This is a genomic window from Rhizobium sp. YTUHZ044 (genome assembly GCF_051123975.1).
Lineage (GTDB): Bacteria > Pseudomonadota > Alphaproteobacteria > Rhizobiales > Rhizobiaceae > Rhizobium.
Window position 1 is genome coordinate 3164676 of the sequence record NZ_CP101426.1, and the last position, 56427, is coordinate 3221102.

56 protein-coding genes (1 of these 56 cut by a window edge) are annotated in these 56427 nt (G+C 61.3%); 22 read left to right on the forward strand and 34 right to left on the reverse strand.

Annotation, left to right across the window (positions count from 1 at the left end; all coding sequences use genetic code 11):
- The first annotated feature begins 46 nt into the window (after nt 1-46).
- From NL154_RS15785 to NL154_RS15795, 3 genes are all read left to right on the forward strand, one after another.
- Nucleotides 47-946 (forward strand): LysR family transcriptional regulator, encoded by a 900-nt coding sequence (locus NL154_RS15785; protein WP_434732943.1) that lies wholly within the window; start codon nt 47-49, stop codon nt 944-946.
- A 141-nt stretch (nt 947-1087) separates the two neighbouring features.
- The gene (locus NL154_RS15790) at nt 1088-1624 is read left to right on the forward strand and encodes a biliverdin-producing heme oxygenase (protein WP_210630148.1); all 537 of its coding nucleotides are present in this window, start codon (nt 1088-1090) and stop codon (nt 1622-1624) included.
- Nucleotides 1621-4194, forward strand: a complete 2574-nt coding sequence (locus NL154_RS15795) for an HWE histidine kinase domain-containing protein (protein WP_434732944.1) — start codon at nt 1621-1623, stop codon at nt 4192-4194. The genes NL154_RS15790 and NL154_RS15795 overlap by 4 nt, the downstream gene beginning before the upstream one ends.
- A 5-nt stretch (nt 4195-4199) precedes the next feature.
- Here NL154_RS15795 and NL154_RS15800 read toward each other — a convergent pair whose 3' ends face one another.
- Nucleotides 4200-4850: a TetR family transcriptional regulator C-terminal domain-containing protein gene (locus NL154_RS15800; RefSeq protein ID WP_210630145.1), complete on the reverse strand. Its 651-nt coding sequence runs from the start codon at nt 4848-4850 to the stop codon at nt 4200-4202.
- A 299-nt stretch (nt 4851-5149) separates the two neighbouring features.
- Here NL154_RS15800 and NL154_RS15805 point away from each other — a divergent pair, with 299 nt between their 5' ends.
- From NL154_RS15805 to hydA, 3 genes are read left to right on the forward strand one after another with little or no spacing between them, the layout of a single operon-like run.
- Nucleotides 5150-6403 carry a Zn-dependent hydrolase gene (locus tag NL154_RS15805; protein WP_210630143.1) on the forward strand — a complete coding sequence of 418 codons (1254 nt, stop codon included), beginning with the start codon at nt 5150-5152 and terminating at the stop codon, nt 6401-6403.
- Entirely contained in the window at nt 6403-7008 is a 606-nt protein-coding gene (locus NL154_RS15810; RefSeq protein ID WP_210630142.1) for a hypothetical protein, read from the forward strand. Before NL154_RS15805 ends, NL154_RS15810 begins: the two co-directional genes overlap by 1 nt.
- Nucleotides 7009-7042: 34 nt before the next feature.
- A complete protein-coding gene (gene hydA, locus NL154_RS15815; protein ID WP_434732945.1) occupies nt 7043-8497 on the forward strand; it encodes a dihydropyrimidinase in 1455 nt (484 codons plus the stop codon).
- A gap of 58 nt (nt 8498-8555) precedes the next feature.
- Here hydA and NL154_RS15820 read toward each other — a convergent pair whose 3' ends face one another.
- Complete coding sequence (locus tag NL154_RS15820) at nt 8556-8969, reverse strand: cupin domain-containing protein (RefSeq protein ID WP_210630139.1); 414 nt, start codon at nt 8967-8969, stop codon at nt 8556-8558.
- A 94-nt stretch (nt 8970-9063) separates the two neighbouring features.
- Between NL154_RS15820 and NL154_RS15825 the strand changes: the two genes are divergently transcribed.
- The 6 genes from NL154_RS15825 to NL154_RS15850 all read left to right on the forward strand — a co-directional run bounded on the left by NL154_RS15825 (nt 9064) and on the right by NL154_RS15850 (nt 17919).
- The gene (locus NL154_RS15825) at nt 9064-9849 is read left to right on the forward strand and encodes an ABC transporter ATP-binding protein (RefSeq protein ID WP_221164700.1); all 786 of its coding nucleotides are present in this window, start codon (nt 9064-9066) and stop codon (nt 9847-9849) included.
- A 66-nt stretch (nt 9850-9915) separates the two neighbouring features.
- Nucleotides 9916-10845, forward strand: coding sequence for an ABC transporter permease (locus NL154_RS15830; protein WP_210630136.1), 930 nt, complete (start codon nt 9916-9918; stop codon nt 10843-10845).
- A complete protein-coding gene (locus NL154_RS15835; protein WP_434732946.1) occupies nt 10842-11969 on the forward strand; it encodes an ABC transporter permease in 1128 nt (375 codons plus the stop codon). The genes NL154_RS15830 and NL154_RS15835 overlap by 4 nt, the downstream gene beginning before the upstream one ends.
- A 58-nt stretch (nt 11970-12027) precedes the next feature.
- The gene (locus NL154_RS15840) at nt 12028-12999 is read left to right on the forward strand and encodes an ABC transporter substrate-binding protein (protein WP_434732947.1); all 972 of its coding nucleotides are present in this window, start codon (nt 12028-12030) and stop codon (nt 12997-12999) included.
- Between the two features lie 396 nt (nt 13000-13395).
- The gene (locus NL154_RS15845; RefSeq protein WP_221156050.1) at nt 13396-14586 is read left to right on the forward strand and encodes an efflux RND transporter periplasmic adaptor subunit; all 1191 of its coding nucleotides are present in this window, start codon (nt 13396-13398) and stop codon (nt 14584-14586) included.
- 12 nt (nt 14587-14598) lie between these two features.
- Complete coding sequence (locus tag NL154_RS15850; protein WP_210630130.1) at nt 14599-17919, forward strand: efflux RND transporter permease subunit; 3321 nt, start codon at nt 14599-14601, stop codon at nt 17917-17919.
- An 86-nt stretch (nt 17920-18005) separates the two neighbouring features.
- On the opposite strand, the gene ureG is transcribed toward NL154_RS15850, so the two are convergent.
- From ureG to NL154_RS15945, 19 genes are all read right to left on the reverse strand, one after another.
- Complete coding sequence (gene ureG, locus NL154_RS15855; protein WP_210630128.1) at nt 18006-18617, reverse strand: urease accessory protein UreG; 612 nt, start codon at nt 18615-18617, stop codon at nt 18006-18008.
- An 89-nt stretch (nt 18618-18706) separates the two neighbouring features.
- A complete protein-coding gene (locus NL154_RS15860; RefSeq protein ID WP_434732948.1) occupies nt 18707-19378 on the reverse strand; it encodes an urease accessory protein UreF in 672 nt (223 codons plus the stop codon).
- Nucleotides 19379-19384: 6 nt separating this feature from the next.
- Nucleotides 19385-19975, reverse strand: coding sequence for an urease accessory protein UreE (ureE, locus tag NL154_RS15865; protein WP_221144685.1), 591 nt, complete (start codon nt 19973-19975; stop codon nt 19385-19387).
- Nucleotides 19976-20062: 87 nt separating this feature from the next.
- Nucleotides 20063-20926, reverse strand: coding sequence for a GGDEF domain-containing protein (locus NL154_RS15870; RefSeq protein WP_210630123.1), 864 nt, complete (start codon nt 20924-20926; stop codon nt 20063-20065).
- 330 nt (nt 20927-21256) lie between these two features.
- Complete coding sequence (locus NL154_RS15875; protein WP_434732949.1) at nt 21257-21928, reverse strand: TIGR02117 family protein; 672 nt, start codon at nt 21926-21928, stop codon at nt 21257-21259.
- A gap of 28 nt (nt 21929-21956) precedes the next feature.
- Nucleotides 21957-23669, reverse strand: a complete 1713-nt coding sequence (gene ureC, locus NL154_RS15880; protein WP_210630119.1) for an urease subunit alpha — start codon at nt 23667-23669, stop codon at nt 21957-21959.
- A gap of 3 nt (nt 23670-23672) precedes the next feature.
- Nucleotides 23673-24311: a Urease operon accessory protein gene (locus NL154_RS15885; protein ID WP_210630117.1), complete on the reverse strand. Its 639-nt coding sequence runs from the start codon at nt 24309-24311 to the stop codon at nt 23673-23675.
- 1 nt (nt 24312) lies between these two features.
- Complete coding sequence (locus tag NL154_RS15890) at nt 24313-24720, reverse strand: lysozyme inhibitor LprI family protein (RefSeq protein ID WP_210630115.1); 408 nt, start codon at nt 24718-24720, stop codon at nt 24313-24315.
- 17 nt (nt 24721-24737) lie between these two features.
- The gene (locus NL154_RS15895; RefSeq protein ID WP_434732950.1) at nt 24738-25043 is read right to left on the reverse strand and encodes an urease subunit beta; all 306 of its coding nucleotides are present in this window, start codon (nt 25041-25043) and stop codon (nt 24738-24740) included.
- Nucleotides 25044-25053: 10 nt separating this feature from the next.
- The gene (locus NL154_RS15900; protein ID WP_210630113.1) at nt 25054-25305 is read right to left on the reverse strand and encodes a DUF1272 domain-containing protein; all 252 of its coding nucleotides are present in this window, start codon (nt 25303-25305) and stop codon (nt 25054-25056) included.
- A 10-nt stretch (nt 25306-25315) separates the two neighbouring features.
- Nucleotides 25316-25618 carry an urease subunit gamma gene (locus NL154_RS15905; protein WP_064695492.1) on the reverse strand — a complete coding sequence of 101 codons (303 nt, stop codon included), beginning with the start codon at nt 25616-25618 and terminating at the stop codon, nt 25316-25318.
- A 28-nt stretch (nt 25619-25646) separates the two neighbouring features.
- Entirely contained in the window at nt 25647-26468 is an 822-nt protein-coding gene (locus NL154_RS15910; protein WP_210630111.1) for an urease accessory protein UreD, read from the reverse strand.
- Between the two features lie 150 nt (nt 26469-26618).
- Nucleotides 26619-27314, reverse strand: a complete 696-nt coding sequence (gene urtE / locus NL154_RS15915) for an urea ABC transporter ATP-binding subunit UrtE (protein ID WP_210630109.1) — start codon at nt 27312-27314, stop codon at nt 26619-26621.
- A gap of 17 nt (nt 27315-27331) precedes the next feature.
- A complete protein-coding gene (locus NL154_RS15920) occupies nt 27332-27850 on the reverse strand; it encodes a hypothetical protein (protein WP_210630107.1) in 519 nt (172 codons plus the stop codon).
- Between the two features lie 76 nt (nt 27851-27926).
- A complete protein-coding gene (gene urtD, locus NL154_RS15925; RefSeq protein ID WP_210631573.1) occupies nt 27927-28682 on the reverse strand; it encodes an urea ABC transporter ATP-binding protein UrtD in 756 nt (251 codons plus the stop codon).
- 5 nt (nt 28683-28687) lie between these two features.
- Entirely contained in the window at nt 28688-29851 is a 1164-nt protein-coding gene (gene urtC / locus NL154_RS15930) for an urea ABC transporter permease subunit UrtC (protein WP_210630105.1), read from the reverse strand.
- Nucleotides 29848-31473 carry an urea ABC transporter permease subunit UrtB gene (urtB, locus tag NL154_RS15935; protein ID WP_434732951.1) on the reverse strand — a complete coding sequence of 542 codons (1626 nt, stop codon included), beginning with the start codon at nt 31471-31473 and terminating at the stop codon, nt 29848-29850. Before urtB ends, urtC begins: the two co-directional genes overlap by 4 nt.
- Before the next feature lie 111 nt (nt 31474-31584).
- Nucleotides 31585-32877, reverse strand: a complete 1293-nt coding sequence (gene urtA / locus NL154_RS15940; protein WP_434732952.1) for an urea ABC transporter substrate-binding protein — start codon at nt 32875-32877, stop codon at nt 31585-31587.
- A 181-nt stretch (nt 32878-33058) separates the two neighbouring features.
- On the reverse strand, nt 33059-34963 hold the full coding sequence (locus tag NL154_RS15945; RefSeq protein WP_434732953.1) for a phosphatase PAP2 family protein: 1905 nt from the start codon (nt 34961-34963) through the stop codon (nt 33059-33061).
- Nucleotides 34964-35142: 179 nt separating this feature from the next.
- Between NL154_RS15945 and NL154_RS15950 the strand changes: the two genes are divergently transcribed.
- Both NL154_RS15950 and NL154_RS15955 read left to right on the forward strand, forming a co-directional pair.
- The gene (locus tag NL154_RS15950) at nt 35143-38526 is read left to right on the forward strand and encodes a hybrid sensor histidine kinase/response regulator (protein WP_221144675.1); all 3384 of its coding nucleotides are present in this window, start codon (nt 35143-35145) and stop codon (nt 38524-38526) included.
- Entirely contained in the window at nt 38519-39436 is a 918-nt protein-coding gene (locus tag NL154_RS15955; protein WP_210630097.1) for a response regulator transcription factor, read from the forward strand. Before NL154_RS15950 ends, NL154_RS15955 begins: the two co-directional genes overlap by 8 nt.
- Nucleotides 39437-39612: 176 nt before the next feature.
- On the opposite strand, the gene NL154_RS15960 is transcribed toward NL154_RS15955, so the two are convergent.
- The 6 genes from NL154_RS15960 to NL154_RS15985 all read right to left on the reverse strand — a co-directional run bounded on the left by NL154_RS15960 (nt 39613) and on the right by NL154_RS15985 (nt 45143).
- Complete coding sequence (locus NL154_RS15960) at nt 39613-40734, reverse strand: branched-chain amino acid ABC transporter substrate-binding protein (RefSeq protein ID WP_020922104.1); 1122 nt, start codon at nt 40732-40734, stop codon at nt 39613-39615.
- Between the two features lie 120 nt (nt 40735-40854).
- Nucleotides 40855-41208 carry a DUF6867 family protein gene (locus NL154_RS15965; RefSeq protein WP_184453684.1) on the reverse strand — a complete coding sequence of 118 codons (354 nt, stop codon included), beginning with the start codon at nt 41206-41208 and terminating at the stop codon, nt 40855-40857.
- 18 nt (nt 41209-41226) lie between these two features.
- On the reverse strand, nt 41227-41970 hold the full coding sequence (locus tag NL154_RS15970; protein ID WP_176536353.1) for an ABC transporter ATP-binding protein: 744 nt from the start codon (nt 41968-41970) through the stop codon (nt 41227-41229).
- Entirely contained in the window at nt 41970-42845 is an 876-nt protein-coding gene (locus tag NL154_RS15975) for an ABC transporter ATP-binding protein (protein ID WP_210630096.1), read from the reverse strand. The genes NL154_RS15970 and NL154_RS15975 overlap by 1 nt, the downstream gene beginning before the upstream one ends.
- A complete protein-coding gene (livM, locus tag NL154_RS15980; RefSeq protein ID WP_210630095.1) occupies nt 42845-44236 on the reverse strand; it encodes a high-affinity branched-chain amino acid ABC transporter permease LivM in 1392 nt (463 codons plus the stop codon). Before livM ends, NL154_RS15975 begins: the two co-directional genes overlap by 1 nt.
- 4 nt (nt 44237-44240) lie before the next feature.
- Nucleotides 44241-45143: a branched-chain amino acid ABC transporter permease gene (locus NL154_RS15985; protein WP_064811172.1), complete on the reverse strand. Its 903-nt coding sequence runs from the start codon at nt 45141-45143 to the stop codon at nt 44241-44243.
- A 535-nt stretch (nt 45144-45678) separates the two neighbouring features.
- Between NL154_RS15985 and cysQ the strand changes: the two genes are divergently transcribed.
- Both cysQ and NL154_RS15995 read left to right on the forward strand, forming a co-directional pair.
- Nucleotides 45679-46476, forward strand: coding sequence for a 3'(2'),5'-bisphosphate nucleotidase CysQ (gene cysQ, locus NL154_RS15990; RefSeq protein WP_221144674.1), 798 nt, complete (start codon nt 45679-45681; stop codon nt 46474-46476).
- A gap of 647 nt (nt 46477-47123) precedes the next feature.
- Entirely contained in the window at nt 47124-47849 is a 726-nt protein-coding gene (locus tag NL154_RS15995) for a sugar transferase (RefSeq protein ID WP_210630091.1), read from the forward strand.
- A gap of 415 nt (nt 47850-48264) precedes the next feature.
- Here the strand turns inward: NL154_RS15995 and NL154_RS16000 are convergent, their stop codons facing one another.
- Nucleotides 48265-48495 carry a hypothetical protein gene (locus tag NL154_RS16000; RefSeq protein WP_210630090.1) on the reverse strand — a complete coding sequence of 77 codons (231 nt, stop codon included), beginning with the start codon at nt 48493-48495 and terminating at the stop codon, nt 48265-48267.
- A 106-nt stretch (nt 48496-48601) separates the two neighbouring features.
- Here NL154_RS16000 and NL154_RS16005 point away from each other — a divergent pair, with 106 nt between their 5' ends.
- The gene (locus NL154_RS16005) at nt 48602-48877 is read left to right on the forward strand and encodes a DUF1153 domain-containing protein (RefSeq protein ID WP_007533628.1); all 276 of its coding nucleotides are present in this window, start codon (nt 48602-48604) and stop codon (nt 48875-48877) included.
- Between the two features lie 20 nt (nt 48878-48897).
- Here NL154_RS16005 and NL154_RS16010 read toward each other — a convergent pair whose 3' ends face one another.
- On the reverse strand, nt 48898-49365 hold the full coding sequence (locus NL154_RS16010) for a paraquat-inducible protein A (RefSeq protein WP_210630088.1): 468 nt from the start codon (nt 49363-49365) through the stop codon (nt 48898-48900).
- A 136-nt stretch (nt 49366-49501) separates the two neighbouring features.
- Here NL154_RS16010 and NL154_RS16015 point away from each other — a divergent pair, with 136 nt between their 5' ends.
- The gene (locus NL154_RS16015; protein WP_434732954.1) at nt 49502-49780 is read left to right on the forward strand and encodes a GNAT family N-acetyltransferase; all 279 of its coding nucleotides are present in this window, start codon (nt 49502-49504) and stop codon (nt 49778-49780) included.
- Nucleotides 49781-49935: 155 nt separating this feature from the next.
- Here NL154_RS16015 and NL154_RS16020 read toward each other — a convergent pair whose 3' ends face one another.
- Nucleotides 49936-50289: a flagellar export protein FliJ gene (locus NL154_RS16020; protein WP_210630084.1), complete on the reverse strand. Its 354-nt coding sequence runs from the start codon at nt 50287-50289 to the stop codon at nt 49936-49938.
- A 437-nt stretch (nt 50290-50726) separates the two neighbouring features.
- Between NL154_RS16020 and ctrA the strand changes: the two genes are divergently transcribed.
- A complete protein-coding gene (ctrA, locus tag NL154_RS16025; RefSeq protein ID WP_007533606.1) occupies nt 50727-51428 on the forward strand; it encodes a response regulator transcription factor CtrA in 702 nt (233 codons plus the stop codon).
- 217 nt (nt 51429-51645) lie between these two features.
- On the opposite strand, the gene NL154_RS16030 is transcribed toward ctrA, so the two are convergent.
- The gene (locus tag NL154_RS16030; protein ID WP_210630083.1) at nt 51646-52008 is read right to left on the reverse strand and encodes a response regulator; all 363 of its coding nucleotides are present in this window, start codon (nt 52006-52008) and stop codon (nt 51646-51648) included.
- A gap of 120 nt (nt 52009-52128) precedes the next feature.
- Nucleotides 52129-52776, reverse strand: coding sequence for a histidine phosphotransferase ChpT (gene chpT, locus NL154_RS16035; RefSeq protein WP_210630081.1), 648 nt, complete (start codon nt 52774-52776; stop codon nt 52129-52131).
- Nucleotides 52777-52970: 194 nt separating this feature from the next.
- On the opposite strand from chpT, the gene NL154_RS16040 reads away from it, so the two are divergent.
- Entirely contained in the window at nt 52971-53558 is a 588-nt protein-coding gene (locus NL154_RS16040) for a DUF1134 domain-containing protein (protein WP_210630079.1), read from the forward strand.
- Nucleotides 53559-53674: 116 nt separating this feature from the next.
- Complete coding sequence (locus tag NL154_RS16045; protein ID WP_434732955.1) at nt 53675-54835, forward strand: hypothetical protein; 1161 nt, start codon at nt 53675-53677, stop codon at nt 54833-54835.
- 31 nt (nt 54836-54866) lie between these two features.
- On the opposite strand, the gene NL154_RS16050 is transcribed toward NL154_RS16045, so the two are convergent.
- Both NL154_RS16050 and NL154_RS16055 read right to left on the reverse strand, forming a co-directional pair.
- Complete coding sequence (locus NL154_RS16050) at nt 54867-55685, reverse strand: TrmH family RNA methyltransferase (protein WP_434732956.1); 819 nt, start codon at nt 55683-55685, stop codon at nt 54867-54869.
- A 6-nt stretch (nt 55686-55691) separates the two neighbouring features.
- Nucleotides 55692-56075, reverse strand: coding sequence for a hypothetical protein (locus tag NL154_RS16055; RefSeq protein WP_064804557.1), 384 nt, complete (start codon nt 56073-56075; stop codon nt 55692-55694).
- Nucleotides 56076-56116: 41 nt separating this feature from the next.
- On the opposite strand from NL154_RS16055, the gene NL154_RS16060 reads away from it, so the two are divergent.
- Nucleotides 56117-56427, forward strand: the beginning of a protein-coding gene (locus tag NL154_RS16060; RefSeq protein WP_434732957.1) for an RluA family pseudouridine synthase. It continues 715 nt past the right edge of the window; the window shows 311 of its 1026 coding nt (coding positions 1-311); its start codon is at nt 56117-56119; its stop codon lies beyond the right edge, outside the window.

The following is a 56427-nucleotide window of genomic DNA, read 5'->3' on the forward strand; positions in this document are numbered from 1 at the left end:
TGTTGCGATATAAAATCGTCAAACTGGTGCCGCAAAGGAAACAACGATGGAGCAGTTGAAGGGGATTTCGATCTTCGTCCAGACGGTCGAAGCCGGCGGATTCTCCGCCGCCGCCGAACGGCTTCACCTCACCCGCTCGGCAGTCAGCAAGACAATCGCAAGGCTCGAACAGCGACTCGGCGTCCGGCTCTTCAACCGCACGACCCGGACCCAGAGCCTCACCGACGAGGGCCGGTTCTTCTATGAGCGGTGCCTGAGAGCCATCGAGGAAATCCGGATCGGTGAGGCCCAGCTTGAGTCGGGCAGGCGCGAGGTCCGCGGCAGGCTGCGGGTATCGATGCCGGCACTGTTCGGGCGCCATTGCGCCGCGCCGATCCTGACCCGCCTGCTCGATGACCACCCCGATCTCGAACTGGACTTATCCTTCAGCGATCGGGTCGTCGATCTCTCGGAGGACGGCTTCGACCTTGCCGTCCGCAACGGTCCTCTGAAGGACAATCTCGACCTGATGGCGCGCACGATCGCCCGGCAAACAATGACGGTCTGCGCCTCGCCCGCTTATCTCGAAACCTATGGCGTGCCGCAAACGCTCGACGATCTCGCCCGCCATCATGGTATCGTCTATCGCAGGGGTGATAATGACAAGGCCTGGACCTTCCCGGCTCCGGCCGGGCCCCCACGCGAAGTTCTGCCGACATCGCGGTTACGGCTCGACGATCTCGCCTCGATCGCAGACGCCGCGGTTGAAGGCCGCGGGCTTGCCTGGCTGACCTGCTGGCTGGTGCGGGACAGGGTCCTCTCAGGTGAACTCGTGCGGGTTCTGACCGATACGCCATCCACCATATTTGAAGCCTATGCCGTCTGGCCGCGATCGCCGGTGATGCTGCCGAAAGTGCGTCTTGCCATCGATACGCTGGCCGCGGAACTGCCGGCGATCATGAGCTGAATCTCACCAAATCGAGCCGGAGGCGAAGCCCATGTTTTTCTATAGGTTTCTCTGGAAATGCCGAGACGCTGCAATATATCGCTAGTTCGTCGCTCTCGCATTCGCAGCATCCTCTGCCACTTCACTCAGAACACGGTCCGTATGTCACTTCGAAGCGTGCTCCGCGCAGAAACAGCAGATTGCCACGCCAAAGTCGATAAGCTCTTCGGCATTTTCGACCTCTCCAGCAGAGAGCAGTACAGGACATTCCTGCGCGCGCACGCCCGCATCATACCGGCAGCCGAACATGCGCTCGAGGAAGCCGGAGTCGTTCGCCTGCTGCCCGATTGGCCGGAAAGAAGGCGCGCGCAGCTGCTGTTTGCCGACATCGGCGAACTCGGCGACCGGTTGCCCAAGCGCCTTCCGCCACCGCCATTGCAGGGCGACGCGGCGCTCTGGGGCGCCCTCTACGTCCTTGAAGGCTCCAAGCTCGGCGGCGCCATGCTCGCCAGGTCCGTGCCCGATCACCTGCCCAGCAGCTATCTCACGCCGCAGGGGTCCAAGGGCGCTACTAGGGTCTTCATGGATCGTCTCGATGCAAGCAGCGTCGACGTTCCCGCCGCCACCATTTCGGCGGCCCGCATGCTCTTCGAACTTTTCCTCAGAGCCGGCCAGCTCGAACTGGAAGCCGTCGCATGAGCAGCGTGCGCCAACCCGTCGATCTCACCAATTGCGATCGTGAGCCCATCCATCAGCTCGGCGCCATCCAGCCGTTCGGTTTCCTCCTGGCGATATCGCTCGATTGGATGGTCACGCGGGCCTCGGCGAATCTTGCGGAATTTCTCGGGGTGGAACACACCGACGCGCTCGGTCGTCCCGTCTCGTCGCTGATCTTGCCCGAGGCGGTCCACACGATCCGCAACAAGCTGACCACCATACGCAGCTCCGATGTCGTCGAGCGCATTTTCGACATTACCCTGCTGCCTGAGGAGTCCCGCTTCGACCTCGCCGTCCACCTGCAAGAAAATCTGGTCATCCTTGAAGGCGAGCGCAGCCAGCAAGACAAGCGCAACGCCCCGTCGCTCTCCATGCGCAGCATGATCTCCCGCCTCGATCAAACTGAAACGCTGGAAGCCTTCTTCCGCGAGGGCGCGAGGCAGGCACGCGCGCTTACCGGCTTCGACCGGGTCATGGTCTATCGCTTCGATGAAGGCGGCTCGGGCGAGGTCGTGGCGGAAGCCGCCCGCAGCGGCATTGGCTCGTTTCTTGGGTTGCACTATCCGGCCTCCGACATTCCGGTGCAGGCGCGCGCCCTTTATCTGCGCAATCTGTTTCGCATCATCGCCGATGTGGACGCGGTGCCCGTGCCGGTTCTCCCGCAATTGGACGAAGAGGGCCAGCCGCTCGATCTCTCTATGTCGGTGCTGCGCTCGGTCTCGCCGATCCACATCGAATATCTGAAGAACATGGGGGTCGGTGCGTCGCTCTCCATATCGATCGTCGTGGACGGCAAGCTCTGGGGCCTGTTTGCCTGCCATCACTACGGTCCGCGTCTGCCGTCGGCGCAAAGCCGCTCCACCGCCGAACTCTTCGGCCAAATGTTCGCTTCGCGCCTGGAAAGCCGCGAGCGGCGGCTGGCGCTCGACTACGAGACCAAGGCGCGCCGCATCGCCGACCGGCTTCTCACTTCCGTCGCCGACAATGCCAGCCTGCTCGACGATCCGGCCTGGCTGATCGAGGCGCTCGCCGACGCCGTTCCCGCCGACGGGATCGGCGTCTGGATCAACGGCCGGATGGCGCTTGCCGGGATCGGGCCGGATGAGAGAGGCTTTTCGGCCCTCGTCCGCCACCTCAACCGCAACGCCAGCGGGCGCATCTATGCGGTGGACAGGCTTGGCGAAACCTATCCGGATCTTGAGATCGACGATGCGGTGGCAGGCATGCTCGCCATACCGATCTCGCGTTCGCCGCGCGATTACGTCGTGCTGTTCCGTCAGGAATTGGTGCGCACCGTTCGCTGGGGCGGCGACCCGCACAAGCCAGTGGAATACGGCCCCAACGGTCCGCGGCTGACGCCGCGCAAGAGTTTCGAAGCCTGGTCCGAACTGGTGCGCGGCCGCTCCCTGCCCTTTACCGAGGCCGAGCGCCGGGTCGCTGAAACCATCCGCGTCACGTTAATCGAGGTGGTGCTGCGTCTGACCGACGAGGCCAGCATGGCCCGCCAGGTGGCGAACGAGCGGCAGGAACTGCTGATCGCCGAACTCAACCACCGCGTCCGCAACATATTGAGCCTGATCACCGGCATCATCCGGCAGTCGCAGACGACGTCGGTCGGCCTCGGCGATTATGTCCGTCAGCTCGAGGGCCGCATTCAGTCGCTCGCCCGCGCCCATGACCAGATCACGAGGGATCACTGGGCACCCGCTTCGCTGCGGCAATTGTTGTCGGCTGAAACCGCGGCCTACCTCGGAAAGAACGCGCAACGCTTCCGGATAAGCGGCGAAGACGTCCTCCTAGAGCCCCAGGCTTTTACCATCGTCGCCTTGGTCTTCCATGAGCTGATGACCAACAGCGCCAAATACGGCAGCCTCTCCGGCGCCGGCAGCGGCACCGTCGAGCTCGGCTGGCATCGCGATGATGAAGGCAGTCTACGCATCGGCTGGCGCGAAAAGGACGGCCCGCCCGTCGCCGAGCCGGAGCGTCACGGATTCGGCTCGACGATCATCCGGTGCTCCATTCCCTATGACCTCGGCGGCAAGGCCGAAATCCGCTACATCAAGGAAGGGCTGGAGGCGGATTTTTCGATACCGGCCCGCTACGTGAGCGATGTCGACCAGAGTCTATTGCCGCAGGCGACGGCTGCCGGCGTTGCGGAACGCAAGACTGTTCCCGCTGACCGGGAGCCGCTCTCCGGCTTGAAGATCCTGCTGGTGGAAAACAACCTGATCATCGCCATGGATGGCGAGGATATCCTGCGCCGCCTCGGTGCTGAAGTGACGACGGCGCCCAGCGTCGCCGAGGCGATGGAGATCCTGGCCGGCCGGTCCTTCGATTTCGCGCTTCTCGATGTCAATCTGGGAGACGAGACGAGTTTCGGGATTGCCGACCGATTGGCAGCCGCAGGCGTGCCCTTCGTTTTTGCCACGGGTTATGGCGAAGGCATCGCCCAAGCCAACACCCACTCGGGCGCGCCGGTATTGCAGAAGCCCTATACGACCGAAGGCATCACGGATCTTCTTGCCCGGGTGCAGCTTCCGAAGGGAGGGTGAAACGGTCAAGTTCTCGCAGTATCCGGCCGCAGCCCGCCGATGAAAAGCTGTTCCAAAAACCGCGCCGCATCCTCGAAGCGCCCCTCGCCGGCGTGCTCCTGCCCCAGCACGGCGCGCACCTGGACGTCGAAGTCCGCATAATGCTGCGTCGTCGACCAGATCGAAAAGATCAGGTGGTAGGGATCACACTCGACGATCTTGCCTGATTTCGTCCAGGCGCGGATGACCTCCGCCTTCTCGTCGACCAATTCCTTCAGTGGCCCCTTCAGCTCGTCCTCGATATGGGGGGCACCCTGCAGCACTTCGTTGGCGAAAAGCCTGCTCTCGCGCGGAAAATCGCGCGCCATCTCAAGCTTGCGCCGGATGTAGCTGCGGATTTCTTCCTCCGGATTGCCCTCGGCGTCGAAGGCGCGCAGCGGCTCCAGCCAGGTGTAGAGCACCCGATCGATCAGCGCCCGGTGCATGGCTTCCTTGGTGCGGAAATAATAGAGCAGATTGGGCTTCGACATGCCGGCCACTTCGGCGATCTGATCGATCGTCGAGCCGCGAAAGCCGCGGGCCGAGAAGACATCGAGCGCCGCCTCCAGAATCTGCTCTTCCTTCTCCTCCTGGATTCGCGTCCGCCGCAAGGTCTTCGCTGCTCTCGGAATAGCCATAGGCTATCGTTTCCCCTTGCAATTCAACTTCTTCGCTCAAGTCTTGGCTAGGGTCGGTCCTGCCATTTTCTTGAGCAACTGCCCGCATTTTTATCGGCAATTTTCGTGATTTTCGTCTTGAGCCCGGCGGTGGAAGTTGTAATGTTTACCAATCGGTCAAATATCCGCCAGATGAAAAACAAAGGCAACTGGCGATTTTCCGGCGCTCGATAAAACCAATAAGAGGCGCGGGATCAGACCATGGGAACAGGCGGGCATGCCCCTTGCATGACTGCCGCAAACAGGTGAGGGCTTGAAGAATGGTGGCAGCACCAGGCGAGAACATGCGCGTCAATGGCGACCGTCTCTGGGACAGTCTCATGGACATGGCGAAAATCGGCCCAGGAATCGCCGGCGGCAACAACCGCCAGACGCTAACGGATTCGGATGCCGAGGGCCGAAACCTTTTCAAGACATGGTGCGACGAAGCGGGCCTGACCATGGGTGTTGACCGCATGGGCACGATGTTCGCCACCCGCCCCGGCACCGATCCCGATGCCCTGCCGGTCTATGTCGGCTCGCACCTCGATACCCAGCCGACCGGCGGCAAATATGACGGCGTTCTCGGTGTGCTTTCGGCCCTCGAAATCGTGCGGACGATGAACGACCTGGGCATCAAGACCAAGCATCCAATCGTCGTCACCAATTGGACGAACGAGGAAGGCGCGCGCTTCGCCCCTGCCATGCTGGCGTCCGGCGTCTTCGCCGGTGTGCACAGCCTGGACTTCGCCTATAACCGCAGGGATCCCGAAGGCAATCTCTTCGGCGATGAACTGAAGCGCATCGGCTGGGTCGGCGACGAAGAGGTCGGCGCCCGCAAGATGCACGCCTATTTCGAATATCACATCGAGCAGGGCCCTATCCTCGAAGCCGAAGACAAGCAGATCGGCGTCGTCACCCATTGTCAGGGCCTGTGGTGGCTGGAATTCACGCTCACCGGCAAGGAAGCCCATACCGGCTCGACACCGATGAACATGCGCGTCAATGCCGGCCTCGCCATGTCGCGCATTCTGGAAATGGTCCAGGCTGTCGCGATGGGCGAACAGCCGGGCGCCGTCGGCGGCGTCGGTCAGGTCTTCTTCTCGCCGAACTCCCGCAACGTGCTGCCGGGCAAAGTGGTCTTCACCGTCGACATCCGTTCGCCCGACAAGGCCAAGCTCGATCGCATGCGGGCAAAGATCGAAGCGGAAGCGCCTGGCATCTGCGATGCACTGGGTGTCGGCTGTTCCATCGAGGCGATCGGCCATTTCGCGCCGGTCACCTTCGACGAAAAGCTCGTCGCCTCGGTTCGCTCTGCCGCCGAACACCTGGGTTACAGCCACATGAACATCATCTCCGGCGCCGGCCACGACGCCTGCTGGGCCGCCAAGGTGGCGCCTGCCACCATGGTCATGTGCCCCTGCGTCGGCGGGCTCAGCCACAACGAGGCGGAAGAGATTTCCAAGGAATGGGCGACCGCGGGTGCCGATGTGCTGTTCCATGCTGTTGTGGAGACGGCGGAGATTGTGGTGTGATGGCGTCGAACTTGCCAACGACGTATCTCGACTATGCCGATGCCTTTAAGTTCGGAATTCAGCGAACTGCCGACGACATCGCATGGGCCACCTCCAATGTGGTGCCAGTGACTGAAGGGCCGTGGGGCGACATCCCTAGCGTGCAGATCTATTATGTTGGCGTCAACACCGCAGGCGAGCGGATTAGGCTTCCGCAAATACCCAGCTTTTGGCGGTATAAACCTTCCGGGGTCCAACTGGCCAATTCGGATGACCCCGACCCAAATGGGCCCCATCGAACCTATTATATCTATGGACCTAGGCCTTGTGTCGTTCGAATCGAACTCGGCCCTTCCATGCCCGGCATTTTGGTCGAACGTCCCAACGGCGGCCATCCCGTACAGTCAACTGGGCTGATCGATGGCAAGGATTTCTACTTTCGCGAAAGCGATGGTTTTTGGTCATTGTCCGTCGGCGGCACTGACGTCGTTGACCAGCCCGACTGGTATTACGAGGAAGAGCATGACACGCCAGATGAGCTGAGTGAGGAAGCCGTCTACAGCCTCATCGCCAAGGGTGCAGCGCTCCTGCGAAGTGGTACGCCCACGATGGCAGTTGAGCAGTAACAACAAGAGACCGCAGGGAGAAGGAACAGCAGCCATGACCACAGTCATCAAGAACGGCACCATCGTCACGGCCGACCTCACCTACAAGGCTGACGTCAAGATCGACGGCGGCAAGATCATCGAGATCGGCCCGAACCTCTCAGGTGAAGAGAGCCTGGATGCCACGGGCTGTTACGTCATGCCCGGCGGCATCGATCCGCATACCCATCTCGAAATGCCCTTCATGGGCACCTATTCCTCCGACGATTTCGAGAGCGGCACGCGTGCGGCGCTTTCCGGCGGCACGACCATGGTCGTCGATTTCGCCCTTCCCGCCCCTGGCCAGTCGCTGCTCGAAGCGCTGACCATGTGGGACAACAAATCGACGCGGGCCAATTGCGACTATTCCTTCCACATGGCCGTCACCTGGTGGAGCGAGCAGGTCTTCAAGGAGATGGAGACCATCGTCCGCGACAAGGGCATCAATACCTTCAAGCACTTCATGGCCTACAAGGGCGCGCTGATGGTCGACGATGACGAGATGTTCGCCTCCTTCCAGCGCTGCGCCGAACTTGGCGCGCTGCCGCTGGTGCATGCCGAAAACGGCGACGTCGTCGCCTCGATGTCGGCAAAGCTGCTCGCCGAAGGCAATAACGGCCCCGAGGCGCATGCCTATTCCCGTCCCGCCGAAGTCGAGGGCGAGGCCACCAACCGCGCCATCATGATCGCCGACATGGCCGGCTGCCCGGTTTATATCGTCCACACCTCCTGCGAACAGGCGCACGAGGCGATCCGCCGGGCGCGCGCCAAGGGCATGCGCGTCTATGGCGAACCGCTGATCCAGCACCTGACGCTCGACGAGAGCGAATATGCCAACCCCGATTGGGACCATGCCGCCCGCCGCGTCATGTCGCCGCCCTTCCGCAGCAAGCAGCATCAGGACTCGCTCTGGGCCGGACTTGCCTCCGGTTCGTTGCAGGTGGTCGCAACCGACCACTGCGCTTTCACGACGGCGCAAAAACGTTTCGGCGTCGGCGACTTCACCAAGATCCCGAACGGCACCGGCGGCCTTGAAGACCGAATGCCTATGCTCTGGACGCACGGCGTCAACACCGGCCGCCTGACGATGAACGAATTCGTCGCCGTCACCTCGACCAACGTCGCCAAGATTCTCAATATCTATCCGAAGAAGGGCGCGATACTCGTCGGCGCCGATGCCGATATCGTCGTCTGGGACCCGAACCGTTCGAAGGTTATCTCGTCCAAGAGCCAGCAGTCGGCGATCGACTACAACGTCTTCGAAGGCAAGGAAGTAACCGGCCTGCCGCGCTATACGCTGACGCGCGGCGTCGTCGCGATCGAGGAAAACACGATCAAGACCCGCGAGGGCCACGGCGAGTTCGTCAGACGCGAACCGGTGACAGCCGTCAGCAAAGCGCTGTCCACCTGGAAGGAGATCACCTCCCCGCGCAAGGTGGAACGCAGCGGCATCCCGGCAACCGGCGTGTGACGATGGAGCATAACGATACGGCCATCATCTGGGGAACGACGCCTCCATGCGGATGACCTCACGCCGGCACCAACGCGTCCAGCTCCGGCAGAAGCACGACGCTTTCCTGCTCGTGCGGATCGGTGCGGGCGATGACCGCCGTGCAGGGCGTGCTGCTGAGGTTCGCAGGCATATGCGGCACGCCGGCCGGGATGTAGAAGAGCTCGCCGGCATGGGTGACGACGTGATGCTCCAGTTGGTCACCGTACCAGGTATGAGCCTCGCCGGAGAGCACGTAGATCGCCGTCTCATGCGCCTCGTGCAGGTGCGCCTTGGCACGCACGCCGGGCGGGATCGTCAGGAGGTGCATGCAGATGCCCGTGGCGCCGACGGTCTCGGCCGCTATCCCTTCGAAATAGCTGAGCCCCTGCTTGCCGTCATAGGCGTGCTTGGGACGAACGATGTGGCAGGTGGGTTTTGATGTCGCATCCATCTTCTTACTCCGTAAATTGTGCCGCCGGCAGAGCCTGCGGTGATGGTAACACGCAAACCGCGGTCCCGCGGGGAAAACAAGATCGGTCGCATTGATGCAAGCACCCTCGGTCGTATCCGCCAAGGATCTCTGTCTCACCTATCAAGCGAATGACGGCCCCGTTCGGGCGCTGAGCGATGTCAATCTCGATGTCCGCAAGGGCGATTTCGTCTCTTTCATCGGCCCGTCCGGCTGCGGAAAGACGACCTTCCTGCGGGTCATCGCCGATCTCGAAAAGAGCACATCAGGCGAGATCTCGATCAACGGCATGACGCCCGAGGAGGCGCGCAGGGCCCGTGCCTACGGCTATGTCTTCCAGGCGCCGGCGCTCTATCCCTGGCGCACGATCGAAAACAACATCGCCCTGCCGCTGGAGATCATGGGTTATGGTGGCGCTGATCGCACGCGGCGCATCGCCGAGGCGCTCGACCTCGTCAGCCTTTCCGGCTTCGAAAAGAAATTCCCCTGGCAGCTTTCCGGCGGCATGCAGCAGCGCGCCTCGATCGCCCGCGCGCTCGCCTTCGACGCCGACCTGCTGTTGATGGACGAACCCTTCGGTGCGCTCGACGAGATCGTCCGCGACCATCTGAACGAAGAGCTATTGAAGCTTTGGGCCCGCACCAACAAGACGATCTGCTTCGTCACCCACTCGATCCCCGAGGCGGTCTACCTCTCGACCAAGATCGTGGTGATGTCGCCGCGCCCCGGCCGCGTGACCGACGTGATCGACTCCACCCTGCCGGCCGAACGCCCGCTCGACATCCGCGACACCCCCGAATTCCTGGAAATCGCCCATCGTGTCCGCGAGGGGCTGAGGACGGGGCATAGCCATGAGGTTTAGAGCGTTGATCTCAAGGGCAGAGGGGGGTGGCTCCGCACTCGACGCCAACAGATGGAGGCAGTCGCTGTGAAACCAGACACCTTCAAAAACAAGATCGTTCCTGTCACCACGATCCTGCTCGGCCTGATCGCCATCTGGTATGTCGCCGCCATTCTCATGAATGCGCCGTTCCAGCGTGACATGGACAGCCGCGCCGGCGTCACGCCGACCACGATGGAATTCATCGGCAAGACGCTGGCGCAGCCAAAGCCGATCCTGCCGGCGCCGCATCAGGTGGCGCAGAATGTCTATGAGAACACTTTCCTGCGCAGCCTTTCGAGCAGCCGCAGCCTCGTCTATCACAGCTGGATAACGCTCTCCTCCACCCTGCTCGGCTTCGGTTTCGGCATGCTGCTCGGCATTCTTCTCGCCGTGCTGATCGTGCACAACCGCGCCATGGACCGCTCGCTGATGCCCTGGCTCGTGGCCAGCCAGACGATACCGATCCTCGCCATCGCGCCGATGATCGTCATCATCTCCTACAACGTGCTCACAGGCGATAATGCGCTGGCGCATCTGCTGAACCTCGATTCCGACGCCTCCCGTCTCGTCTCCAAGGCGCTGATCTCCACCTACCTCTCCTTCTTTCCCGTCGCCGTCGGCATGGTGAAGGGGCTGCGGTCACCCGAAATCCTCTATCTTGACCTGATGCGCACCTATAATGCCAGTCCGATGCAGACCTTTTGGAAACTGCGCGTCCCTGCCTCGATCCCGTTTCTTTTCACCTCGATGAAGGTCGCGATCGCAGCAAGCCTCGTCGGCGCCATCGTCGGTGAGCTGCCGACGGGCGCGGTTGCCGGTATTGGTTCGAAGCTGCTCGCCGGCTCCTATTACAGCCAGACAATTGACATCTGGGCGGCGCTGGTCGCCGGCTCGCTGCTTGCCGGCGTTCTGGTCGCGATTGTCGGCCTGGCGGCGAAGATCGTCGACCGCGCCATGGGCGGGAGGCCGGCATGAGGCGCCTGACCTTCTCCTGGCAAGGCACGGCCGCTCTTCTTCTCTGCGTCACGGCGCTGGCGACCTTGCCGCTTCTGTCCGACGGTGCAGCCCGTCCCCTGACCGACGGCACCGCGAGCCTCATCTTCATCGTCATCGCTTCGGCCGCTCTCCTGTCCTTTGCACCGCAGCCACCGGCCTATCGCGCCACCGTGCTTTTCATCGGCGCGCATGGCGCCGCCTGGCTGCTGCTTGCGGCACTTTCCGGCAACGAGGGCACGGCAACGCGGGCTTACTTCCTGCTGCTCTTCTCTGCCTGGCTGCTCGCCTGGCGATGCGTCACGGAGCTTTCGAAAGTGCCGTCTGCCGCCGCCTTCGGTGCATCGGTGCTCGAACTGCTGATTCCGGCGATTTTCGGCGCCTGGATTCTCATCCTCTGGGAAGCGAGCACGCGCGGCGCCGGCATACCGTTCATCCTGTTGCCGCCGCCGAGCGCCATCGGCGCCCGCATCATGGCCTCTCTGCCCATCCTCGGCGACGACGTCAGACAGACGATCTTCAAGGCGGTCTTGATCGGTTATATCGTTGGCTGCCTGAGCGGCTTCGTCGTCGCGGTGCTGGCCGACCGCATCGCCTTCCTGCGCCGCGGCCTGCTGCCGATCGGCAACATGGTGTCGGCCCTGCCGATCATCGGCATCGCTCCGGTCATGGTCATGTGGTTCGGCTTCGACTGGCCGTCGAAAGCCGCCGTCGTCATCGTCATGACCTTCTTCCCAATGCTGGTGAACACCGTAGCGGGCCTTTCCGCCTCCGGCAGCATGGAGCGCGACCTGATGCGCACCTACGCATCGAGCGACTGGCAGACGTTGCTCAAGCTCAAGCTTCCGGCGGCGATGCCCTTCATTTTCAACGCACTGAAGATCAACTCGACGCTGGCGCTGATTGGTGCCATCGTTGCGGAATTCTTCGGGACGCCGATCGTCGGCATGGGCTTCCGCATCTCGACCGAGATCGGCCGCATGAATGTCGACATGGTCTGGGCGGAAATCGCCGTCGCGGCGCTGGCCGGCTCGATCTTCTATGGCATCATCGCCCTGACCGAACGGGCGGTGACGTTCTGGCATCCGTCTATCCGTGGTGGCTAGGCGCGCGCGGCCTCGCAAATGGGGTCCGGGCATAACTTCAGAGGGTAAGGACAAGAAAATGAAAAAATTGATGGTTGCAATGATGGCGAGCGCCATGTCGCTTGCAGCGGCCCATGCTATGGCCGCCGACAAGGTGGTTCTGCAGCTGAAATGGGTCACACAGAGCCAGTTCGCCGGTTATTACGTCGCCCAGGAGAAGGGTTTCTACAAGGAGGAAGGCCTCGACGTCGACATCAAGCCGGGTGGTCCCGATATCGCGCCTGAGCAGGTGATCGCCGGTGGCGGCGCCGATGTCATCGTCGACTGGATGGGCGGCGCGTTGGTTGCCCGCGAAAAGGGCGTTCCGCTGGTCAACATCGCCCAGCCCTATCAGAAGTCCGGCCTGGAAATGATCTGCCGTAAGGACGGCCCGGTCAAGACCGAGGCCGACTTCAAGGGCCATACGCTCGGCGTCTGGTTCTTCGGCAACGAATACCCCTTCTTCGCCTGGATGAACAAGCTGGGTCTTTCCACCGAAGGCGGCCCGAACGGCGTCACCGTGCTGAAGCAGAGCTTCGACGTGCAGCCGCTCGTCCAGAAGCAGGCCGATTGCATCTCCGTCATGACCTATAATGAATATTGGCAGGCGATCGATGCCGGCTTTAAGCCGGAGGAATTGACGGTCTTCAACTATACGCAAATGGGCAACGACCTTCTCGAGGACGGCCTCTACGCCATGGAAGACAAGCTGAAGGACCCGGCGTTCAAGGAGAAGATGGTCAAGTTCGTCCGCGCCTCGATGAAGGGCTGGAAATATGCGACCGCGAACCCGGACGAGGCGGCAGAGATCGTCGTGGACAATGGCGGCCAGGACGAAAACCATCAGAAGCGCATGATGGGCGAAGTCGCCAAGCTCGTCGGCGACGGCTCCGGCAAGCTGGACGAGGCGCTCTATGCCCGCACCGCCAAAGCGCTGCTCGACCAGAAGATCATCAGCAAGGAACCGTCGGGCGCCTGGACGCACGACATCACCGACGCCGCATCCAAGTAAGGACGGCCACATTTGAGGCAAACGCGCGGAGAATATTTCCGCGCGTTTGATATTTTTCCCGCTTGATGAAAAAACACCGTGCAGCTGTCGCATTTATCGGGCGTCAAACGTCATTGGATAGAGGCAGGATCAATCATCGTCATGTTCGCATAACCCTTCGGTGATTGATTCAAGTTCTGATGGTAATTAATATCAGCTCATGGGGAATTGTTTTCTGCCGGGCTTGCATATCGAGCAAATCGATACCAATTAGAAGCCGATTTGCCGGCGAGGGATGAAGACGGCAAAAGACGTGTGGATACCCCTGAGAATGCAGGAAAGGCAGTGGCCTGGTCGCGAGCTCAATGGCAGACGCGCGAATTCGGCTAGCCTTCTGACGAGATTGGACGAAAACGCATGGCACGCAAGCCGACCGGAATTTTAGGCGCATCCACCCTTTTTGCAGCGGCGCTGGCTGCATCCACCGCCTTTTCGCAGGAGGCGCCGGTCTCAAAGCCGCAGCAGAACCTGCCGGCGATCGTTGTCACCACGGCTGTGAACCGCACTCTTGTCGACCGTGTCATCGGCACCGGAACGGTCAAGCCCGTCGAGGAAGTCTATATCCAGCCGCAGGTCGAGGGACTGTCGATCCGCACGCTGAAAGCCGATATCGGCGACAAGGTTCAGGCGGATAGCACGCTGGCGACGCTGAACGACGACGCGCTGGTCCTGGAGAAGAGCCAGATGATGGCGACCAAGGCCAAGGGCGAGGCAAGCCTCGCCCAGCTGCGCGCCCAGCTCATCGAAGCGCAGGCCAATGCAGAACAGGCAAGGCAGCAGCAGGCCCGCGCCCAGGAAATGGGCAAGAAGGGCACCGTTTCTACCGCCCAGGTCGAGCAGGCCGATGCAACCGCCGCTGCCGCCAATGCCCGCGTCGTCTCCGCCGAACAGGCGATCGAGGTCGCCGAAGCCGATCTGAAGGTCTTCGACAGCCAGATCGCCGACGCCGATCTGAAGCTCGCCCGCACCGACGTTAAGACGCCGGTTGCCGGCGTGGTTTCTGCGAAGAACGCCAAGGTCGGCGCGATCGCCGCCGGCAACGGGGATCCGCTGTTCACCATCATCCGCGACGGCGATATCGAGCTCGTTGCCGAAGTCGCCGAAAGCGATATCGTCAGGATCATGGCCGGCCAGAAGGCGACGATATCGCTTTCCGGCAGCCGCGAAAAGCTTTCCGGCGCCGTGCGCCTGGTTTCACCCACCGTCGATTCGGTGACCCGCCTCGGCCTCGTCCATATCTCCATCGACGATGACAGCAAGGCGCGTTCCGGCATGTATGGTAGCGCCGAGATCATCGTCCGCCAAACCGAGGGCGTATCGCTTCCCTTGACGGCGGTGCTCACCGGCAACGAAGGTTCCTCCGCCCGCAAGGTCGAAGACGGCGTGGTGAAATTCGCCAAGATCGAGACCGGCATCCAGGACGGCGCCTATGTCGAGATCGTCAATGGATTGAAGAGCGGCGACGAGGTCGTTGCCAAGGCGGGCGCCTATGTCCGCGACGGCGACCACATCACGCCGGTGCGTGAACAGCCCTCCGCTTCCAACTAAAGAGACCATCCGATGAATTTTTCAGCCTGGTCCATTCGAAATCCCATCGCGCCGCTGCTGGCCTTCTGCCTGCTGATCTTCATCGGCATTCAGTCCTTCAACACGCTGCCGATCACGCGCTTCCCGAACATCGACGTACCGCTCGTCTCGATCAGCGTCACGCAAAGCGGCGCTTCGCCGGCCGAACTGGAAATGCAGGTGACGAAGGAGATCGAAGATGCGATCGCCTCGATCACCGGCATCGACGAAATCCAGTCGACGGTGACCGACGGCAGCTCGCAGACAAACGTCATGTTCCGGATGGAAGTGCCGACGGAACAGGCCGTACAGGACGTCAAGGACGCGATCGACCGCATCCGCAGCGATCTGCCGGCGACGGCCGAAGCACCAATCGTTACCAAGGTCGATGTCGAGGGCCAGGCGATCCAGACCTTCGCCGTGTCATCACCCGACATGTCGCTGGAAGAACTCTCCTGGTTCGTCGACGACACGATCAAGCGCGCCCTGCAGGGCCAGGCCGGCATCGGCCGCGTCGACCGCTACGGCGGCGCGGAGCGCGAAGTGCGCATCGAACTCGCGCCTGGTAAGCTCGATGCTTACGGCATCACCGCCGCAAGCGTGAACGATCAGCTGCGCGGCACCAATGTCGATCTCGGCTCCGGTCGCGGCCAGGTGGCGGGCAGCGAACAGGCGATCCGCGTTCTGGGCGATGCCCGCAACGTCGCCGAACTTGCCGACACGACGATTGCGCTGCCGAGCGGACGCTTCGTCAAGCTGTCCGATCTCGGCGTGATCAAGGACACCTATGAGGAGCCGAAATCCTTTTCGCGCTTCAACGATACGCCTGTTGTTACCTTCGGCGTTTTCCGCTCGAAGGGCGCCAGCGAGGTCAGCGTCGCCGAAACGGTCGCGCAGAGCCTCGATAAGGTCCGAAGCGAAAATCCGAACGTGAAGATCGAAATGATCGACGATTCGGTCTATTTCACCTACGGCAACTACGAAGCCGCCATCCACACGCTGCTGGAAGGCGCCCTGCTTGCCGTCATCGTCGTTTTGCTGTTCCTCCGAAACTGGCGGGCGACGCTGATCTCGGCCATCGCGCTGCCGCTCTCTGCAATCCCGACCTTCTGGGTCATGGACATGATGGGTTTCTCGCTGAACCTCGTCAGCTTCCTCGCCCTGACGCTCGCGACAGGTATCCTGGTCGACGACGCGATCGTGGAAATCGAGAACATCGCGCGCCATATCAAAATGGGCAAGACGCCCTATCGGGCGGCGATCGAGGCGGCGGATGAAATCGGCCTCGCCGTCATCGCCACCACCTTCACCATCATCGCGGTTTTCGTGCCGGTTTCCTTCATGCCGGGCATTCCGGGCCAGTACTTCATCCAGTTCGGCCTGACCGTCGCTTTCTCCGTCTTCTTCTCTTTGCTGGTCGCGCGCTTGATCACCCCGATGATGGCCGCCTATCTGATGCGCGCCGAAGACGGGATGGAAGACCATCACGACAATGACAGTCTGCTGATGAAGGGTTATACGCGCCTGATCCGGGGAACGACCGGGCATAAGTATTCGCGATATCTGACTTTGCTTGCGGCGATTGGCTTTCTCGTTGGCTCGGTTTTCCTGCTGATGAAGGTTCCGGGCAGCTTCCTGCCGCCGGAAGACGCCTCGCGCATCGTTCTCTCCGTCGAGCTACCGCCCAATGCGCGGCTCGACGACACCGAGAAGACGACCAATGCGATCTATGACAGGGTCAAGGACATCAACGGCGTCGAGAGCGTCTTCGTTCTCGGCGGCGCATCCCCGAAGGGCGATCTCGAACTGCGCCGTGCGACCATCACGCTAGCACTCCACAAGCTCGACCAGTCGCTGGTCAAGAAGGTGGTCAACGACGTGCTCGGCCGGATTCCGGTCATTGGGCCGATGCTGCCCAAGGTGGAAGTCCACGGCCGTGAGCGCCCGCAATGGGATATTGAGAAGGAAGTCTTCGCCAAGCTGCGCGATATTCCCGATGTCCATATCCTGAAGCTGAACGACCGCGGCGAACGCGACCTCTCCTTCAACTTTCTCTCCAAAAACGAGAAGGACCTGAACGAGGCCGTCGGCATTCTGGAATCGAAACTCCGCGCCGATCCGTTGCTCGCCAATGTCAGCGCCGACGGTGCCCTGCCCCGTCCGGAACTGCAGGTGTATCCGCGCAAGGATGAAGCCGCCCGCCTTGGCATCACGCCGCAGCAGATCTCCGAGACGATCCGCGTCGCCACCATCGGCGATGTCGATGCGGCACTAGCCAAGATCTCGCTCGACGATCGCCAGATCCCGATCCGGGTGCAGGCAGCGCTCGACATGCGCCGCGACCTTGCCGCCATCCGGGCACTGAAGATCCAGACCGCCAGCGGCGGCACCGTTCCGCTCTCCAGCGTCGCCAATATCGACTATTCGGAAGGCGTAAGCTCGATCAAGCGCAATAACCGCTACCGCGTCGTCTCGATCGGTTCCGACCTGCCGCAGGGCGTGGCGCTCGACACGGCCTCGGCCCGCTTCCGTGAGATCGTCAACGCGGCCAAAATCCCGGCGACGGTGCATCTTGCCGAAAGCGGCGACACCAAGGTGCAGACCGAGATGCAGCAGAGCTTCGTCAACGCCATGTTGATGGGCCTTCTGCTGGTGCTGACGGTGCTGATCCTGCTCTTCAAGGACGTGATCCAGCCCTTCACCATCCTCTTCTCGCTTCCGCTCGCGATCGGCGGCGTCGCGGCGGGCCTGATCGTCACCAACAATCCGCTGTCCATGCCAGTCATGATCGGCATTCTCATGCTGATGGGTATCGTCACCAAGAACGCCATCCTGCTCGTCGATTTCGCGATCGAGATGCGCCACCAGGGCATGACGCGGGTCGAAGCCATGGTCGAAGCCGGCCGCAAACGCGCCCGGCCGATCATCATGACCTCGATTGCCATGTCGGCAGGCATGCTGCCGTCCGCGCTCGGCGTCGGCGAAGGCGGCTCGTTCCGCGCGCCGATGGCAATCGCCGTGATCGGCGGCATCATCGTCTCGACGGTGCTTTCGCTCGTCGTCGTGCCTTCCTTCTTCCTGATCATGGACGATCTGTCCCGCCTGCTCGGCTGGATGTTTGGACGCCTGGTCGGCAGGAAGGACGAGGAAGACCTGCCGCTCTCGCGCGAGGATCTTACCCGCGTGACCCGCGAGAACCGCAGCGATATCGATGCGCTGGACGAGCGCCTGACCGCGATCGAAAAGCCGGAAAGCAAGCGCAAGAGCGCCAAAGATACCAATGTGCTTCGCCTGCCGCCATTCGCGGCTGAATGAGCGAAATCCGAAAAACAGAACGGGCCGGGAGCAATTTCCCGGCCCGTTTCAGTTCGACGTTCCGCAACATCGCCTGTCGCGCAGCTTCAAAGCCCGCCCTGCTCCCTCAGGAAGCTGACGATCGAGCTGACGCCGTCGCCGCGCTTCATGTCGGAGAAGACGAAGGGGCGGCTTGCGCGCATGCGGGTAGCGTCCCGGTCCATCACCTCCAGATCCGCGCCAACATAGGGTGCCAGATCCTTCTTGTTGATGACGAGCAGATCCGAGCGGGTGATGCCTGGCCCGCCCTTGCGCGGGATTTCCTCGCCTTGGCAGACGGAGATGACATAGATGGTGATATCGGCGAGATCCGGCGAAAAAGTTGCCGCCAGGTTGTCTCCGCCGGATTCGATGAAGACCACGTCGAGATCGGGAATGCGCTCGTTGAGGCTCGCGATCGCCTGAAGATTGATCGTCGCATCCTCGCGAATGGCGGTGTGCGGGCAGCCGCCCGTCTCCACGCCGACGATGCGCTCCGAAGGCAGGGCCTGCATGCGCACCAGCGCCTCGGCGTCTTCGGTCGTATAGATGTCGTTGGTGACAACAGCGACGGAATAATCGTCGCGCATCGCCTTGCAGAGCTTTTCCGTCAGCGCCGTCTTGCCCGAGCCGACCGGCCCGCCGATGCCGACGCGAAGAGGTCCGTTTCGTGATTTCATATGTCGTACTCCAATAGGATTGCGATGATAGCGAGGCCGCCGGTAGGCGCCACCGTCAAATGGCGCAGTTGCGGGATTATTTTGGTAGGTTACGAGCGGAAAAGTCTGGTCGTTTGGGTTTCGTGGCGCAGGCTGGCGATATCGGCCTGCACCGTCGCCGAACCGAGATCGTCGAGGGTTGAGGCTGCCGCCCGCCGCGCGATCCCCGCAATCTGCTCTTCAAGCCCGGCAAGTATGGCAACGCCATCCTTCTGCCCGGCGACGCCAAGTCGGATGCCTGCTGAAATCGCCTGCGAGGCATAGGCATGCAGAAAGACTGCGAGCACCTTCTCCGGTCTGATGCCATGGGCGCCCGCAACCGCTCCGACCGCGATGGGGTAGGCGGTCTTGCCGGGCAGCCTTTCGAAAACTTCATCCGGCCAGGCTCGCGCCGCCAAGAGGAAGGCCTCGCCCAGCAGCATCGTTTCCTGATGACGCTCGCGCGATCCGGCAAGCGCCTCGGCGAGTGCGGCAACCTCCGTAAGGCGCGCGAGGATCGCTTGGCACCTGTGGCTCTCTGCCAGAAGCACCGCATCGTTCCAGACCGAGCCATGGCCGATCAGCGTGACGACCCAGTCCGCAAGCGAGGACGCACCGGTGACGAGCCCATCGGCCACCGCCCGCTCCAACCCGCCCGAATAAGCAAAACTGCCGATCGGAAAGGCCGGTGAAAGCCATGCCGTCAGGCGCAGCAGTGCCTGTAACTCACGATCTTCGCTCATCGAGCCTCAGTCGTGTTTGTGGCCGTGATGCCCGTGCCCATGATCATGGTCGCAGGTGTGATCATGCTTGTGGTCATGGCCATGCGTGTGATCATGGTCATGCCCATGGTCATGATTGTGCCCGTGGTCGTGATGAGCGTGCCCGTGGTCATGCGAATGTCCGCCATGGGAATGATAGGCTCCACGTGCCGGCTGGAAGGGCTCTTCGATATCGAGCACGGTGGCGCCGAGCCCCTGCAGCATGGTGCGGATGACATGGTCGCGCAGGATGACGATGCGGTCTTCCTCGATCTGGGCGGCAAGATGGCGGTTGCCGAGATGCCAGGCAAGCTCGACCAGATGCGTGCGGTCGCGTCCGCGAATCTCGAAGAGTTTCTCGTCGGCCGCAAGGATCTCGATCAGTTCGCCGTCTTCGCGCACAAGCAGGTCGCCATTTGCGAAGAGCACCGGATCCTTGAGATCGAGCATGACCATCTCGCCATTTTCCAAATGCAGCAGCTTGCGGCGCAGATGCCGCAAATCATGCGGTAGTTTGACCTGGGCGGTCGGGTGGGAGGACGGGGTTCCGACAGGAAGATAGGAGGTAACGCGCTGCATGACTTGTCCGTTTTGCTGAAAGGGCGACCATGCAAAATAGCTCTTGCCGATGCAAGCACCAATGGCCTTTCGTTAGCAGCTTGGCTTTTATATCCCGTAGGCCTGCATCACGTTGTCGCTGCTTAATCCCCTGCCCTCCGTGTCGGGACCAGCTTCGGCAAGTCCGTGCCAGGCATGATGCAGTCCCTCCCGCTCGTGCACGACGCGATTGCGTCCGAGCGCCTTGGCGAGATAAAGCGCCCGGTCGGCTGAGGCGTAGACCTGCTGCTTGTTGCGCCCAGGAATGAGATCGGCCACGCCGCCGGAAATGGTGATGGCAATATGGTTCCCATCTGCCACGAGCGGCCTGCCGGCGATATCGGACTGCACGGCCTGGATCCGCTCCAACCGTTTCTCCAGCGGTTCGCCGGAGACGATGACGCCGAATTCCTCGCCACCGAGGCGCGCAACGACGGATGATTCGTCGAAGGCGGTGATCAGCACCGCCGAGACCGCCGTGATAGCCGCATCGCCGCAGGCATGGCCGAAGCGATCATTGATCGCCTTGAAACGGTCGACGTCGAAAATGACGAGCGAGGCGTCGCCTTCGATCCGATCCAGCGCCTCTGTGAAGGCGCGCCGGTTCAACAGGCCGGAGAGGGTATCCGTGCGGCTGAGCTTTTCGAACTTCGCCCGCGATAGCGTCAGCTCATGCATGGTGAAGCCTGTGGCCAGCGACAGCATTCCGGAGACCGTGCCGCCGACAAGCCAGGAAAAAATGGCGCCGAAGCCGATCGCGTGCGAAAGGGTCACCGGCAGCAGCCCGAGAAAACCGAGTGGCGGTATCGTCAGCGCAATGATGACGCCGGAGAAAATGACGGCAAGAAAGCTCATCCTCAGCGCAAAGACATAGACGTGCCTGCGATATTGAAAATCGCCAAAATCGGCCTGCAGCGACATCCAGTTTCTCATGAGAATCGACCTTCCTGCCCGGCGTTTCAAAGCATTGATAAGAGCCCAATTGCTGCGGGTGTCTTAATCGACTCGCTAAAATTCGAACGATTTCCGACGATTCGGTGGAGAGATTTTTTCTAGCAGGGGCTGCAAGTCTCCAATCCCTGAATCGAACAATGCGCACGAGCAGCTAATATACTGATATATAATAGCTTTATCACGATCTTGCGCCGGGTTGTTTCAGAATGGACTAGCCGGAGAAAAGCCGGGTTCTCCCAGTGGTTTTTACAACCGAACGGAGAGCTCTGTTCACAATTTCATTTAAGAGCGGACAGGCCAGCGAGTGCGTCAATTGTAGACACCGACAGACAATCGCAATGATTGTGGAAGCGGGTTCCATAAGCCAGTCCGAAGCCCCGCCGAACGGAGTGCAGCGGCAGTCCAGGTGTTGCAGCCGAAGAGGGCATTGAAGTATCCCTTGGCTTCGAAAAACCGATCGATCTCCCCGTAACCCGCATCCGGGATCGGCGCGATCTCGCCCGCGTTGCGGACGAGGCTGTCAGCGATGAATTGGCGCAGCCGCGCCAATTCATCGTCACCAATAACGAATGCGGTAACATCAGGCTGCGGCTCGGCAATATGGCCGGCGAGATCCACATGCAGCACCGAACGATCGATCGTCAGCGCCCGTAGCACCGGCAGCGGCTTTAGCTCAGCCCAGGTCGGTGTTTCGAGATAGAAGGCGCGGCCGCCCCAGCCGACCACGAGCCATTCCGCATTCGGGTGACCGAGCGGAAAATCGGGATCATCGAGAAAGGAAAAGGCAGCCCGCGTCTCCGCATCGAGCGGAATGGCAATATCGGTATGGATCGGTCCCGACAGCAGAAGCACCCGGTGGGTCGGCACCGCAGGCGACGCCTTGACCGGGGCAATCAACGGCCGGGGAATGAAGGTCCCGCCCGCTGCCAGAATCAGAAGCAGGAATAGGGCCTGCAACAGCCAGCGGATGCCCGTCCTCATCAGCCGCCCCGCATGCACGGATGCTGGCCTAAAACAGGAAATAGCGCTGCGCCATCGGCAGCACCGTCGCCGGCTCGCAGGTCAGCAATTCGCCGTTTGCCCTGACTTCATAGGTCTCCGGATCGACTTCGATCTCCGGCGTCAGGTCATTGTGGATCATCGACGCCTTGGAAATGCCGCCGCGCGTATTCTTCACCGCCACGAGTTCCTTTGCGACCCCGAGCCTGCCCTTCAGCCCGGCATCGAGCGAGGCCTGGCTGACGAAGGTGACGGAGGAATTGGTGAGGCTGCGACCGTAGGAGGCGAACATTGGCCGATAATGCACCGGCTGCGGCGTCGGGATCGAGGCGTTCGGATCGCCCATCGGAGCCGCCGCAATGGAGCCGCCGAGCAGCACCATGTCGGGCTTCACGCCGAAGAAGGCCGGGTTCCAGAGCACGAGGTCGGCGCGCTTGCCGATCTCGACCGAGCCGATCTCATGGCTGAGACCGTGGGCGATCGCCGGATTGATCGTGTATTTGGCGATATAGCGGCGGACGCGGAAATTGTCGTTATCACCCTTTTCCTCCTTCAGCCGGCCGCGCTGGCGCTTCATCTTGTCGGCCGTCTGCCAGGTGCGGATCGCCACCTCGCCGACGCGGCCCATAGCCTGGCTATCGGACGAGATGATCGAGAAGGCGCCGATATCGTGCAGAATGTCTTCCGCCGCGATCGTCTCCTTACGGATACGGCTTTCGGCAAAGGCGATATCCTCGGGGATCGACGGCGACAGGTGATGGCAGACCATCAGCATGTCGAGATGCTCGGCGATGGTGTTGACGGTATAGGGCCGCGTCGGGTTGGTTGACGACGGGATGACGTTCGGCTGGCCGCAGATTTTGATGATATCGGGCGCATGCCCACCGCCCGCCCCTTCCGTGTGGAAGGCATGGATGGTGCGGCCCTTGATGGCGCCGATCGTATCCTCGACGAAGCCGCTTTCGTTCAGCGTGTCGGTGTGGATCATCACCTGCACGTCATATTCGTCGGCGACCGACAGACAGCAGTCGATGGCGCCTGGCGTCGTGCCCCAGTCCTCGTGCAGCTTCAGCGAGGTCGCGCCGGCCAGCACCATTTCGGTCAATGCTCCCGGCAGCGAGGCATTGCCCTTACCGGCAAAGGCAAGGTTCATCGGGAAGGCGTCGGCCGCTTCGATCATGCGGGCGAGATGCCAGGGGCCGGGCGTGCAGGTGGTGGCAAGCGTGCCATGCGCCGGCCCCGTGCCGCCGCCGAGCATGCAGGTCATGCCGGACATCAGCGCTTCTTCGATCTGCTGCGGCGCGATGAAGTGGATATGACTGTCCATGCCGCCTGCAGTAACGATCTTGCCTTCGGCGGCGATCGCCTCCGTGCCCGGGCCGACGATGATATTGACGCCCGGCTGCATATCGGGATTGCCGGCCTTGCCGATCGCAACAATGCGCCCGTTCTTAAGGCCGATATCGGCCTTGTAGATGCCCGAATGATCAACGATCACCGCATTGGTGATGACGGTATCGACCGCGCCGTCGGCCCGCGTCACCTGGCTCTGGCCCATACCGTCACGGATCACCTTGCCGCCGCCGAATTTCACCTCCTCGCCATAGCTGGTGAAATCCCTTTCGATCTCGATGAAGAGCTCCGTATCGGCAAGGCGCACCTTGTCGCCGGTCGTCGGTCCGAACATGCCGGCATAGGCGGCGCGGGAGATCTTGTAGGGCATTCATCAGGCTCCGTGGGAGGAAGAGACAAGTGGTTTTTCGCCGAGTCGCGTGAGACGGCTGGCGGCAACATAACTATCGACAAGCTGCCGTTCGGCCGCAAACGGGTGCCATTCCCAGCCGGCGTGACCGAAGCCGGCCAGCATCACCTCGGCGTGGGGATATTTGTTCAGCACCTCGGCGATGACGATCATGCCGCTGCTCGGCACCACATAGGGCGCCGGCGCAAAGGCCGAAAGCGAGGCGTCAACGTCCTCGTGGAGCGCCTTACCGATGACGACATGCGCCTTGCCGGCGTCAGTGCAGAAGGCAGCGAACGCATCCGTATAGTCGTCGCAGAAATCGTCGAGCTCCGGATGAGAGGCAGTAAGCAGCGCCCGCATGGCGGCAAATTTTTCCGGGTCGCGCACGCACCAGATTTCGCGCGCCGCGACGACGCCGGGATGGGCGCGCCACGCCGGCGAGGCGAGCATCGCCTTGGCCGGCCGGCCGGTATTGCAGACTGCAACGGCATCCGTGCGTCTGCCGCCGGCGCCGTAGGAGCGGCAATCGTTGAAGCGGATGACGAAATCAGCGGCATCGATGATGCCTGCCTGACCTTCTGCGACCTCTCCATTGCCGACGATTACGATCTTTTTGATCACCCTAATTGCTCATCGTGTCTTCGAGCTGTTTCAGCTCTTTCGTGCGTTTATCCGTCTCCTCGGCCAGGCATCCGGCAACCAGCATCGGCTCCATCGTGCCGCCGCGGGCCTGAAATCCGAAGGCATCGCATTCTGCATCGCGATAGTCGATCCAGGCGCGCTGCGCCTTGACCAGCGCCTTCTCCGCGCCTTTCATGTCGCCATCGAGATCCTTGTCGATCGCGGCCATGGCGGCCCGCGTCTTCTTATACTGTTCGTTCAGCGCCTTGTCGGCAGCCTCATGGCGCTCCTCTTCGCAGGAGGTCATATCCGATTGCGTCTGCGGATTCTTGCAATCGACATCCTGCGCGGACACACGGCCGGCCACAAACAGCATCGCCGCCCCGATGAGGCAAATATTCAGACGCATTCGCCTCTCCCGTTCTTCTAAAGCTTTCCCATCACGAGTTGGCGGAAGCCGTAAACCTCGCGCTTGCCGGACAGCGGGATCAGCGTCACCGAACGCGTCTGCCCCGGCTCGAAGCGCACGGCCGTCCCTGCCGGAATATCGAGACGTTTCCCATGCGCCGCCGCGCGGTCGAAGGAAAGTCCGGCATTGGTCTCCGCGAAATGATAGTGGCTGCCGACCTGCACCGGCCGGTCGCCGGTATTGGAAACTTCCAGCGTCACCGTCGGCGCGCCGGCATTGAGTTCGATATCGCCGCTAACGGCAATGATTTCGCCCGGAATCATAGAGTTCTCCCTAAGCCGCCCTGGGCGCACAGCCCTCGGCCTTCAGCACACGTTTCGTCGAAGCCGGATTTTTGGCAAGCATGGCGGCCGGCCGGATGGGCCTGGCGACGAGATTGCCGCCGCAATTCGGGCAAGTGCCCTTCAATACGCCGTCCACGCAATCGGCGCAGAAGGTGCATTCATAGGTGCAGATCCGCGCTTCAGCGCTCTCCGGCGGCAGATCCTTGTCGCAGCATTCGCAATTGGGTCTGAGTTCCAGCATTTCTATCTCCTCACCTGATCGGTTCGTGCACAGTGACGAGCTTGGTGCCATCCGGGAAGGTCGCCTCCACCTGCACGTCGTGGATCATCTCTGCAACGCCTTCCATCACCTGGTCGCGGCCGATCACATGGGCGCCGGCCTCCATCAGCTCGGCGACCGGGCGGCCGTCGCGGGCGCCTTCGACGACGAAATCGCTGATCAGCGCGATCGCCTCGGGATAGTTCAGCTTGACGCCGCGCTCCAGCCGCCGCCGCGCCACCATCGCCGCCATCGATATCAGCAGCTTGTCTTTTTCTCTTGGAGTGAGGTTCATTACGTATCCATCTGCTTCGTGCTTAAATTCAGAGATTCCAGACTTTCGGCACAGGCGCACCATTACGCAAGGTGGAAATGACCGGGATCAGGATTTTTCTCAGCGAGAAACCGTCGGCTGCCGCAAGGCGCACGACGAGCTTGTCGTTCCAGGCGCTTGCACCGCCCATCGGCCCTTCGAGGAGCGTCCGCACTTTGCCGAGATAGGCCTCCGCAAGCGGCCCGGCATAGAGCAGCGTCGCAAAGGCCACCTGCCCGCAAAGCACGGCCCGACGCGCCGCCAGCGTCGAAATACCTTCGGAAAGCTTCAATTCCTCGGCATGGATCAACTGGCCCGAACGGCGGATACGCCAGCGGTCGCGAAAGAGTCCCGTCTCCACTGCCTCACCCATCGCCTTGCGGCCGAGCAGCACCGCCTCGACGGCCAGGAACTCGGCGCTTTCGTCGAGATCGACATCGAGCCGGCGGAAAAGTGAAGCCCGGTCGAAGAGTATCGTCTCCTGCGGCAGCCAGTCTACGCGCGCTCGCATTCCAACTTCGATGCGGGTCGTCACCTCGGCGGTGCCCGCCGATGCCTTGTAGATCTTCTCGCAAGCCTGGGTGGTAACGTCGATCTTCGTACCGGCGCCGGCAACGACGCTCCAATCCATCCGGTCGCCGCCGGTCAGCCCACCCGCGGTATTGATGATGACGGCTTCCATCGAGGTATCGAACGTATCGGGCAGGCGGATCTTCGCCGCGCCCTCCTGATAGAGCTCGCGGATGCGCGTGCGGCCGTCGAGCAGCCTTGCCGCCAGATGCCCGCGTCCCTCCGCTCTTTGCGGTCTGGTACCAGCCGCCGCAATCGTCATTTCGTCCCTTTCGGTCGCGCCACCGCTTTTCATTTCATCGCGCGGATCACGGAAAGCAAGCAATTCCCATGCCGCCCGGAAGACACCGCGATGCGTGCGGGAGATCGACGAAGCGCCGCTCTCATTGCCGCAAAACGCGGCATCTGCCCGTCAGACGGTCAGATGCCGGCGGGCCTCCGGCGTGTCCAGCGTCTCCGCCAGCCCCTCATGCACGATCTCGCCGCGATCCATGATGTAGACGTAGTCGGCAAGCTCCCGGCAGAAATCCAGATATTGCTCGACGAGCAGGATCGCCATGCCGGTGGAATCGCGGAGATAACGGATCGCCCGGCCGATATCCTTGATGATCGACGGCTGGATACCCTCGGTCGGCTCGTCGAGCACGAGGATCTTCGGCCGCGTCACCATGGCACGCCCGATCGCCAGTTGCTGTTGCTGCCCGCCGGAAAGATCGCCGCCGCGCCGCGACAGCATCGATTTCAGCACCGGGAAGAGACTGAAGATATCGTCGGGAATATTGCGGTCGCGGCGGCCAAGCGGCGCGAAGCCGGTTTCGAGATTTTCCCTCACGGTGAGCAGCGGGAAGATTTCACGGCCCTGCGGCACATAGCCGATGCCCTGCTTGGCGCGGGCAAAGGGCGGCAGGCCGTTCAGCTTCGTATCGTTGAAGGTGACGGCGCCGGCCGACAGTGGATGCTGGCCGGTGACGGCGCGCAACAGCGAGCTCTTGCCGACCCCATTGCGGCCCAGCACGCAGGTGATCTTGCCCATCTCCGCCTTGATGGAGATGCCGCGCAGCGCCTGCGCGGCGCCATAATGCAGATTTGCGTTTTCGACTGTCAGCATCCGTTCACCATTCCCCATCAGTTCATCAGGCTGCGCCTCAGCGTCTGCAGGGCATAGTCCTGTTCTTTCGTTCTCTCGCCGCCGACCGCAGCTACGTCCTCGGCGATACCGATCAGTTGTTGGCGCTCCTGCATGTCGAGCACCTTGATCCAAAGATCCCTGAACCGGCGGATCGGATCTTCGGGACTGGTGACGTTCTTGGACGCCCACTCGCCGAAAACCAGAACCTCTTCCATGTCGGCCGGCCGAATGATGCCTTTCATGCGGCCGCGGATGACATCCCTCGCCGCGTCGACATACATCGGCTTCTCCTTGGCAAGGCAGAAGAAGAAGGCGACCGCCGCAATCGCCGGATCGGCGATCGAAGCGAGCGGCGCCGCCTCCGCCTGTTTGCGGCGCTTTCCGCGCTTATAAGCGCCCCGCATACGCTCGACTGAATCGATAATCTCGTTTCCCGCCTCGCGCACCATTTTAAACCGCCAATACCAGATAACCGCGCCGCTGAGCGCCGCGACCAGAATACCGAGAAAAGCCATGATGAAACCCCACAATGAAACCCACTCGTTTTAGAGCGCCTTCTTTTGTCAGGTTCAAGCCTGGAGGTTGCATTCCTCACCGTCCCAGATAGTTCTCGATCACCTTCGGATCGGAGCTGACGAAATCGATCGATCCTTCGGCCAGCACCGAACCTTCTGCAAGACACGTCACCTTGACGCCGAGGTCGCGGATGAAGCCCATGTCATGTTCGACGACGACAACCGACCGGGTCCTGGCGATATCCTTGAGCAGGATCGCCGTTTCCGCCGTCTCCGCGTCCGTCATACCGGCCACCGGTTCGTCGACGAGCAGCAGCTTCGGCTCCTGCGCGAGCAGCATGCCGATCTCCAGCCACTGCTTCTGCCCATGAGAGAGATTGGCCGCCAGTTCGTCGCGCCGGTGCGTCAGCCGCACGGTTTCCAGGATTTCCTCTATCCGTGCCCTGTCCCCGCCCGAAAGCCGGTAGAACAGCGTCGAAAACACCCCACGGCGGCGGTTCAGCGCCAGTTCCAGATTGTCCCAGACCGTATGGCTTTCGAAGACCGTCGGCTTCTGGAACTTGCGGCCGATGCCGAGCTGAGCAATGTCGGCCTCATCCCTTGTCGTGAGATCGATTGTGCCGTTGAAGAACACCTCGCCCTCATCGGGTCTGGTCTTGCCGGTGATGATATCCATCATCGTCGTCTTGCCGGCGCCGTTCGGGCCGATGATGGCGCGGAGCTCACCGGGCTCAATGACGATCGAGAGCGAATTCAGCGCCTTGAAGCCGTCGAAGGAAACTGAGACGCCGCTGAGATAAAGCACACTATTCGGTTTGACGTCGGGAATCACTGTGTTCACTCCGCTGCCTGGATTTTCGGCTCGATGCCATCTTCCTCTGCCGCCGGCGGGACAGAATCGGAGACGGCTTTCCGTTTGCCGAGATGGTGCGAGATCGTGCCGACGACGCCCTTCGGCAGGAACAGCGTGACGGCGACGAAGAGGCCGCCGAGCGCAAACAGCCAGAACTCCGGAAAGAGGCCCGTGAAGATCGTCTTGCCGCCGTTGACGAGGATCGCGCCGATGATCGGCCCGATCAGCGTTCCCCGCCCGCCGACCGCCGTCCAGATGACGACTTCGATCGAGTTGGCGGGCGCGAATTCGCCAGGATTGATGATGCCGACCTGCGGCACGTAGAGCGCGCCTGCAATACCGGCCATCATCGCCGAGACGACGAAGGTGAAGAGCTTGAAATGCTCGACGCGGTAGCCGAGGAAGCGTGTGCGGCTTTCCGCATCGCGCACGCCGACGAGCACCTTGCCGAATTTCGAACGTACGATTGCCGAGGCGATCGTGAGCGACAGCGCCAGGAAGACCGCGGTCGCGGCAAAGAGGCTGGCGCGTGTGCCGTCAGCCTGGATGTTGAAGCCGAGGATGTCCTTGAAATCGGTCATGCCGTTATTGCCGCCGAACCCCATGTCGTTGCGGAAAAAGGCAAGCAGCAGCGCGTAGGTCATCGCCTGGGTGATGATCGAGAGATAGACGCCGTTGACGCGCGAGCGGAAGGCGAACCAGCCGAAGATGAAGGCGAGCAGCCCGGGCACGAGGAGCACCATCAGTGCCGCGAACCAGAACTGGTCGAAGCCGTACCAGAACCAGGGCAGTTCCTTCCAATTCAGGAACACCATGAAATCGGGCAGGATGGGATCGCCGTAGACGCCGCGCGAGCCGATCTGGCGCATCAGATACATGCCCATCGCATAGCCGCCGAGCGCGAAGAAGGCGCCGTGGCCGAGCGAAAGGATGCCGCAGAAGCCCCAGACGAGATCGAGCGCCAGCGCCAGCAGCGCATAGGTCAGATACTTGCCGAACAGCGCCATGATATAGGTCGGCACGTGCAGCGGGTGCGTCGGGCCGGTAGCAAGGTTCAGCACCGGCACGAGAATGGCGACCGCCAGCAACAGGGCGACGGCAATGGAGATCCTGCGATCGAGAGACCGGAGAAGGAAGGCCGTTATCATGCTTCCACCGCCCTTCCTTTGAGTGCGAAGAGCCCGCGCGGACGCTTCTGGATGAAGAGAATGATGAGGACGAGCACCAGGATCTTGCCGAGCACGGCGCCGGCGAAGGGCTCGAGGAACTTGTTGACGACGCCGAGCGACAGCGCGCCGACCAGCGTTCCCCAGAGATTGCCGACACCGCCGAAGACGACGACCATGAAACTGTCGATGATGTAGTTCTGGCCGAGGTTCGGCGAGACATTGTCGATCTGCGAGAGCGCCACGCCGGCCATTCCGGCGATGCCGGAGCCGAGCGCGAAGGTGAAGGCGTCGACCCAGCCGGTGCGGATGCCCATCGACGAGGCCATGCGTCGGTTCTGCGTCACCGCCCGCATCTGCAGGCCGAAGGCGGAGCGCTTGAGCAACATCAGGAGTGTCAGGAACACCACCATCGAGAAGACGATGATCCAGAGCCGGTTCCAGGTGATGACGAGCCCGCCGAAATCGAAGGCGCCGGACATCCAGCTCGGATTGCGCACCTCGCGGTTGGTCGGGCCGAAATAGCTGCGGATCGCCTGCTGCAGGATCAACGATACGCCCCAGGTGGCGAGCAGCGTTTCCAGCGGCCGGCCGTAGAGATAACGGATGACGACGCGCTCGATGACGAGGCCGACGAAACCGGTAAAGACGAAGGCGGCCGGCACCGCGAAGGCAAGCGAATAATCGGCAAGCGACGGAAAGGCCGAGGTGATATATTCCTGCACAACGTAGGTCGTATAGGCGCCGATCATCACCATCTCGCCATGCGCCATGTTGATGACGCCCATGACGCCGAAGGTGATGGCAAGGCCGATCGCGGCCAAGAGCAGCACCGAGCCGAGCGACAGGCCGTACCAGATGTTCTGGACGACATCCCAGAGTGCCAGGTCGCGGTTGATCGCATTGATCTCCGTCTGGATCGCGGGCTTCAGATCGTCGGGGGCATTCGTCATCGCCGTCGTCAGGATCGTCAGCGCATCGCGGCCGCCGCGGGCGGCGATCATGTCGATGGCGGCCCGCTTCTCCTCGATGCCGGCATTGCTCTTCAACACCATCACGGCCCGCGCCGCTTCCATCGTGTTTTTGATCTGGCCGTCCTTCTCGGCTGAAAGAGCCGAATTCAGCAGTTCGAGATTGGCGGGATCGGCATCCCTCAACATGCCCTCGGCCGCCGTGAGCCGCGCGGAGCGATTCGGGCTCAAAAGCGTCAGCTGGCTCATCACAGTCGTGATCGTGGTGCGTAGCGAATTGTTGATCTTGACCTTCGACATCATGTCGGGGTCGACATCGGCAACCGCCTCGGCGGTGATCGGGTCCGAATAGGTGGGCTCGTCCTCCGTGCCATCCTGAACGAGAACGGGACCGCCCTCCGAATTGACGTAGAGTTGGCCATCGCTCAGCTGCTGCAGGATCTGGCTCACATGCGAATCCCCGGACGCGGCGAGCGCCCGGATGGCCGCCTCGCGCTCGGGAAAGCCGCCGACGCCGAGCGCATCGACGAGAGCGTGCACGTCGTCCTCGGCGCGAAGGCCGATCACAGAAAGCGTCGGGCCCGGAAGCATCAGACAAAATGTCAGAAGGAGAATCTTGATGGCGCGAAACATCGGCTCTCTCGCCTTGAGTATCGTCGGCCTTGCGGCGCAGCGGTAAGGACGGAGCTTCCGCCCGGATCGGCTCCGGACGGAAGTCTTCAGGGTATCAGCGGATGGGTCTCCTCAGGAGCCCTTGCCGCCGCACTTGCCGGTGGCAACGTTGAAATTGCCGCAGGAGAGAGGCTTGCGCCAATCGGAGATCAGGTCCTTGGAGTCGGGCAGGTAATCAGACCATTCGTCACCAACGACGGCGGGCGTCTGCTGGACGATTTCGAACTGGCCGTCAGCCTGGATTTCACCGATCAGCACCGGCTTGGTGATGTGGTGGTTGGGCATGACGGTGGCATAGCCGCCGGAGAGGTTCGGAACGGTGACGCCGATGATGTTGTCGAGAACGGCATCGGTATTGGTGGTGCCGGCGGCCTGTACGGCCTTCACCCAGGCGTTGAAGCCGATATAGGCGGCTTCCATCGGGTCGTTCGTCACGCGCTTGTCGTTCTTGGTGAAGGCATGCCATTCCTTGATAAACTTCTTGTTGGCCGGGCTTTCCACGGACTCGAAGTAGTTCCAGGCGGCGAGATGGCCGACCAGCGGCTTGGTATCGAGACCGGCAAGCTCTTCTTCGCCGACCGAGAAGGCGACGACCGGGATGTCGGTCGCCTTGATGCCCTGGTTGCCGAGTTCCTTGTAAAAGGGAACGTTGGCGTCACCATTGATGGTGGAGACGACGGCCGTCTTCTTGCCGGCCGAGCCGAATTCCTTGATCTTGGCGACCTCGGTCTGCCAGTCGGAGAAGCCGAACGGCGTGTAGTTGACGAGAATGTCTTCCTTCGGAATGCCCTTGGATTCGAGATAGGCCGCGAGGATCTTGTTGGTCGTGCGGGGATAGACGTAGTCGGTGCCTTCGAGCACGAAGCGCTTCACGCCCTCAGTGTTCATCAGGTAGTCGACGGCAGGGATCGCCTGCTGGTTCGGGGCCGCACCCGTATAGAAGATGTTGCGCGAGGATTCTTCGCCTTCATACTGCACGGGATAGAAGAGCAGCGAGTTCAGCTCTTCGAAAACCGGCAGGACGGATTTGCGCGAGGACGAGGTCCAGCAGCCGAAGACGGCGGCGACCTTGTCCTTTTCGATCAGTTCGCGGGCCTTTTCGGCGAAGAGCGGCCAGTCGGAAGCCGGATCGACGACGACGGCTTCAAGCTTCTTGCCGAGAAGACCGCCCTTCTTGTTCTGCTCGTCGATGAGCATCAGCATGGCGTCTTTCAGGGTGGTTTCGGAAATCGCCATCGTGCCCGAGAGCGAATGCAGCACGCCGACCTTGATCGTGTCATCGGCGGCCACCGCGCTGCTGAAGGCAGCCGACGCTGCCATGACGGCGCCGAGCGCGGCACCGGTAATCGTGGATTTGAGATTCATATGGTTGATCCCCTCTCTTGTTCCGCAACAGGCCGGAAACGGAGTTAACTGTTGCCGAGGGGACTATCGGGTGCTGCAGCGCGAAAACACATACGCAAAATGACGTAGGCGCAGGGGTCGAATGAGCACGCCGGGAAAGCACGGGCATCCCCATCAAAGGGGATGCCCTGTCGGTTCGATATTAGCCGTGGATCGTCAGGGTGACCGAGGTCGGGCCGTAGGAGACGGTCGCCCTGTGGCCGGAGATGGTGAACTTGCCGAAGGTGCCGGTGACAGCCGCGGCCTTCAGGATTTCGATCTTCGTTCCCGGCGCCGGGGCAAAGCCATGGGCGAGCGTCACGTCAAGATCGCCGGCGAGCGTCGCCTTGCCTGCAACGACCAGCGTGCCGGCGCCATTCGCGCCGAGCGTCGGCTTCGCCGTCGCACTGGCGAGCTGCTGATAGTCGCCGCCCACGGCCAAGGGCTTGTCGGCCGCCACGATGAGAGAACCGCCATTGACCATCAACCCGCCGGCGCCGAGGGCCGAGGGGGAGCCGGCTACCAGCACGCCCTCTTCCAGCACGGTGCCGCCAGCATAGCTGTTGGCACCGGAAAGACCGAGAATGCCGCTGCCGCGTTTTACCAGCTTGCCCTTGCCGCCGATGTCGTTGCGCCAGGTGTCGATCGCATTGAAGCCACCCCTTGCCGCATCCATCATCACGGTCACATCCTGTTTGAAGGCGCCATAGCCGTCGGCGGCGGCAAAGAGATTGAGGCGACCGTAGCCTTCCGCGTCGTCGAGCAGCGGATAGCCCGAGGCGATTTCCGTTGTGCCAAGCACCTCGCGGCGCTGTTCACCATCGAGATAAGGCAGACGGGTTTCGAGAAGCGTTTCGGCGCCCTCCGGCACGCGAGCCGGCTGATCGGTCGCATGGATCGTCGGCAGGCCATAGCTCAGGCGCTGCAGAACGTAAGCGCGATTGGCATCATGATCGGCGAAACGGTCCGCCGAAAGCGGCGCCGCATGGGCTGCGACTTCGAGCGCACCCGCATCCGCAACACCCGACTTGGCGATCAGCCATGATTGCGCCTGGGCGTAGGCGGCGCTCTTCAGCGCTGAATTGTCGGACTTGTTCAGGTTATAAACGACCGTGGCGGTGCCGAGCATGCGGCCGCCCATAACGTCGAGGGGAGAGTGCATTCCGGCAAGGATGCGGTCTTCACCCATTTCGCTGGCACGCGCGATCATTTCCTGGAATCGCTGCGGCACCAGATAGGCCATGGCGAGCGCATCCCGCCAGGCTTCCGCCGTATGTCCGCTGGGGAAGCCACCGTCCTCGACCGGCTTGCCGCTTTTGGCGGGCTCGAGCGTCGGGACGATCGAAACGTCCGGGCTCCAGCGATAGGGGCGGGCATATTTGAAATAGCGCTTGGCGGGCTCTGTCGAGCCATCGCCGCTCGCGGCGTTGATGAAGTCGATGGCGAGACCCATGTCCGGATTGGCATCGGTCTTGTTTTCCGTGTCCGGTTTGCTGCCGGCGCCGCGATTGTTACCCTTGTCGTCATATTTGACCGTCGTCGCGTCGGCCGCCACCTCAGTGATCGTGGTGATCTGCTTGGAACCGGCCTTCCAGGCATCCGTCAGCGGACCGAGACCATCGACGATGCTGGCATTCTTGCCGCGCCGATCGTCGAGATAGGCGGCAACCGCCTGCTCGGCCGTCCGCGCCTTCGTCGCCTTCACGACATAGGCGATATTCGCATCGTGGACTGGCTTGTTGACGATCTGGCCGTCGGTCTTGCTGAAAGGGATGCCGTCCCAATCCGTCTTGGCGACTGCAGGGCAATTGTCCTTGGCTGCGGCTTCCACACCGGCATCGACGAAAGGCGTGCGCGGGGTCCAGACCTCGAGAAGGCCGGAGAGAAGATGGACGGCAGCATTGGTGTCCACCGTCGAGAAGCATGCGTCACCGCGCTTATTGGTGTTTCCTGTTTCAGCATAAGGCGCTTTCGCGGCCGTGGTCTGCTCGGCGGCGGCAAGCGATGGCACGATCGAAAGGAGGCAGACAAGAGCGGTGCTCAGGCGGCAAAGTTTTGAAACAGACATGGCTGCACCCGAAATGGTTGAACGAACGGCAGGAGGGTTAGAGCGCTTATGTGACAGCGCCGTTTCAAAAATATTACTGTTCTGCGAATCCGCCAGTGCTCAGCCTCTTGCCTTTCCCGTCCATCCCGCCAAAACTGCAGTGGAAACGATGAGCCCAACGAGAGTGCCGGAAAGAGGGCATGACAGCGCGCCAACGCATCATTCCGGTGAGACGCGAATATAATCGCTGGGTCGCCAACCAGACGCTGGAAGATTACGCGCTGCGCTTCACCGCAAAGAGCGCCCGGCATTTTTCCTCCGAGCGCATCTCGCAGACGGCCATCGGTGCAATTTCCTTCCTGGCGCTCGAAGCGATCGGCGCCGCGATCACCCTCTCCTACGGCACCACCAATGCCTTTTATGCGATCATCGTCGCCTCGGTCGCCATGCTGGCGATCGGTCTGCCGATCAGCCGATACGCCATCCGGCACGGCGTCGACATTGATCTTCTGACCCGCGGCGCCGGCTTCGGCTACATCGGCTCGACCATCACCTCGCTGATCTATGCGGGCTTCACCTTCATGCTGTTTGCGATCGAGGCCTCGATCATGTCCGGGGCGCTGGAGCTCACCCTCGGCATCCCGCTCTGGATCGGCTATATCATCAGCGCCGTCATGGTGATCCCGCTGGTGACGCACGGCGTGCGGCTGATCAGCAAGTTCCAGCTGATGACCCAGCCCTTCTGGATCGTGCTGAATATCCTGCCCTTCATCTTCATCGCCTTCATGGACTGGGAAAAGTTCGATCTCTGGCGCGCCTTCGCCGGCATCCATCATGCTTCGGGTCCGGCTGGCACCGTTGCCGAATTCGATCTGGTCGAATTCGGCGCGGCCTCCGCCGTCATCCTGGCGCTGATGTCGCAGATCGGCGAACAGGCCGACTTCCTGCGCTTCCTGCCGCCGGTCTCGCAGCGCAAGTGGCGCCATCGTCTCGCCGTCTTCCTCGCCGGTCCCGGCTGGGTCATCATCGGCGCACCGAAGCTGCTTGCCGGCTCGTTCCTCGTCGTGCTGACCCTCGCCTCGGGCGTGCCTCTCGACCGTGCCGCCGATCCGGCGCAGATGTATCTGACCGCCTTCGGCTACATGGTTCCCTGGCATAACGCCACACTGCTGCTGATGGCCGCCTTCGTCGTCGTTTCGCAGCTCAAGATCAACGTGATGAACGCCTATGCCGGCTCGCTCGCCTGGTCGAACTTCTTCTCGCGGCTGACCCACAGCCATCCCGGCCGCGTCATCTGGCTTGTCTTCAACGTCGCAATCGCCCTGCTCCTGATGGAACTCGGCATCTACCGGCTGCTGGAAGAGACGCTCGGCATCTTCTCGATCATCGCCATGGCCTGGCTCTGCACGATCTCGGCCGATCTCTTCATCAACAAGCCGCTGGGACTTGCCCCTCCTGGCATCGAGTTCAAGCGCGCCCATCTCTACGACATCAACCCGGTCGGCCTCGGCGCCATGACGCTGTCGGCGACGATATCGCTGGTCGCCCATTTCGGCGCCTTCGGCGAGACAGCCGCTTCACTCGCCCCCTATATCACCCTCGTCATCGCCCTCATCGCCACGCCGGCGCTCGCCTGGGCGACAAAGGGAAAATTCTACCTCGCGCGCAAGCCGCGCCAGAGTTGGAAGAACCAGACGAATATCACCTGTTCCGTCTGCGAGCATCCATTCGAGCCAGAGGATATGGCCTGGTGTCCGGCCTACGTCGCACCGATCTGCTCGCTCTGCTGTTCGCTCGACAGCCGCTGCCACGACATGTGCAAGCCAGCCGCTCGCTTCAATGCCCAGGTCGGCACGGTCGCGAGAACGCTGCTGCCCGAGAGCATTCTGGGCAAGCTGACGACGCGCCTCGGCCGCTACGCCATCGCCGTTGCGCTGGCGCTGACCGCCATCGGCGCGATCCTGGCGATGATCGCCCATCAGGTTGCCTCCGCTTCGCCGGAAACGGCAGACGTGGTCAATCGCACGATCCTCATCGTCTTCTTCGTGTTTTCGGTGATTTCAGGCGTTGTCTGCTGGTTCTATGTGCTCGCCCATGACAGCCGTGTCGTTGCCGAGGAGGAATCCTCCCGTCAGAACACGCTGCTGCTCAAGGAAATCGCCGCCCACAAGAAAACCGATGCCGCGCTGCAGAACGCCAAGGAGACGGCCGAGGCTGCCAACCGCGCCAAGAGCCGCTATGTCGTCGGCCTCAGCCACGAGCTGCGCACGCCTTTGAACGCCGTGCTCGGTTATGCGCAGATCCTCGAACGCGACGAAACGATCCCGGCGCCGCGCCAATCCTCGATCAAGGTCATCCGCCGCAGCGCCGAACATCTCTCCGGGCTGATCGACGGCCTGCTCGATATCTCCAAGATCGAGGCCGGCCGCCTGCAGGTCTATTCCAACGAGATCAACATCCAGGATTTCCTCGACCAGATCATCGAGCTGTTTCGGCCGCAGGCGCAGGCAAAGGGGCTCGCCTTCATCCATGATCGCTCGCCCGCCTTGCCGCAATTCGTCCGCACCGACGAAAAGCGCCTGCGCCAGATTCTCGTCAACCTGCTCTCCAATGCCATCAAGTTCACCGACGAAGGCAGCGTCACCTTCGATGTCGCCTATCGCAGCCAGGTCGCGACCTTCACCGTCACCGATACCGGCCGCGGCATCGCCGAGAAGGACCTGATGCGGATCTACGAACCTTTCCAGCGGGGCGAGGCAGACAGCGTGCGGCCGATGCCGGGCCTCGGTCTCGGGCTTACCATCACCCGGCTTCTGACCAACACGCTTGGTGGCGAGATTGCGGTATCGAGCGTCAAGGACGAAGGCTCGACATTCCGTGTGCGGCTGATGCTGTCCGCCGTCATGCGCGCCGCCGCGCCGCCGCAGGAAAAACGCATCGTCGGTTACGACGGTCCGCGCCGCACCATCGTCGTCGTCGACGACAATGAGGATCACCGCGAGATGATGCGCGAAATCCTGGCGCCGCTCGATTTCATCGTGCTGACGGCCGCAGGCGGCGCCGAATGCCTGACGCTGATCGACGGCATCCTGCCCGATCTGTTCCTCGTCGATATCCTGATGCCCGGCATGAGCGGCTGGCAGCTCGTCTCGCGTCTGCGCGAGGCCGGCCAGACAGCACCGGTTGTGATGCTTTCGGCCAATATCGGTGATGCGACGGTTCTAAGTGACAGCGACGACAGCCACAATGATGCGATCGGCAAGCCCGTCGACATCCGCCGGCTGCGCGACAAGCTCGCCTTGCATCTTGGCCTGAACTGGGTCTATGCCGATGACGCCCCCGCCGCTCCTGCAAAGATCGCAGCGCCGATGCTGGGCCCGGGTGCAGCCCATGTGCAGGAATTGCTGCGGCTCGGCGAGATCGGTTACATCAGGGGCATCGAAGCCAAGCTTTCGGACCTTGCCAAGGTGGAGGCAAATCGGCCATTCACCGAGGCTCTTCGACCCTATGTGGCCGCCTTCGATCTGGCCGGCTTCATGACCTTCCTGCACGACTTCGACGAAAAGGTGGAATCCATTGGCTGAGCCGGCCCTCCCTCGCGACATCGTTCTGCTGGTCGACGACTCGCCCGAAGCGCTCGGTTTCCTCACAGACGCGCTCGAACAATCCGGCTTCTCCGTGCTGATCGCCACCTCGGGCACGGCAGCGCTTGGCATCGTCGAGCGGATCACGCCTGATCTCATCCTGCTCGACGCCGTCATGCCCGTAATGGACGGCTTCGAGACCTGCCGAAGGCTGAAAGCGAATGCCACTGTAGCGCAGGTGCCCGTCATCTTCATGACCGGTCTGACGGAGACCGAGCATGTCGTGCACGCGCTGGAATCCGGCGGCGTCGATTACCTCACCAAGCCGATCAACATCGACGAACTGCGCGCCCGCATCCGCGTCCATCTGCGCAATGCCCGCTCGGCCCAGAGCGCCCGCGTTGCACTGGACGCTGCCGGCCGTCACCTGCTGGCGGTCAAGGGCGACGGCGCGATCCACTGGTCGACGCCGCAGGCGACCCGGCTGGTCAATGCCGCCATGGGCAGTGACGATGGCATGGAGATCGTCGTCCGCCATATCGCCGGCTGGATGCGTGACCGCGGGGCAGCAGTGCGCGACGGCATCATCTCAATCACCCATGCCGGCCAGGCGGCGCTGCAGCTCGCCTTCCTAGGCGCAATTGGCCCGGATGAATATCTCTTCCGCCTCACTGCCGCCAGCCAGCGCAGCGACGACGAGATGCTGCGCCAGCGTTTTTCGCTCACCCAACGAGAATCCGAAGTGCTGCTCTGGATCGCCAAGGGCAAGGCCAACCGTGACATTGGCGAAATACTGGGTTTGTCGGCGCGCACCGTGAATAAGCACCTCGAACAGATCTACGTGAAACTCGGCGTCGAAAACCGGGCGTCGGCGGCCGTGAAGGCGACGCATGTTCTGCATGAAATGTGAGGGATATTGAAACGGAGCGCCACCCGGCGCGATGTCGGTTGCAAGCTTTCGAACGGCTCGATCCGGCACGTCCCTCGCCTCGAAAGGGCGCACCACGATTGAGATGTCCCTAAAAAGAAAGAAGCCCGGCCGAACCGGGCTTCGATCAGATCATGTTATCGACAGGCAAGCGAAGCTTACATGCCCTGCGGGACGTAGGTGTACTTGCCGTCCGCGCCCTTCTTCCATTCGTACATGATGTAGCCAGGAATCTTCGGGTCGCCCTTTTCGTCGAACGAAATGTCGCCGAGAACGGTCGGGAACGGACCCTTTTCCTTCATGGCCGTGGCAACGGCTTCAGGATCCACCGAACCGGCAGCCTTGGCTGCGCCGGCGATCGCCTGCATCGCTGCGTAGGAGTAGAGCGTATAGGCTTCTGGGTTGAAACCGGCGGCCTTGAACTTTTCGACGAGCTCCTTGTTGGCCGGGTTCAGCGTCGGATCGGGGCCGAAGGTGTTCAGAGTACCGGCGACAGCGTCACCAGCGATCGAAGCCAGTTCATTCGAAACGATGCCGTCACCGGAAACCAGCGTTGCCTTCAGGCCCTGGTCTGCGGCCTGACGGATGATGAGACCGGCTTCGGTGTGCAGACCGCCCCAATAGATGATCGAGACGCCGGCTTCCTTCATCTTGGCGATGAGCGCCGAGAAGTCCTTGTCGCCGACGTTGATGCCTTCGTACATGACTTCCGTCAGGCCGGCGGCATTCATCGCCTTCTTGGTTTCGTCTGCAAGGCCCTGACCGTAGGGGGTCTTGTCGTGAACGACGGCGATCTTGGCGTCCTTGAAGTGGTCGGCGAGATACTTGCCGGCGATGGCGCCCTGCTGGTCGTCACGGCCGCAGGTGCGGAACGTGTTCCAGAGGCCCCGTTCCGTGAACTTCGGGTTCGTGGCGGCCGGGGTGATTTCGAGGATGCCGTTTTCGGCATAGACTTCCGAAGCCGGAATCGAAACGCCCGAGTTGAAGTGGCCGATGACGAACTTGACGCCGTCGGCAACGAATTTATTGGCGACCGAAATGCCCTGCTTCGGGTCGGAAACGTCGTCACCGAGTTCGATCTTGATCTGCTCGCCGTTGATGCCGCCAGCAGCGTTGATGTCGGCGGCTGCCTGCTCGGCACCCTTCTGAAGCTGAGCGCCGAAAGCGGCGTTCGGGCCGGTCAGCGGACCAGCGACAGCGATGAGGACGTCGGCCCAAGCGTTGCCGCTGAAGGCGACCATCGCCGTCAGAGCCACTGCCGACAGAAGAGACTTCTTCATATTGTTACTCCCAATTTTTGGGCGGGTTCTGGTCCAAGGCCCGGCGCATTACCCACCATCGACTGCGCCAGGAAAGCTGTTCCACTCTGAAGGCAATTCATGCCTAGTTTCAACGGACTGTCAATGTTTGTCCTTCCACGAAAACGCGGAAGTTTTTTCGTACAGCCAGTAATAGTTGTTGACCATCTGATTGGTACGGCGAAAGCGGTAGCCGGCCGTCGAGAAGACCAGCAAGGTCACGAAGTCGATGCCATAGAAGAGACCGCTGAGCATCGGCCCATTGAACAGGGCGTGGTGCAGAAACTGCATCGCCCAGGCAAGGAGGAAAGTGTAGACGACGGCGAGCGGATAATTGTTCCAGCCGTCAGCCACCGCCTTGCCGGCTCGCCAAGCCGTCCAGAAGCCGATCAGTACGACGAGGGCGCGAATGACAACCCGGACGCCGTCGTCGCTTTCGAAGAAAAGTCCCTGCATGTCAAACTCTCCCTTCGACTAATGTCTTCCGCCTTCGAGATAGGCGGCGCGGACTTCCGGATTGGCGAGCAGTTCCTTGCCGGAGCCGCTCATGGTCACCTTGCCGTTCACCATCACGTAAGCGCGGTGCGAGAGTCTCAGCGCCGCGAATGCATTCTGCTCGACAAGGAACACGGTGAGGCCTTCCTGCTCATTGAGCTTCCGGATTGCTTCGAAAATCCCCTTGACGATCAGCGGCGCCAGGCCGAGCGAAGGTTCGTCGAGCAACAGCAGCTTTGGGCGCGCCATCAGCGCGCGGCCGATCGACAGCATCTGCTGCTCGCCGCCCGAAAGCGTGCCGCCGCGCTGGGCGTGACGTTCCTTGAGACGCGGGAAGAGCGTGAAGATCTTCTCGACGTCTTCGGCGAAATATTTGAGATTGTCGAGACCCGCCCCCATCTGGAGGTTTTCCATGACCGTCATGCGCGGGAAGATGCGACGCCCTTCCGGCGACTGCGCGATGCGCAGGCGTGCGATTTCATGGGTCGGCATACGGGTGATCTCGCGACCCTCGAAGACGACGGAGCCCTTACGGGCCTGGGGGCTGCCGCAGATCGTCATCATCAGCGTCGACTTGCCGGCGCCATTGGCGCCGATCAGACTGACGATCTCGCCCTTGTTGACCTCGACATCGATGCCGGCCAGCGCGCGGATATTGCCGTAGTAGGTTTCGACGCCATTCACCTGAAGAAGCGGTTGACCCGTCATGACTGCATCGCCCATCAGTTTGCGCCTCCTTCGAGCTGCTCGACGGTTGCGATCACCTCTTCCACTTCTTCATCCTCGACGCCGAGATAGGCCGCAATGACCTTCGGGTCGTGCTTCACATGGTCGGGCGTGCCATCGGAAATCTTCTGGCCATATTCAAGCACGACGACGTGATCGGAGATTTCCATAACCACAGACATGTCATGCTCGATAAGGAGAATGGAGGTTCCGGTATCGGCTCGAATGCCCTGCAGAAGCTCGTTGAGCTTAGCAGATTCGCGTGGGTTGAGGCCTGCGGCCGGTTCGTCCAGGCAAAGCAATTCTGGGCCCGTGCACATTGCACGCGCGATCTCGAGACGCCGCTGGGCGCCGTAAGGCAGGTCGCCTGCCGGATCATCGGCACGGTCGATCAGATCGGCCTTCTCGAGCCAATGGCGCGCCAGCTCGATCGATGCGGCCGCTTCTCGCTTGTAGGGACCGATGCCGATGAGGCCGAGAATGGTATAACCCGACGCCTGCATCAGCTTGTTGTGCTGGGCGACGAGCAGATTTTCCAGAACCGTCAGGCCGGAAAACAGCCGGATGTTTTGGAACGTTCGCGCCACCTTGGCTTCCTTGGTGATGCGAAAGTCCGGGAGACGCTCCAGCAGGTACTGCTTGCCGCTTCTCTGATTAAGCGTGATCATCCCCATCGTCGGCTTATAGAAGCCGGTGATGCAGTTGAAGACGGTGGTCTTGCCGGCGCCGTTCGGACCGATCAACGCGGTGATGTCGCCGCGCTTGGCCTCGAAGGAAAAGTCGTTGATGGCCATCAGGCCGCCGAACTTCATCGACAGGTGCTCGACCTTGAGAAGCGTGTCGCTCGACATCGTATTGGTGACGGGGCTCATCAACCGTGGCCCTCCTTGGTGAAGCTTCCAGATACGGCCTTGCGTGTCTTGAGGAAGGCGGTTGGTTCACGCGATCCGACGAAACCGCGCGGTTTGAACAGCATGACGACCACCATGGCGAGACCGAAGAGCAGCATGCGGTAGAGTTCCGGCGTGAAGTCGGGCCCAAAGACTGCTTTCAGGAAATCCATTTCGCGCAGCGCTTCGGTACCGCCCACCATGACGATCGCGGCGATCGCAATGCCGGTCAGCGAGCCCATGCCGCCGAGAACGACGATGGCGAGAACGACGGCCGATTCCAGGAAGATGAAGGATTCCGGCGAGACGAATCCCTGGCGAGCGGCGAAGAACGAGCCCGCGAAGCCACCGAACATGGCTCCCGTCGCGAACGCCGTCAGCTTGGTCGTCACCGTGTTGATGCCGAGCGAACGGCAAGCGATCTCGTCTTCACGCAGCGCTTCCCAGGCACGCCCGATCGGCATGCGCCGCAGGCGGATGGTGACGTAGGCCGTCAGCATGCACAGCGCCAGGATCAGGTAGAAGAGGAAAATCTTGTAGTACGCGGAAGACATCGGCAGGTGAAAGAGCTTGGCAAAGCCGCCGGCCGTCGCATCGAAAGGAATGCCGAAGAGCGTCGCCTTGGGAATGCTCGAGATACCAAAGGTTCCCTTGGTCACATCGGTCCAGTTGATCAGGACGAGGCGGATGATTTCACCGAAGGCGAGCGTGACGATGGCGAGATAGTCGCCGCGCAGGCGCAGCACCGGGAAGCCGAGAATGACGCCCCAGAGCGCTGCGAGAATGCCGGAAAGCGGCAGCAGCAACCAGAAGGACAGGCCGAAATAGCTCGACAGCAGGGCGTAGGAATAGGCGCCGACCGCATAGAAGGCGACATAGCCGAGATCGAGAAGGCCCGCGAGGCCGACGACGATGTTCAGTCCCCACGCGAGCATCACGTAGATCAGGATCTGGATGCCGAAATTGTCGACCCATTTCAACGAGCCCTGAGCGCCGACGAGCGCCACGATCACCATGGGATAAAGCAGTAGCGCGAGCAGCGCGATCTTCAGGAAATGCCGATGGAAGAAACTCTTCTCGGTCGAAATGTCGAGATCGCCTTCCCGCGCCTTGCGGAGTTTTCGGCGGTCGATATTCGGCTTGATGAAAACGACCATCGCGAAACGGCCGATCGCGGCGATAGCGACAAAAATCGCCAGCAGTCCCCAACGCTGGACGATGATCAGCTCGTTGTTGATGTTCTGATCGGTTTTCAGGCCGACATAGAGAACGAACATGCCGAGGGAGAGAACGGCGGCGAAAAGGGCTTCGATAAGACCTTTGCGGACAAGTCCGGCATCGGGCTTGCCTGCAGAATTCTCGATATTTGCCATGACGTTATACCTTCTCGACTTCCGGCCGTCCGAGGATGCCCGTCGGTTTGAAGATCAGCACGAAAGCGAGGATGGCGAAGGTCGCCACATCCTTATACGCGATGGTGAAATAGGCTGACCACAGCGATTCGATCAGGCCAATCATCAGCCCACCAAGAACGGCGCCCGGCAACGAGCCGATGCCGCCGAGAACGGCTGCGGTAAATGCCTTCACACCCGGCGTGAAACCATCGGCGAACGAAGCGACGCCATAATACATCAGATACATCGTCCCGGCGACGGCAGCCAGCGCCGCCCCCATGACGAAAGTGATCGAGATCGTCTGGTCGACATTGACGCCGAGCAGCGCCGCCATCTTGCGATCCTGCTCGGTGGCGCGCTGGGCGCGGCCGAGGGCCGTGTGATTGACGATATACCAGAAGACGGTCAGCAGCACCGCCGTGATCAGGATGATGATGATCTGCTTCAGCGACACCGAGATGTTGCCGAACTGGTAAACCGAGCTCACCATCGGCGGGATCGGCTTGTTGCGCGGCCCCTGCGTCACCTGGATGAAGTTGGACAGCACAATCGACATGCCGATCGCGGTGATCAACGGTGCAAGGCGGAAGGATCCGCGCAGCGGACGGTAGGCGACACGCTCGATCGTCCAATTCCACAGACTCGTCATCAGCATCGCGACGACAAGCATCGCCAGCAGCAAAATTGCCACCGGGAGACCTGCGAAGATGGATGTGAGGACGAGAAAGACGATAAGAGCGGCGAAACCACCGAGCATGAAGATGTCGCCATGGGCGAAATTGATCATGCCGATAATGCCATAAACCATCGTATAGCCGATAGCCACGAGGCCATAGATGGATCCGAGCGTCAGCCCATTGAAGAGCTGCTGGACGAAATACTCCATATGTCGTTTTCCCCTGGATGCGAGCCGAAGATGCTGCATCTCTTTTTGGTTATTCGGCTCCTCGTTCAAGGAACCTCATAGGCCGCATGCATAGCGGTTTCGGTGAAAATGTGAAGACAAAAAGGATTTACGCCAGCAGATTCTTATTCGAACAGGCCTAAATGGCGCATTTTGAACCAGAATCCACAGAAAATCGGCAAAGACCGACCCATTTTTAGCCAAAACCTGCTGCCGGCTTAACCATCCGGCAAGCGCGCCGTCGATTTCCTGCGCCGCTTCCCGCGTAAGCTATTCCATAAGGCTGGAAGAAAGCGCAAATTCAACCCTTGAGCCTGCAGTTTTTGCGAATGGTATTTCACAGGTAAATGCCGCCATCCTCGCCTGACAGCTGCGGGAACTTATGGTAGCATCTTCAATCTGCGTTATCGGGGGTGCGGGGCGCGGCGAGAACCACCATATCGATATCTGGTGCGACAGGGATGGTTGACGACGAGCGACAGCGGGCGCTCGCGGCGCGGCGAACGGCAAAAGGACAATGCTGACGACATTTGAAAAGGCGGCGCTCGAAGCCGGTAAGGCCATCATCGCGATCTTGCGCGAAGGCTTTCCCATCACCATGAAGGCGGACGCGAGCCCGGTTACGGTTGCCGACGAGGAGGCCGAACGCATCATCCTCGCCCATCTGTCCAGGGATTATCCCGATATACCCGTCGTGGCGGAAGAGTCGGTTGCCGCTGGAAGCGTGCCCGACATCAGCGGCCGCGGCTTCTTCCTGGTCGACCCGCTCGACGGCACCCGTGAATTCGTCGACGGACGGCAGGAATTCACCGTCAACATCGCTTATATCGAGAACGGCGCCCCGGTCGCCGGGATCGTCTACGCGCCGGCGCTCGGGCTCGCCTTCTTAGGAGAGCGCGGCCGTGCCGAAAGGCTTGATGTCACCGAGGACTTCACCATCGGGGCGCGCACCGCAATTGCCGTGCGCGAGCAGCCGGACGACCGGCTTGCACTTGCAAGCCTTCGTCACAACAGCCCGGAGACGGGAACCTTCCTCGCCGATCACGCGATCTCCAAATGCACCAATATCGGCTCCTCGCTGAAATTCTGCCTGCTGGCAGAAGGCAAGGCCGACGTCTATCCACGCTTCACCCGCACGATGGAGTGGGACACCGCGGCCGGCGATGCGGTGCTGCGCGCTGCCGGGGGATCGACGGTGACGCTCGACGGAGCGCTGCTGACCTATGGCAAGACGGGGACAGCGGCCGATTTCGACTTCGCCAACCCGAACTTCATTTCCTGGGGCGGCAGGAAACGCGTCCTCGAACCGGCGTGACCGTCCGCGGGCATTCGCAAATGCCATGATACGCGGTCCCGCTCATGATATGTTCTGCGCCTGCCGCCCGCTCCACGAACGCCTTGGCGCGTGGCGACCACTGCGGCCCCTGCTCTTAATCGTTCAAATATCGTCCTGCCGCGTTCGAGCCGCACCGCAGACACTCGTAGAAATCGGAAAGTGATTTGGCCGATGCGGCGCGCGTGATTCCCGGTGGGCTTAACGTCCATCTTCACCGGTTCGAACCCCTGCCGATTCGGCCTTGATTTTGTCATATTTTGACACAGATTGAGAACGGCCGAACATATCCGGCAAAAAAATTCACGTCGGAATTCGTTAAAAATGCCGTCGGCCAACCGTCGGTCGCGTGTCGAAACAACACGAGGACAGACCTGTGGAAGCCCTCGCCAAGAGCCTAGAAACCTTGACGAAATTCCAATTATTAACGAAATATCATGAGGTTGCCTCAACTTAACGCAAGTGCGAAAGATTTGTTGCGATGCGATATTTCTCTGGACACCATTACACAATTGTCGCATTTTTCCGTTTTAGTAGGGTTACCAACACCTGAGTGCAGCCCTGGTCACAGGGCAAACCATTGATCGCCTATTGCCGCCGCGCCCCTCGAAGACAACAGAGTACGATCCTTGAGCATCACGGAATTAAACAACACCATTTCGACTGATTCCTTCCGGCCGAGCCGCCGCCAGCAGCCGAGCCTGAAGATTCAAACCCCTGTCATCCATAGCGATGCCTCCCAGGCGCCGTGGGTGGATCTCGCCCTGAAGCGGGCGTTCGACATAGTTTCGTCGTTGAGCGCCCTCCTCGTCCTCGCCCCTTTCCTTCTCCTCGTCGCCCTGCTGATCAAGCTCGACAGCCCGGGACCGGTGCTGTTCAAGCAGACCCGCTGGGGTAAGAACTGCAAGGCCATCAAGGTCTACAAGTTCCGTTCCATGCGTACCGATCTCTGCGATGTCTCGGGCGTCGCCCAGACGGTGAAGAACGACCCCCGTATCACCCGCATCGGCGCCATTCTGCGCCGCACGAATATCGACGAGTTGCCACAGCTGTTGAACGTGCTGTTGGGCGATATGTCGGTCGTCGGTCCTCGCTGCCATGCAATCGGCATGCGCGCCGGCGGCATGCTCTATGAAGAGCTCGTGCCGGAATATCATCAGCGCCACGCCATGCGCCCCGGCATGACCGGTCTTGCCCAGATGCGTGGCCTGCGCGGTCCGACCGATCGTCCCGCCAAGGCGCGCGCCCGCATCGCTTGTGATCTTTATTATGTCGGGAATTTCTCGATCTTGATGGACATGCGCATCATCGTCGGGACCGTTGTGTCAGAAGTGACCGGCGGAAAAGGCTTTTAACAGCGGTTCAGCTTTCCACGGAAGCGCAGAACCGCTCGAACCTTTTGTATTGTGCAATTCCCGGCAAAAGCACTTTACGCTTTGCCTGGAATTGCTCTCGCCTTTTTGTGAGAAAGGACAGGGCGGCCGGTGCCGTTCTGGCGACCGCCTGCGTGCGGTTGACCCTGTATGGCTTTTACATCGCGCTCTTCAGATAACCGTCGACAGCGTGCGATGAGAGATCGAGAATGATCGCGATCTCATCGCTGCTCTTGCGATTCGCCGACAGCGCAGCTCTCCGATCTGGGGCCGGCTAGACGTTGCCGGCGAGCCATCTTCAGGATTGCTGTTGCCTGAGAGCTGCTCCAGAAGCTCACGCAGCTAAAGCGCACTGCCATAGAATGCATGGCTGCCCGAGTAGCGAAAATGTATTGTTTCAGGTCAATGCTGGCAATGCGAAGGCGAAGCCGTTTTTCAGGCCGGGCACCTGGAAGAGCGTGCAGCGGCGGCAATTTTCCTGATCGGCCGCACTTCCCGCAATCGATCCCTCCTCACGGAAGATCGGCGGAACCGTCCGCTTCATCGGCGTCACCGGTCCGATGCCGTAGAAGAGATCGACGTGCTCGTGAGAGCCGGCGGGATTTTGCTTCGCTCGTTCACCGGCCACTCCGGGCATCTAAATTTGTTATCAAAGTCTTACGTTGGGCTTAGGCAATTTTTAAATGTGGCAGGCTAGAGTGGCGCTCGTGGTCTTGCGTTGTGTAGAGAGTCCAATGACCGAAATGATACGTCCCCGAGTGAAATATGTCATCGGCCCCGATGGCAGCCCCCTGACCATCGCGGACCTTCCGCCGCCCAATACGCGGCGCTGGGTGATCCGCCGCAAGGCAGAGGTTGTCGCGGCTGTTCGCGGTGGCCTGTTGAGCTTGGAAGAGGCCTGCGAGCGTTACACGCTCACGGTCGAAGAGTTCCTTTCCTGGCAGTCGTCGATCAACAGCCATGGCCTCGCCGGCCTGCGCACCACGCGCATCCAGCAATATCGCCACTGATCGCGCGCCATCGCCGACATTTATTTCGGGCCGGACGCATCTCCCATCAGGGAATGAAGAAGGCCCGAAATTATTGACGAGGCGGCGTAGCACCAGAGGCCGGGCTGCGTGAAGGCATCCGCCAACCCCGTTGTCTTCGCCGCAGCAATGACGATCGCGACCAGCAGCACGTCCATCATTGACCACTTGGACAGATGCGGCACGACGCGCCGATAGAACTGCCTCCCGGCCCCGCTGCCGGCAGCCGTCGCTTCCGCCGCAATCCCGATCATCTTCAGAAACGGAAGCACGATCGAGACCAGCGCGACGACCGCCGCCAGCAGCCCATCGCCGCCTTGCCAGAGCGAGACGACGATTTCGATGAGCGAAGGGGTCTGATCGAAGAAATACAGCGTCTCGAAACGGACCAGCGGTAAGATCAGGCCGAGCGCCAGGAGGAACGGCGCGGCCACGAGAAGAGCGGGGCGGATGATCGAAAGCGCGCTCATTGCCCCAGAGCCTCGCGTCGATCCGACATTTTTCATGAACACTGCGTCTCCCTGAGGAACTGTTCTACCGCCTTGGCACGACCGCGCCGCCGTGTCACCGTCGGCTGCGATTAATATCTGTGCACGAGGAAAGACGATGGATATCCGAAATGAGGAAGGCGTATCCGGTGGCCGTTATGCAGTGGACGTCGAGGGGCACGAGGCGGAGATGACCTATTCGCGAACCTCGCCGAAGCTCGTCATCATCGATCACACGGCGGTTCCCGATGCCCTGCGCGGCAAGGGTGTCGGCCAGGCATTGGCTCTGCACGCGGTGGAAGCGGCCCGCGCTGGCGGTTGGAAGATCATCCCGCTCTGCCCGTTCTTCAAGGGGCAGGCGCAACGTCATCCGGAATGGCAGGATGTCGTGAATTGATTCGCGACGCCTGAAGCGGTCGCCGCGGGGAGCGGCGGCGTGCGGACGCAAAAGGCGGGAAACACCAAAAGCCATGTATGACGGACAGCGCGCCCATCATACATGGCCTCTCTCAGGCGATCGTCAGGCGCCGACGCCGGCGCCCGCATTTTCTCTCAGGCCCTGGCGGCGCGGACGCCGCTGTCACGTTCTTCCAGCGCCGTCGCCCTTGCATATTCCGCCTGCATTTCCTCAAGCGCCAGTTCCAGCGCCTCTTCCTGCATCTTCAGTTCCTTGATCGAAACCTGCAGGTTGTCGGCCCGCTGACGCGCGGCCTTGGCGAAGGTCGGATAAGCAAAGTGATTCGGGTCGGATATACCGGACTTCTTTTCCTCGACGACGATCTGGCTCTCCAGATCCTTCGTCATCCGTTCGAATTCGGACATCATCATCTGCAATTGCTGCAATTGACGTCGTTTTTCGTTCACCTGAAACTCTTTCAGGCGAACGAGACTTTCTCGCGACTTCATACGCATTACTCCCGTGATGCGAGACCCCGGCTCAACTTGAAACCGCCCTGCGCGCCGCTTTGACACGGTTTGCTAAAAAATTTCCTGCGATATTAACAAAAACCTACCGCTGGTAACCTTTCGTTTACGGGCATCGTTAATGATAGGCCCGATGATTTAAGGGTCGGTAAATGCCACGGCACGAAGTTCGAACCTTTTCATTGGCGAGTCGGATGAATCAGTTAGCGCTGTTTCCTAATGTTAACGTTGAGGAACGCCTTTTTGAGATTCCTATTGGAAAACAGAGAAATGGAAAAATTATTTAATAAATTCGATACTCCTTGCCAGAGTGAATTAGAATTTGTTAACCATTTCGTGGCAGCTTCCAAATCACGTAGCTTGTTCGGGTAGCGTGTAGGGGGCCAGACCACCTTTCGGCGGCGGTAAAGGGGATAATTATGCGGGTACTTCTCATCGAGGACGACAGCGCTACGGCGCAGAGCATCGAATTGATGCTCAAATCAGAGAGTTTTAATGTTTACACCACCGATCTCGGTGAAGAAGGCGTCGATCTGGGCAAGCTGTATGATTACGACATCATCCTTCTCGATCTGAACCTGCCCGACATGTCCGGATATGAAGTGCTCCGCACTCTCCGGCTGTCCAAGGTCAAGACACCGATCCTCATTCTGTCGGGCATGGCAGGCATCGAGGACAAGGTTCGCGGCCTCGGCTTCGGCGCCGACGACTACATGACCAAGCCCTTCCACAAGGACGAGCTCGTCGCCCGCATCCACGCTATCGTTCGCCGCTCCAAGGGTCACGCCCAGTCGGTCATCATGACCGGCGAGTTGATCGTCAATCTCGACGCCAAGACCGTCGAAGTCGGCGGCCAGCGCGTCCATCTGACGGGCAAGGAATATCAGATGCTGGAGCTGCTTTCGCTCCGCAAGGGCACCACTCTCACCAAGGAAATGTTCCTGAACCACCTTTACGGCGGCATGGACGAACCGGAGCTGAAGATCATCGACGTCTTCATCTGCAAGCTGCGCAAGAAGCTCGCCAACGCCGCCGGCGGCGCCAATTACATCGAAACCGTCTGGGGCCGTGGTTACGTTCTTCGCGAGCCGGATGGCACCGAATATGCGGAAACCGCTTGATCTTCCGATCCCCCTTATCGGATGACGAAATCCCGCCCTTTCGGCGGGATTTTTCGTTTGCACTGCCGGCGCTGCCGCCCCGTTAGAGGGATTCCGCCTGATCTGGCCGAACAGGTTAACATTCCGGTCAAGGAAAAGCGCAGCGTCAGCCGGAGCCCGGCGGCGCTTGCGGCACTATGCTCAGGGACGGCCGATGCGGCCGGGAAGAAAGCTGATGTCAGGCAGCAATCGCGCGGTTTCCGAAAACGGCGGTTAGGATCTTACGATCGAACGGCTTCAGCAGGAAATCGGTGGCGCCGGCTCGTTTACCCGCCATCAGCTTCTTCAGATCCGCCTCGATGACGCAGTAATAGATCTTGACCTCTTTGCCGCCGTCCATGGCGCGGATCGCCGCGATGAGGTCGAGCGCACCTTCCATGCCGGAATCGACGATGAGGTATTCCGGCAACTCTGCCTGGCAGCGCTGCAGCGCCTCGGCGGCATCGGAGGCCTCGCTGACGAGAAAGTCGAGTTCGGAGAGAATGCGCTTGCCGACCTTACGGACAATGTCCGAATTATCGGTGATCATGAACCTTTGCATGACTACTCCTTTCCCCGCATTCGTCGCAACGAGGGGTCTTCCACAACCTAAGAGAATAGGTCCATCAGGCTAAGGAATCGTTACCGGACGGGCGAGAGCATGCTGCTGCACGCCGAAAAATCAGACCGCAGCAACCGTCGCCGTGAACACCAGTTCGTCCGGACTTGCGCTGTGGTCGAGCGTCATTCCGCACTCCTCGGCCAGAAGCACGGCGTAGTACGGCTGGATCGAATGGGCGTCGATCGCTTCCTCGATCGTCCCCGTCGATATCTCGACGAATTTCGGCGGCAGACGCATCAGCTTGCCTTTCACCGAGAGGGTGAACTTGGCCTCGAATTCAGGATTTTCGAGCGTGACCTCGAGCACGCCGCCGCGCGGAATCGCCGAATAGGCGACGAGGAAGAGGTTGAGCAACAGCTTGACGCGGTTCTTGGCCACGATGGCACGCGGTCCGTTCCAGATCACCTCGGTCTTCTTCTCGGCGAGGGCAAAATCCTTGGCGGCCCGCTCGGCCTCGCCGGTATCGATCGAGGCGCCGACTGAACCCGATGCGCCGAAGGCGAGGCGCGCGAATTTCAGGCGGACGGAAGCGTTGAGCGCACTGGTGCGGATCAGATCCATTGCATCGGAATCAGCGCCGCCTTCATCCAGAAGCTCCAGGCCGTTGTTGATCGCGCCGACGGGCGAGATGACATCGTGGCAAACGCGGCTGCAGAGAAGCGCGGCTAGATCCGGGCCGGACAGGGTGAGGTTCGGGTTCTTGGACATCATCGTCTCCTGAAGGGCGGCAATCTCATCGCGCCCGCAAATATGCTTCATCAAAATTGCGCGAAGTTTGCGATCGTATTCAGTGCCATAATGACACCATATTTGGTAAACCGATTGTTAAGATCATCGGCGCAAAATGCAGCAATCGACGCGAGCGGGTGCCCGCTCCAGCCAAACGACGAACGGATGACATCATGCGCCCTCGATTTCCGCACCGATTCATTGGCTTCTGCAGGTTGCTTTCGGCCCTCGTCTTCTCCTCGCTGATGATTGCCGGGCCGGCCGCGGCCCAGAACAACGGTCAGTATACGATGCAGGAAATCATCGATGCCGGCCACTCCTTCTTCGGCTCCGCCAGCGGCGGCCTTGCCAAGGTGGTCGAGAGCGCCTTCCAGAAATACGGCCTGCCGAACGGTTATATTCTTGGGCAGGAAGGCGGCGGCGCCTTCATCGCCGGTCTCACCTACGGCGAAGGCCAACTCAACACCAAGAACGCCGGCGAGCATCCGCTCTACTGGCAGGGCCCGTCTCTCGGCATCGATTACGGCGGCCAGGGTTCGCGCGTCATGATGCTGGTCTACGACCTGCCCTCCATCGACGGCATCTATGCCCGCTTCGGCGGCGTCAGTGGCTCGGCCTATGTGATCGCCGGCTTCGGCATGACGGTGCTGAAAAACAATGACGTGCTGGTTGTGCCGATCCGCACTGGCGTCGGCGCCCGCCTCGGGGTCAATGTCGGTTATCTCAAGATCACCCAGGCGCCGACCTGGAACCCCTTCTGAGGCGGTAAAGCGGCAGGAATCGGCTGCCGCCGGCATCGGCGGCCTTGCCATGCGTGCCATGCCTGCTTAATCATCGCGGCTGACCCCGTATTAACTGTCGAATCGATGGCCGCGCCGTGATCGAATACGCTCTCTTGTTCGGATTGGGCTTCCTGACCGCGGCCTTCCTCGTCTTTCTGGTCTCGCCGGCCGTTCACCGCCGCATTGTCTGGTATACCGAAAACCGTCTCAAGGCGACGATGCCGCTGAGCCCGCAGGAGGTTCGCGCCCAGAAGGATATGGTGCGCGCGCTTCATGCCGCCGAGAATGCCCGCACCACCCAGGACCTTCTGCGTGAGCGCGAGAAATCCCTGTCGCTCCAGCTGCGCCACGATGCGCTCGCCGTCGATGCCGGCAGGCTCGCCGCCGAGATCGGCGAATTGCAGGCCCAGATCGGCGAGATGCATGTCGAGGCGGCCGAGCAGCGCTCGCACCTGCGCAAGGATGAGAACTACATCAGCCAGTTGAAAACCAATCTGCATATTGCCGAACAATCCGCCGCCGACAAGGAGAGCGAACTGGCGACAATGCGAACGCGGCTGAGCAAACTCATCGAACAGGCCGACGGGCTGAGAATCGATCTCGCCGCGCGTGAGACCGAAGCGGAAAGCCTGAAATTCCGCGCCAACGCGCTGCGCGACGAACGCGACACATTGCGCCAGGACGTCAACCTGCTCCAGAAGCGGGCTAGGGATGCCGAACAGAAACTGACGCAGCAGCAGCATATGGTGATCCGCCTGGAGGACAAGGCTGCACGCGAAAGCGCTTCCGCCGCCGAGAAGGAAACGCAGCTCGCCCGCCGTCAGCAGGAGATCGCCAAGTTGAAGGAGCAGTTGAAAGCCGCCAATGCCGAGATCCGCAAGATCAACCGGGTGCTGCGCGATGCCGGCCTGGCCAAGATAGCGGCGGAACTACCGGCGGAACTGACGGCTGAAGACACGACCGCATCCGTGCTCGACACGGCCGCTGTGACGGCTGAGATGGGCGAGGATGTCCGCAAGCGCAGCGCCGCCGTTGCCGAGCGCCTGCAGAAGGCAAAGTCCGTCACCGGACGCGATGGCGCGATCCGCGAGGAGATCGCCTCGATCGCCGCCAATATGGTCGCGCTGACCGCACTCAACGAGGGCCCTTCCTCACCGATCCACGCGCTGCTGCCGGATGCCGGCAACAAGAACCCGAACGATCGCGTCAGCCTTGCCGACAGGGCGGCGGCCGTCATCGCCAATCCGGTGCGTTAGCCCATCGATCCGACGCGCGTCGTTCCAAACGTCAGATCCGCCCCATGGCGGAGGCCATGGAAAACAATGCGATCCCCGTCGCAGTCGCCGCGTTGAGACTGTCGAGCTCCTCCGATTGCGGGATACGGGCGCTCTGAAAGTGCGCCAGCAGTGCCTCCGGCAAGCCCTCCCCCTCCGTGCCGATGACGAGCGCCATGCGTGCCCCGGCCGGAATGGCGCGGATGTCGGTCTTCCCATGCGGCGACAGCGTCCAGATCGCAAACCCACGTTGGGCAAGCGCCAGAAGCAGGTCCAGCGCCTTGCCGCCGCGCCGGTGCGGAACGCTCAACACCGAGCCGACCGACACGCGCAATGCCTTGCGATAGAGCGGATCGCAGCAGGTTTCGTCGAGCAGCACGGCATCCGCCCGGAAGGCGGCAGCATTGCGAAACATCGAGCCGGCATTGTCGTGGTTGGAAATGCCGCAGCCGACCAGCACCAGCGCCCGTTCCGGCAATGCGTCGAGAAGTGCTGCCTCGCCGCAGTCCTCTCGCTTGCCGAGGGCGAGAACGCCGCGATGCAGATGAAAGCCGACGACACCATCGAGCACTTCAGCCTCGGCGACATAAACCGGCACGCTAGCCGGAAACCGTTCGAGGATGGATTGCAGACCGTCGACGCGATTGCGCAGCAGCAGGATTTTCTCGGCCGAGAAGCCGCGACGTGCCGCATGCGCCTCGGCGAGCATGCGCAGCACGACAGTGCCTTCGGCGATAAAGCGGTTTTCCCGGCCCGTCAGGTCACGCTCTCTTATATCGCGAAACTCGGCAATGCGTGGGTCGTCGGCGCTGTCGATGACGATCGGGGCCATCTCGCCTCAATTCCCGGCGACGGTGACGTCGGCGACGGTGCGGCCGGTCCTCAGATCGAATACCAGCGCCTTCCTCGTGCCTTCAACCGTTTCTCCATAGAACAGGATCTGTCCCGCCGAAAACGAGGTTGACTGCACCTTGAACCCGAGCGGCAGGGAAAGGGTCGCAGCAAGCGGTGCATCCGAAGGCACACCGGAAGCTGCGGCAGTGGACGCGGTCTCCTTGGGCTCGCGCATCGTCTTGTAGACAACAGCGCCGAAGACCGCCATAAGGCTGACGAACATGATGGCGCCGGATACAATCTGCAGGCGGACCATCTTGCGCCGGACACTTTCCATCGCCGGATCAAGGGGCTTCTCTTCCTGGTCGTCTGGCTCGATTGCGGTCATCTGTGCGTTCCGTTCTAAAAATACGTCGGAGAAGAAGCGTCTTGAGCGACCCCTTTAAACAAGCAGCCGGCATTAGAAAAGTCCTGACCGCCGATGAAACCGCCGAAGGCCGGCTCGACGCATGGCTGACCGCGCAGGTCGGTAAGGATTTTTCCCGCAGCCGCATCAAGGCGCTGATCAAGGAGGGGCTGGTTTCTTTGCGAGGCGAGCAGGTTACCGATCCGCAGCGCAAGGTGCGCGTCGGCGACAGCTTCGAAATCACCCTGCCCGAACCTGAAGACCCGACCCCAAAGGGCGAAGATATCCCGCTCGACATCCTTTATGAGGACGATGACCTTATCGTCATATCGAA

Excerpts from the sequence above, each read along its gene's own strand:
- NL154_RS15900 (WP_210630113.1), bottom strand. The coding sequence starts at position 25,305 with ATGCTGGAACTCAGACCCAATTGCGAATGCTGCGACAAGGATCTGCCG.
- NL154_RS15850 (WP_210630130.1), top strand. The coding sequence starts at position 14,599 with ATGAATTTTTCAGCCTGGTCCATTCGAAATCCCATCGCGCCGCTGCTG.
- NL154_RS16050 (WP_434732956.1), bottom strand. The coding sequence starts at position 55,685 with ATGGCCCCGATCGTCATCGACAGCGCCGACGACCCACGCATTGCCGAG.
- NL154_RS15960 (WP_020922104.1), bottom strand. The coding sequence starts at position 40,734 with ATGAAGAAGTCTCTTCTGTCGGCAGTGGCTCTGACGGCGATGGTCGCC.
- NL154_RS15920 (WP_210630107.1), bottom strand. The coding sequence starts at position 27,850 with ATGGCTTTTCTCGGTATTCTGGTCGCGGCGCTCAGCGGCGCGGTTATC.
- NL154_RS16005 (WP_007533628.1), top strand. The coding sequence starts at position 48,602 with ATGACCGAAATGATACGTCCCCGAGTGAAATATGTCATCGGCCCCGAT.
- NL154_RS15820 (WP_210630139.1), bottom strand. The coding sequence starts at position 8,969 with ATGGATGCGACATCAAAACCCACCTGCCACATCGTTCGTCCCAAGCAC.
- urtE (WP_210630109.1), bottom strand. The coding sequence starts at position 27,314 with ATGCTGACAGTCGAAAACGCAAATCTGCATTATGGCGCCGCGCAGGCG.
- chpT (WP_210630081.1), bottom strand. The coding sequence starts at position 52,776 with ATGTCCAAGAACCCGAACCTCACCCTGTCCGGCCCGGATCTAGCCGCG.
- ureE (WP_221144685.1), bottom strand. The coding sequence starts at position 19,975 with ATGCAGCGCGTTACCTCCTATCTTCCTGTCGGAACCCCGTCCTCCCAC.
- livM (WP_210630095.1), bottom strand. The coding sequence starts at position 44,236 with ATGGCAAATATCGAGAATTCTGCAGGCAAGCCCGATGCCGGACTTGTC.
- NL154_RS15835 (WP_434732946.1), top strand. The coding sequence starts at position 10,842 with ATGAGGCGCCTGACCTTCTCCTGGCAAGGCACGGCCGCTCTTCTTCTC.
- NL154_RS15970 (WP_176536353.1), bottom strand. The coding sequence starts at position 41,970 with ATGGGCGATGCAGTCATGACGGGTCAACCGCTTCTTCAGGTGAATGGC.
- NL154_RS15840 (WP_434732947.1), top strand. The coding sequence starts at position 12,028 with ATGAAAAAATTGATGGTTGCAATGATGGCGAGCGCCATGTCGCTTGCA.
- NL154_RS16020 (WP_210630084.1), bottom strand. The coding sequence starts at position 50,289 with ATGAAGTCGCGAGAAAGTCTCGTTCGCCTGAAAGAGTTTCAGGTGAAC.
- NL154_RS15805 (WP_210630143.1), top strand. The coding sequence starts at position 5,150 with ATGGTGGCAGCACCAGGCGAGAACATGCGCGTCAATGGCGACCGTCTC.
- NL154_RS15810 (WP_210630142.1), top strand. The coding sequence starts at position 6,403 with ATGGCGTCGAACTTGCCAACGACGTATCTCGACTATGCCGATGCCTTT.
- NL154_RS16015 (WP_434732954.1), top strand. The coding sequence starts at position 49,502 with ATGGATATCCGAAATGAGGAAGGCGTATCCGGTGGCCGTTATGCAGTG.
- NL154_RS15845 (WP_221156050.1), top strand. The coding sequence starts at position 13,396 with ATGGCACGCAAGCCGACCGGAATTTTAGGCGCATCCACCCTTTTTGCA.
- NL154_RS15800 (WP_210630145.1), bottom strand. The coding sequence starts at position 4,850 with ATGGCTATTCCGAGAGCAGCGAAGACCTTGCGGCGGACGCGAATCCAG.
- NL154_RS15825 (WP_221164700.1), top strand. The coding sequence starts at position 9,064 with ATGCAAGCACCCTCGGTCGTATCCGCCAAGGATCTCTGTCTCACCTAT.
- NL154_RS16030 (WP_210630083.1), bottom strand. The coding sequence starts at position 52,008 with ATGCAAAGGTTCATGATCACCGATAATTCGGACATTGTCCGTAAGGTC.
- ureC (WP_210630119.1), bottom strand. The coding sequence starts at position 23,669 with ATGCCCTACAAGATCTCCCGCGCCGCCTATGCCGGCATGTTCGGACCG.
- NL154_RS15985 (WP_064811172.1), bottom strand. The coding sequence starts at position 45,143 with ATGGAGTATTTCGTCCAGCAGCTCTTCAATGGGCTGACGCTCGGATCC.
- NL154_RS15795 (WP_434732944.1), top strand. The coding sequence starts at position 1,621 with ATGAGCAGCGTGCGCCAACCCGTCGATCTCACCAATTGCGATCGTGAG.
- NL154_RS15870 (WP_210630123.1), bottom strand. The coding sequence starts at position 20,926 with ATGAGAAACTGGATGTCGCTGCAGGCCGATTTTGGCGATTTTCAATAT.
- NL154_RS15890 (WP_210630115.1), bottom strand. The coding sequence starts at position 24,720 with ATGCGTCTGAATATTTGCCTCATCGGGGCGGCGATGCTGTTTGTGGCC.
- NL154_RS15860 (WP_434732948.1), bottom strand. The coding sequence starts at position 19,378 with ATGAGCGAAGATCGTGAGTTACAGGCACTGCTGCGCCTGACGGCATGG.
- NL154_RS16040 (WP_210630079.1), top strand. The coding sequence starts at position 52,971 with ATGCGCCCTCGATTTCCGCACCGATTCATTGGCTTCTGCAGGTTGCTT.
- hydA (WP_434732945.1), top strand. The coding sequence starts at position 7,043 with ATGACCACAGTCATCAAGAACGGCACCATCGTCACGGCCGACCTCACC.
- NL154_RS15945 (WP_434732953.1), bottom strand. The coding sequence starts at position 34,963 with ATGTCTGTTTCAAAACTTTGCCGCCTGAGCACCGCTCTTGTCTGCCTC.
- ctrA (WP_007533606.1), top strand. The coding sequence starts at position 50,727 with ATGCGGGTACTTCTCATCGAGGACGACAGCGCTACGGCGCAGAGCATC.
- NL154_RS15895 (WP_434732950.1), bottom strand. The coding sequence starts at position 25,043 with ATGATTCCGGGCGAAATCATTGCCGTTAGCGGCGATATCGAACTCAAT.
- NL154_RS15905 (WP_064695492.1), bottom strand. The coding sequence starts at position 25,618 with ATGAACCTCACTCCAAGAGAAAAAGACAAGCTGCTGATATCGATGGCG.
- NL154_RS15975 (WP_210630096.1), bottom strand. The coding sequence starts at position 42,845 with ATGAGCCCCGTCACCAATACGATGTCGAGCGACACGCTTCTCAAGGTC.
- NL154_RS15785 (WP_434732943.1), top strand. The coding sequence starts at position 47 with ATGGAGCAGTTGAAGGGGATTTCGATCTTCGTCCAGACGGTCGAAGCC.
- NL154_RS15950 (WP_221144675.1), top strand. The coding sequence starts at position 35,143 with ATGACAGCGCGCCAACGCATCATTCCGGTGAGACGCGAATATAATCGC.
- ureG (WP_210630128.1), bottom strand. The coding sequence starts at position 18,617 with ATGAAATCACGAAACGGACCTCTTCGCGTCGGCATCGGCGGGCCGGTC.
- NL154_RS15910 (WP_210630111.1), bottom strand. The coding sequence starts at position 26,468 with ATGACGATTGCGGCGGCTGGTACCAGACCGCAAAGAGCGGAGGGACGC.
- urtB (WP_434732951.1), bottom strand. The coding sequence starts at position 31,473 with ATGTTTCGCGCCATCAAGATTCTCCTTCTGACATTTTGTCTGATGCTT.
- NL154_RS16055 (WP_064804557.1), bottom strand. The coding sequence starts at position 56,075 with ATGACCGCAATCGAGCCAGACGACCAGGAAGAGAAGCCCCTTGATCCG.
- NL154_RS15875 (WP_434732949.1), bottom strand. The coding sequence starts at position 21,928 with ATGAGGACGGGCATCCGCTGGCTGTTGCAGGCCCTATTCCTGCTTCTG.
- urtA (WP_434732952.1), bottom strand. The coding sequence starts at position 32,877 with ATGAATCTCAAATCCACGATTACCGGTGCCGCGCTCGGCGCCGTCATG.
- NL154_RS15965 (WP_184453684.1), bottom strand. The coding sequence starts at position 41,208 with ATGCAGGGACTTTTCTTCGAAAGCGACGACGGCGTCCGGGTTGTCATT.
- NL154_RS16010 (WP_210630088.1), bottom strand. The coding sequence starts at position 49,365 with ATGAGCGCGCTTTCGATCATCCGCCCCGCTCTTCTCGTGGCCGCGCCG.
- urtC (WP_210630105.1), bottom strand. The coding sequence starts at position 29,851 with ATGATAACGGCCTTCCTTCTCCGGTCTCTCGATCGCAGGATCTCCATT.
- NL154_RS15790 (WP_210630148.1), top strand. The coding sequence starts at position 1,088 with ATGTCACTTCGAAGCGTGCTCCGCGCAGAAACAGCAGATTGCCACGCC.
- cysQ (WP_221144674.1), top strand. The coding sequence starts at position 45,679 with ATGCTGACGACATTTGAAAAGGCGGCGCTCGAAGCCGGTAAGGCCATC.